Genomic DNA, 57671 nt, shown 5'->3' with positions numbered 1-57671 from the left:
ATAATGCGCCATTGTCAGTAATACGTAGCTTACCCTGATCATTGTTTTTAGTGATTAGTAGCTCATCGGGTGTGATACGAACATCGTTCTGAAAATTAACTTTGCAGTCATCAGAACTAAATTGTAGATGTGAACCGTCATTTTGTGAGTGTGCAAATGACGCGCTACTTGCAGATAAAGCTGCTAACAAAATTAATTTTTTCATGTGGTAAATCCTTGCTGATGATAGATACGCTAATGGTTATTCAAAACTAATGCCAAAATTAAAATATCTTTTATATCAGTTGCTTGGTATTTTTTAAGACATTTTTTTATTTTGGCATATTTTGTTTTTTGACCACAATTTAGCTTGTTTGACTAAAACTACAACAATGATTAAAAATTTTTATTAAAACGATAAAAAACTCTCACTTCCAAGATTTGAGATTTCCAGCTAAATACACACTTAGGTGAGGGGATCACGGTTGTGAGCGCGCTTTCACCAAGTAACTATTATTAACACTTATTGGAGTGGGTTGTGGGTAAGACATTTTCTTATGATGCGCTTGACGATGATTTTGTAGATGACGAGTACGAGAACCTCGGCCGTAATCAGCATGATAAGCAAAAGCGAAAGGTAAAGAAAAAGCTCGATGACTATCTTGAACAAAAGCGCTTGCGCAAAAATTTAGGTGAAGATGATTTCGATTATCTTGATTAATTAAAAAGGAGGCATTGGCCTCCTTTTTAATGCCACAAATAGTTTAGCCATTTAGTGCGTTGACTATCGATTTAGTGAGTTTCTCTGGTTTAGTCGTAGGCGCAAAACGTTGCAGCGGCCTGCCATCACGGGCAATCAAAAATTTACTAAAGTTCCATTTGATACGTTTACCAAACAGCCCCGGCAACGCATCTTTGAGATACTGATAAACGGGGTGAGTGGTATCACCATTCACGTCGATTTTTTCCATCATCATAAAATCTACGCCATAATTTACCAAACAGCCTTGTTCTATTTGGTTGGCATCTCCAGGCTCCTGCCCACCGAATTGATTACAGGGAAAACCCATGATGACTAATCCGCGATCTTGGTATTGATCGTGCAATGCTTGGAGTCCTTCATATTGAGGTGTTAAGCCGCACTGACTTGCAGTATTAACAATTAACACGACTTTGCCTTGGAGTTCTTCAAAGTCAAATGTCTGACCTTTTAATGTGGTAGCAGAAAGTTGGTAAAATGAGCGCATAGCTTGGGGTCCTCAAAAGTGATAAAAGAACGCTAACACGTTTATGTAAAACTATCGAGTCAGAACTCTATTAATCATTTACTTATGTCACTAGACAGGAGATCACATTGTTATGTTGCTATTTTCATCATCTAGTACTGCTAAATTAACATCGCGCAGCGTGCTGTCATTGTCGTCACAGCCATAACATTTGCACGCTTTGGATTGTTACTTTCTATACAGAGGCTCGATACATAGCGCGTTCTTGCCTACTCATAAAGCGTATTAATCGCTTCTATCTGCCGTTATAATTCGAATTTGATATTGTTTATTACTACTCAGGCAATAGAATGCCTCTGGTTTGAGGTTGGAGAGATATAAATGACAAAAGTATGGGATGGGTTTATACGAGGTTTTCACTGGCTGCTTGTATTGGCAATCGTGGTGCTCTATGTGACCGGCGAAGAAGGGTACTTGGAGGCACACTTTGTTACGGGCTATTTGCTATTGGCGTTAATGTTGGCGCGTGTAGTTTGGGGAGTGATTGGCAGTGATACAGCAAAATTTAGCGCGCTACTTCACTCACCGATATCAGCACTAAAAGCTATACGTTCGAACGAGTCAGAGGTCGGTCACAATCCTGCTGGTAGTTATATGGTGCTACTGTTTTTTGTATTGATCTTCATCCAGCTGCTTAGTGGCCTAATGAGTACCGATGACATTCTCGTAGAGGGACCGCTGGTGGCGTATGTCCCTTCATCTTGGAGTGAAATAGCAAGTGATCTTCATCATGAAAACTTCGAGATATTATTGATAGCCATTACGCTTCATGTTTTGGCGATTATTGTATATCGCATAAAAGGTAAGAACTTAGTGAAAACCCTGCTGACAGGTAAAGAGCAAGGCGTGGCAGCTACACCCAAAATGCGCTCGGGTAAGCTGGCATATATTATATTTGTGCTGTTTTCGATAGCTATTTTAGGAGCTTGGGGCGTGCAACCGTTACAGGCTTTATTGGGTTAGCTAGCGTATGACCTAAACAACGTGAGTTTAGGTCATATTTAGAACTCTCTAGTCTTTGAAAGACTTATGGCAATCCTTACAGCCTTTAGCCCAGTTTTTAAATGCAGGGCCAATCACTTTCTGATCGCCAGAGCTTGCCGCTACCGCAAGCTCTTGAGCGTATTTTGCAAATTCCTGAGCTTTTTTATCAAACGTTTCGCGGTCTGACCAAATTGCAGGTAATGCATCTGTATCGCCTTTATCTGACCCGTCAATAAAAGCTTCCCACGGCATGGCTGAAAGTTGTGCTGCATTATTAGCGCGTTCAGCAAATCGTTTAGCATCAAAAGGAACCTTGCCTTTCATCATGTCACCCATATCACCAATTTGATAGCGGATCAGTTGAAATGCAGCTTTACGGTATTCAATGGCGTCTTCACCAGTTTCAAATAGGTTATTTGCCTGACTTGTTGCCGTAAACCCTGTCAATGCAACGGCTAGTATTAGTAGCTTTTTCACTTACTTACTCCATTAATAATGTATTTCAGCCCAGTGTTACGGAAAATTGCTAGCAAGGCAAGTGCAATGCGGTGATAGATGATACTGTGTCTCTGGCGGGGAGTACAAACCTTACCAATTACATGTATTTTATGACAGGTTGACGTCATATTTACTTTCTTTTACAAAAAAAAGACTATATAAAACAGCGTGTTGTGAATGATTATTTTGTTTTTGTGAACAGGGTGCCATATTTGTGTCTTTAGTGTGTTGCTTGTACCCGCATGTTTACATTATATTAAATGTCCATTCGCTTTTAGAAAAATAGCAACACATAATTAAACAACAAGTCCTAGGGGAAAACATGTCTAATAAAATAAGAATGTCAGCGATAGCTGCATCAGTGTGTGGCGCACTGATGATGGCTAATGCACAAGCCGGTGTCGGTGAAGTTTTAAGCTTAAAATCAATGGAAATTGAAAATCAAAAGACTTTCACCAAAGGAAGCAAAGACGACATGCTGGTTAAACAGCAATACTACATCGTTCGTCTTGAGAGCCCTGCACTTGTAAATGTTAAAGGTGCGTTGCAAAAGAACGCTAGCGGTAACAAATACTCGATGCAATCTCAAGCTGTGCAGTCTCATGTACAGGTTTTAGCTCAAGAGCGTAGTCAGTTTGCATCAACAATGGCTCAAGCTATTCCTGGAGCTCAAGTTGAGCGTCATTTCGATTCAACTATCAATGCGGTCGTTGTTAAATCACAACAAGATATCTATGAGCAGCTAAAAGCACTTCCCGGTGTAACTAAAGTTTTCAAATCACAGACGTATACACAACAAATGGACAGTTCTCTGTCGCTTATCAATGCGCCTGTAGCATGGGAAAAGCTTGGTGGTGACCGAAATGTAGGTAAAGGTATACGTGTAGCTATCGTTGATAGTGGTATTGTTCCAACTAACCCAATGTTTGATGATTCGGGTATGGAAGCACCGTCTGACTTACCAACTGATGATTATTGTCACACAGTAGAGCCTTCTTTTTGTAACAACAAAGTAATCGTAGCGCGTTACTCTCTGCCTACTGGCGATATGGCCGGAGAAGTATATAGTCCGTTAGATAAAGGCGGTCACGGTACACACGTTGCGGGTACGGCTGCTGGTTCAAGTGTGAGCGCAGAATATAAAGGTGCGGCTGTAGAACTAAGCGGTGTTGCACCGGGTGCCTACATAATGGTGTACAAAGGTTTATTCAATGGTAGTGGTAGTGACGTAATGTTGCTTGAAGCTCTTGAATACGCATTAGAAGACGGTGCTGATGTAATCAATAACTCATGGGGTGGTGGTTACGGTACTGATCCTAAAGACAGCTTGTACAAAGAAATTTTTGAAAACATTGAAAAAGCGGGTGTTGTAGCGGTTGTTTCAGCAGGTAACGGCGGTTCTGGCGCAATGACCATTGGTGGTCCAGCGAACTTAGAATCAGTAATTTCTGTTGCAAATACCAACCACGGTCGTATTTTTACTTCTGGCATGAAGTTAGATGGCGGTGAGAACATCATTCATATAACAGGTTCTAATACTCCTGGCGACATAGTTATTTCTGCAAAGCCAGTTGCGGCGGCTGCGGTAGATAGCGAAAATGTAGAAGGCTGTCAGCCATTCTCTGCTGGTGCATTTAACGACGCATTTGCAGTAATCTCACGTGGTTTATGTAACTTCTCTACTAAGGCAAAGAATGCTGCTGATGCTGGTGCAAAAGCAATTGTTATTTATAACAACCGACCTGGCTCAGCGTTTGTAATGGATATGGCCTCAGAAATGCTGCCAGCATTCATGATTGACCAAACTGATGGTGAAGCACTTGTAGAAGCTATCTCGGCAGAAGGCTTTGATGGCATGTTATCAGTTGATGGTATCAGCCAAATTGTTCACGATGAAGCGGCTAAAGATTCGGTTACAAGTTCTTCTTCAAGAGGTCCAAATGGCGACCCATCAATCTTTAAGCCTAATATCGCAGCACCAGGTACTAATACCCTGTCTGCGGGTTTGAATGCGAGTGATGGCTCAGCTAGCTTTACAGAAAAGACAGGTACTTCAATGTCTGGCCCTCATGTTGCTGGTGCAGCTGCTTTACTTAAGCAAAAATACCCTACATGGAGCGCAGAAGAGATCAAGTCAGCTTTGGCTAACACGAGTTACACAGAAGGTCTGAAAAAGTCTGACACTGTTACTCCTGCGGATGGTTTTGATGTCGGCGCAGGTCGTTTAGACTTAGCTGGTGCAATCGACGCTCAAGTAACCTTCTCTGATATGGGCTTGTCAGAAGTGCTATGTTTGGAGAGCTGTGATTACAACGTAACAGTTCGCAACATGACCGACAGCGCAATGAAACTAAGCTTCAAAGTTGTTGGCTTGGGTGACGGTGTATCTGCTGGTGAGCACACTTCTGAATTAGAGCTTGCTGCGCATGGCGAAGCAGGTGATGCGAAAGCTGCATCTTTAACATTGAACATTACTGGTACTAGCTTAGACGACTGGCAATTTGCTCGTTTGGAAGCATATAACGAAGCCGGTGAGCGTGTAGGTCACGTACCACTAGCTGCATACGCTGCTTCTGCTTCTCTACCTGGTTTAGCAATTTCTACTTCTGGCGCTTCACTTACAGAAGAGTTTGATGTAAACATCAGCTTTACTAACGAACAGCTTGACGGTCAGCTATTCATTGACTCTCTATTGCCTGAATCATTAGAGATGGTTGATGGAAGCTTCACAAATAAATTAGCAAATGGTGAGGAAGTTCAGTCTGGCGTTAACGTTGAAACAGGTCACATTGGCTGGATTGGTACGCTAGATCGCGCTAAATTCTCAGGTGCAATGGGCGCTGGTATTAATTACCGTCTACAAGGTCAAACTGACCCAGTTGATTGTTCAGGTAATTGTGATGACACGCAATACTCATTGAACCTTGCTGGTGCTGGCTTCACTATGAAGTTAGGTGGTAAAGAATACGGTTCTGTTACTGTAACGAGTAACGGTTTAGTTATCGCTGGTAGCGGTACTGGTGAGGGTACTGGTGGCAATAGTTCAATCCCGTCAACGAGTGGTCAAAACAGCTTAATTGCACCATTCTGGACTGACCTTGATTTACAAGGAGATGGTGAAACTGAAGGCGGTCAAATGTACTTCGGTTTAGCTTCTACCACCGATAGTACATACCTTGTTCTAGAGTGGGCTGATGCACAACTGTTCAGTGACACATCAGGTGACACGTTCTCTTTCCAAGCTTGGATCAGCTTAAATGGTGAAGAAGAAGTTCTATTCAACTACATCGATGTTCCTAGAATTCCAGAGAGACTGACAGTTGGTGTTGAGAATGATGCTGGTTCAATTGGTCTTCAGGCATACTACAATGGCGAAGGTCAAGCACCAGTTGCAAATCAGCTGATGCAATTTACATATCAGTTAGGTGGTGATCTAGACCTTGGTGTTAAGGTGAAACTGGCTGAAGATGCGCACATCAAAGTGGGTGCAGCTGATGTTATCGAAATGGACGAAGATACAGTATCGGAAGCTATCGACGTATTAGCGAATGACACGGCTCAGCATATCGATTTCATCCCACTAACAATGCGAGTGAGTGGTGCTGATAACGAACGTGCAATACAAAGTGTGGTATTCGATGCGCCTGAAGCAGGCTTTGATGCAGCGACTCTAGCAGTTGTTGATGCGCCAGCTAACGGTACAGTAGAGTTTGTTGAAGGTAAGGCTGTATACACGCCTAACGCAGACTTCTTCGGTACTGACAGCTTTACGTATACCGCAAAAGCTGCAGGTGAAAGTGAGCTGATGCTTGCACCAACAACGGTAACTATCGAAGTTGCTGATGTTGCTGAGCCTGAGCCAGAACCAACGACTCCAGACGTGACTCCAGAGCCTAAGAAGAGCTCTTCAGGTTCACTAGCTTGGTTGATGCTTCTAGCTGCTCCGTTTGCTGCGCTACGTCGTCGTAAACAAAAGTAAGCATTGAACTTTAAACTAAAAACGCCAGTCATTTGACTGGCGTTTTTGTTTTAACAAGCTGGTTAATTACTTGCTCCATACCAACTTATCCACGATGGTTGGCTCTTCACCAATCAGTGTTTTTACCACTAGGTTATTCTCATCTAATAAAATCAGCCTTGGGATGCCAGCATTGGCATAGTGGCTATATATTTCTCGTTCTGGGTCGGCTACTAAAGGAAATGGTAGCTGATACTCATCATTAAACTTATCGAGTGATTCTTTGTCCTCATTGCGGCCAATTGCAATGATCTGTAAAGTTGGGTCTGTGACCAGTGCAGACGCTTTTATTTCTTTTAATGCGCGCTGAGAGTCACTGCACCAAGTAGCAAATAAGATAACTAGCTTACGAGTACCATTGAGCTCTATGGTCTCACCTTGGGTGCTGGTAAAGCGATTATGTTTAAAGGGTTCGCCTTGTGCGATGTACGTTTCATAGCCTTTATCATTAGATGGGACTGTGTGCGATGAAACGCATCCCGACATACCAATAAGTACGGCTGTGGCGATACAGAGTTTATGAACCTTGTTTATCATAGGTGTCTTCCTGTTGAACTGTGAGTCTTTAGTTAATGTTAGTAGCATAACTATATTTCGTTGAAGGTAGTAGGAAAAGATGTGGATTTACAGTGGCTTATTTATCTCAGCATTGAGCTCAGCCACTCTGTTACCGGGTTCTTCAGAAGTGTTGTTATCAGGACTGGCCATGGCTGACAATGCGCAGTTCGTCATTCTGTGGGCAGTTGCTACATTCGGTAATGTGTTGGGAAGTTGTATTAACTATTGGTTGGGTATCAACTTGCTGCGCTTTGAAAGCGCCAAGTGGTTTCCGGTATCACCACAAAAGTTTAGTCAGGCGAGACTGCACTTTAGTCGTTATGGCACGTTGAGTTTATTGTTTTCTTGGGTGCCGGTGATAGGCGATCCTTTGACGCTACTAGCAGGGGTGTTCAAAGTGCGAAAAAGAATATTCCTCCCCTTGGTGTTGATTGGTAAAGGGATACGATACGCGGTAGTGATAACGCTAGCGGTTGGAGTAGAGCAGCTTTTTTAGCTGCTCATTTATGCCAATCTAGAGTCAAAGAAACTGAATCGGCAAAGCGCAGAGCATGGGGTTTATCCACTCTGACCTTAGCGTAGGTGACACTATGATGACGATGACACTCACTCAAAACATCTGCAACGAGTTTTTCTAACAACAGGAAGTGACCGTCTTCCACGAGCTTGATCACTGCTTTGGTAACGGTCTTATAATTTAAAGCATGATCAACTTCATCATGATTAATACATTCTGTATCCGCGGGATAATGAATTTCGATGTTCAACACTACATCCTGCTTTTTCTCGCGTTCTTCAGGATTAAAACCAATGAACGTGCGGAGTCGCAGGTTAGTGATGTTGATAATGGCATTTTGCATAGCCTGTCCTTAGTTTTTTACCAGTTGCATAAACTCATTGCGCGTTTTAGGGTCTTCTCTAAAGTTACCTAGCATCACAGAAGTACGCATTTGTGAGTTCTGCTTTTCAACACCTCTCATCATCATACACATATGTTTTGCTTCGACAATAACACCGACACCTTTTGCCTGAGTAACTTGCTCTACGGCTTTGGCAATTTGATGTGTGAGCTGTTCCTGAATTTGAAAGCGACGTGCGAACATATCCACAATGCGTGCGAATTTAGATAAGCCGAGTACTTTTCCATTTGGTATATAGGCGATATGACAACGGCCAACAAAAGGTAGTAAGTGGTGCTCACACATAGAATACAGTTCTATGTCTTGTATCAATACCATATCATCCGCGTCAGATGTGAATACCGCGTTATTAGTGATTTCTTCGAGTGTTTCACGATATCCTTTGGTAAGGTATTCCATTGCTTTTGCTGCGCGCTTTGGTGTTTCTAACAATCCTTCACGGTTGCTATCCTCTCCTACGGCCTCAATGATTTGCTTATAACTGTCTTTTAAATTGTCGTGCATAATGTTCTCTTTTATTTGAGGTGACGTCCACCATCCACAGGTAAACTACGACCCGTGATGTAGTCACTGTTGAGTAGCAGCTCAACACTACTAATAATTTCCTTACAGCCAGGCTCTATGCCCATGAGCGACTTTTTGAGCGTTTTAGCTTTATATTCGGGTGTATCGTGTTGATTAAAAATAATCAAACTCGGTGCGATAGAATTCACTTTTATGTTCGGTGCGTATTTACTAGCAAAAGACTTGGTTAGGTTGTCTAAAGCAGCTTTGCTGGCGGCATATGCGATGTGTTTCGGGCTTCCTGTTTCCACCACATAGTCGGTCAGGTGTATGATATCTGCTACCGACTCACCTGCAAGTAACAGATCAGCTAGCGCCAAGTTGAGCTGATAGGGAACTTTTGCGTGGATGCGCATCATGTTGTCGAACAACTGGTTAAAATCAGGGTTGTTTTGTTCGCAATCCCAGCTTGAGGCATTATGTACAATTGCTCTTAACGCGTCGTAATGTGTTCTTATCGTCATTTCGAGCTTTGCTAATGAGTCGGCGTGGTCAAAATCCACCTGTATACAATGAACACCTAGCTGCTCTAACTCATCAATCGCATCGTAACGAGTTCGATATGTCATCACCACAGGCTGGTTTTTCGCGGAAAAATGCTGAACAAGCGCAAGGCCAATTCTCTGTCCTGCACCAGTTATTAATATGGGAGCTGTCATTAAGACCGGTTATCCTCTGAGAATATCAATAAGTTAACTATAACGTAATTATTACGTCATGTTTTAGTTTGTCGATCACCGTAATTCAGGGTTTATCAATAAAATAGCTTTAAAGAGGTAATCATGCGAATGGCATTGGGAAAAGGCACAGTACAGATCATTTTGTACTGTGCTAACTAGTTTAATCGTAAACCGTTGGAATTGGCTGGCGCTTATGTTGGGTGCGCTGATAAATTGCAATCAATTTTTCGGCGACAGAGTCATCCACTTCTTTGCCTTCTAAGAAATCATCAATCTGATCATAACTTAAACCCAATGCTTCTTCGTCAGTTAGGCCCGGTCTATCGCATTCCAAGTCCGCGGTCGGCGCCTTCGTGACTAGCTCAACGGGCGCTTCTAAGTGTGCTGCTAAGGCGCGCACTTGACGCTTTGACAAGCCAAATAGAGGTGCTAAATCACATGCTCCATCACCAAACTTGGTGTAAAAACCTGTAATGTTTTCCGCACTGTGATCGGTGCCAACCACCAAACCTTGCGTTAAACCTGCAATTTCATATTGTGCGACCATACGCTGGCGCGCTTTTACGTTGCCTTTGATAAAGTCTACGGAAGTTTGTGTAGGAATAGCGAGCTCTGCCACTTGCATTGCCTGCATCGCTTGCTCATGCATTGCGTCTACAGCGGGTTTAATATTTACCGTAACGCGTTGCGAAGGCTGAATAAAATCTAATGCCAGTTGAGCTTCATCTTCATCAGCTTGAATACCATAAGGTAATCGCATCGCAATAAATTGGTAGCGGTCGGTATTGTGTTCGGCGTTTAGCTCATCCACTGCTAGCTGACATAATCTGCCACATGTTGATGAGTCAACACCGCCACTGATCCCTAGAACGAGTGTCTGGCAGTGTGCTGAAACCAGACGCTGTTTGATAAAGTTGATTCGACGCGTAATTTCAAAAGCCACATCTATGTGTGGTTGTACCTGCATTTCTGCCATGATCGCCTGGCGCATTCTATGCTCCTCTTTGCCAATGCTATTTGGGGATATTATGTTTTTATTAGTGCTGAATTTAAAGCCCTAAGTGTTGTTTGATTGCAGCTAACTCTTGTTTGAGCTGTTCAATTTCACTAAGCAGGGCGTCTAGTTCCGAATTTCCGAGCTTTTGCGTGTCACTTTTCAAAGGTGTGGCTGCAAGGTGTTGCTCGATGCTTTGAAACAAATGAATAAAACGGCTCTCGCGTTTACCCGGTTCTCTTGCTAGCTTTTGGACAAAACCTTGGTGCTGTAACTCCTCAAGTGCTTGTTCTACCTCACTCATTTGTGTAAATGTGGCTAATCTAGCACTGCGGGTTCTCAGTTCTCCGGGGGTTTGTGGTCCCCTAAGTAGTAATAAACACACAATGGCTCTTTGTTGCTCGCTAAATTGCAAGCGACTGAACTCAGTGTTACAAAATCTATGGCTGTACTTATTCACTCGCCCAGACAGCCCTTCATCAACCAGTACAATATGTTTGGTTTGCAACTGAGCCAAGGCATCCAATACGTCTGATTCACTAAGGCTCATGACGGGTTCTCTATTAGATTTTTGATTACAGGCGTTGGTTAATGCGTTAAGAGACAGTGGGTAATGTTCTGGTGTGGTACTTTGTTTTTCTAACAAACAACCGACGATACGTTGCTCTATTTCGCTCAATTCCATGTTTTGACTCCAACATTTTTTTCTTACTGTACGCTATTGGCGAGGTTTTGTTTAGTGTTTGGGCTCCATTGTTGTAGCTTTTGTTCGAGTTCATCTACCTTAATGGGCTTTGCGATATAATCGTCCATACCCGCGGCAAGGCATTTTTCACGATCTCCCTGCATAGCATTCGCTGTCAGTGCGATAATGGGAGTATCTTTATGATGTTTTCCAACGCTGCCGTTACGTATTTGGTTAGTCGCTTGATAGCCGTTGAGTTCGGGCATTAGGCAATCCATTAGAATAATATCGTAAGGTTGGTTTACTTGTTTTAGATGAGCCAGCGCCTGTTGACCATCATCTTTACTGTCAGCGTGTATACCAAACCTAGATAGCAGCTTCAGTGCAACGGTTTGATTTACTTTATTGTCTTCCACAAGCAGTACATTGAGGTGGCTAAGGTCCTGTTGAGCACTGTTTGGCGGGGGCTGCTCACTCGCTTGCAGCTGACATAGTTTCAGCATATCTGCTGGTGTGAGCGGTTTTAAAAGCATTAAATCAGGCTTGAGTGGGCTTTGCTCTTCATTATTACCAAGGTGCTCGCTTAATATTGCAAATCCAGCACAGGAGTTGTTGATCAAGTGCTCAAGTTGCTTTACTTGATTTTGGTCTGCATCATTGAGTACCTCTGAGGTAACGACGATGGCAGGGTGTTTCAAATTTTCTTTATGAACAATAACAAGCGCTTGTTCTAAAGAGGTGGCGTGCAGTAAGCGGATCCCCCATGCTGCAAACAGGCTATGGTTATTGGCCAGAGTTTGCAATTGCTCATCAATGACAAGCAAACAATCGCAGTGAGTATATACAGGGGCTAGGGCTTTGGGCTCATGTAATTCAATATAGAAGCTAAAGGTGCTGCCAACTCCGACTTTGCTGTAGGCGTTGAGCGAGCCCCCAAGCAGGCCACACAGTTGCTTTGCTATGGTTAAACCTAATCCAGTACCGCCAAATTTTCGAGTTGTAGAGGGATCGGCTTGGGTAAAGGAATCAAATATCTTTGTGAGCTGGGGTTTACTGATCCCTACACCGGTATCTTCGACATTACACCATAGCCGCGTATGCTGAGCTTGCTGTTCTGTGTAGCAGGTTAAGGTAACTTTGCCATTCTCAGTAAACTTAATCGCGTTGCTCAGTAAATTATTGAGTATTTGTTTGAGTCTATGGGGATCTGTTTTAGCAAACTGCACCTGCATACCATGGGTATCCAAAATCAATGTGGTGTGTTGCTCGTGAGCGCTAGGTGCGAAATTGCTTATACTTTCGCTAACCACTTGAACTAAATCGCAATCAATCTTTTCTACATCCAACTTACCCGCTTCAATTTTAGAGAAATCTAGGATGTCATTGATAATGGTTAGTAAAGATTCGGCCGAGCTTTTCGCCAGTTGTAGATGATGCTTTTGAGATGGAGGAAGGTTTGAATGCATGACCACATCTAGCATACCCAATACCCCGTTCATTGGTGTGCGGATCTCATGGCTCATACTCGCCAGGAACTCCGCTTTCATTTTGGCTGATTGCTGGGCGAGCTCCTTTTCCATCACCGCTTTTTGTCTTGCTTGTTGTTGCTCTCGGCTTGCAAACAGGCTACCAAGTGTGGCGGAAACAGCTTTAATGAGTTTTTCATCGGTCGCATCCCACTGCAAATGCGGGTGTTGGTACTCAGCGCACAACAAACCGATGGCGTGGCCTTTATAGGAAATGCTACAACCAAATATGGCGTTAATTTCATATGGACTCAGATAGTTGTCTTTGAGCTCTTTAGTGCAATTATGTGTATGGGCAAAATTGGCCAGGATAAGCTCTTGTTTATAGACTGCTTCGAACAGTTCCGGTAACTGTTTTTTACGCCAAGGCGGGAAGTGCTGGAGGTTATCTCCGCTTGTATCACTAAAGCTCATTGGAATAAGCTGTGTGCCATCTGCATTGAGCAGCCAAATGCTGGCGCGCTGTGCCTCTAACCCTTCGCAGATCACTTTAGTGGCGACTTTCTGCGCGGGTTCCAGTTTCAAGTTCAGTACTGCTTCATGGCTACTGAGTTGAGCCAGTAATTCATTGTTTTTAGCTACTTTATTGCGTTCTATTTCAAGACATTTGCGGGCATGAATATTTTGTACCGAACCATATACTTGTGTAGTGAATTGGCCGTTTCTAACAACTCTGCCTTTAAGTAAAACCCAGCGCTCTTGCCCTTTAGCGGTTTTTATTAGCATCTCTTGCTCGAACTCAATACCTTGCTTTATGGCCTTGTCGAATGTGTCTTGCATCAAACGTCGTTGCGCACCTGCAACAAAGAACTCTGTTGTGGCTATCCAAGAGGGCTGATAATCTTCAGGCACTTCAAATATTTGTTTGGTAACTTCGGACCAGCTAATATTTCGTGTTTTCAAGTTAACGGTCCAAGCTCCCACCTCCGCTAGGGCACCCATACTGGTTAATGAATGTGCATTGTCTTCAAGCTGTTTGAGTAAGCGATTAAAAAACAAAAATGCGCACATAAAGAGCAAAATGATGGTGAATAGTGCCAGTCTAAATGGCCAAATCGTGGCACTTTCTGGGTTCCATCCGCCGCGTGGATAAACGTAAAGTTTCCACTGACCCGACAATACGTTTATCGACAGCGAGAGGGGCTCTTCAAGTAAGATGTTGCTGTCACCATAAAAGAACTCGCCATGCTCGCCCAGACCATCTTTGCCCTGTATTGCGACTATGTACTGTTGTGATAAATCTTCTAGTCGGGCCAATGAGAAGAGCTTCTGTGTGTCTATCACAACCGAAATAAGCCCCCAGAATTGATTATCTTTGTCTGTGACAGGCACCCGAGCAATAATTGCTTGCCCTCCTTGTACTAAATTTAACGGTCCAGATAGTACAATTTCTCCGGTATTTTTCGCTTTGAGAGCAGCCCCGCTTTGCTCGGGGTGAGTGGTATAATTTAAGCCGATAGCTTTTTCGTTACCGGCAAGTGGATAAATGTATTGCAAGGTCATATCGGGTGCCGCACCAATATTACGTAAGACTCCGCTTGAGCGATACAGAGGTTCCGCGATACGTTCGAAGGAAGCTTGCGTGAGGCTTTCTTCACGGGTGATCGCAATGGCTAACCCTCTAACTAATTGAATATTAGTGTTTAAGATCCCTTCAATTTGGGTGCGATACACGTTGACGGTTTCATAGGCTATGCTTTTTTCTTCTTGCATCAAACGATTGTGGTTGACTGAGTCGACGTACCAGCCCGAAATGATAACCGCGCACAAAAAGAGCCAAAAGCTGATTTTGATCGATTGCGTCTTCCTTGGTGCATTGGACAAATTTGCAAACATTGCTTATCGAGAGTTGCTGAGCGTTTTTTAACTATAGTCTACAGTGTGGTTGATCAAAAGGTTTGTTCTACAATAAAAAAGCACTGTGATTGACCCGAATTACACTGAGTCTATTCGCGCAATATGACATACGCTGTAGCTGCTAACGCCGCATTGAATAACGACTTATGTTAGGCAATTGTCACAATTACCTGATTAAATAAAAAACAGATAAGACTGATTTAGGAAAGGATATGCTCAAGGTACTTAAATGGTTATTAACATTACTCGTGCTGATAGGTCTGGCGGCAACGGCGATGATTTATGGTTTGCTTTTTTTGAGTCTACCAACATTAGATGGTAAACAAAGTAGCCGTGCTATTAGCGCTGATATAAAAATTGCCAGAGATAGCTTGGGGCAAGCAGTCATTAAGGCGCAAAATCGTCAAGATGCGGCTTATGGCTTGGGCTTTGCCCATGGGCAAGATCGCTTTTTTCAAATGGATTTACTGCGTCGCAATGCCGCGGGGGAGTTGAGCGAATTATTTGGTGAGGCGGCACTCAATTTAGACAAGCAAATGCGCTTTCATCAGTTTCGTGAGCGCAGTGAACAAATTTACGCGCAGCTGCCACAGTCGCATAAAAACGTTTTAACAGCCTACACTCAGGGTGTAAATGAGGGGCAAGCGCAGGCGGGATTCAATACTTTCGAATATTACCTTACAGGGGCACAAATTAGAGCATGGCAACCCGCTGACAGCATTTTGGTGATTTTTGCCATGTATTTGGACTTACAAGCGGGTAACTTTGAGCGAGATCAGGCTCTTATCCAAATCGATAGTCTATTTGGTGCAAAGATGAAAGCCTTTCTTACCCAACCCAGTCATTATCAAGCGGCACTCGATGGCTCTGAACTGCCCGTAGGAACTGTGCCTACCCCCACGCTTGACTCAAATAACAGCCCTGTAATGGCTCGACATATTAAGTCTTTACCACATTATGGCAGTAATAACTGGGCTGTTACTGGGGCCTTAACCGAAACAAATAAGGCCATGGTGTCTGATGATATGCATTTGGGACTGAATGTGCCCGCAATTTGGTATCGTGCGCAGCTTAACTATAAGTTTGAAGACGAGCAAATACAGGTAACTGGCGTGTCATTACCCGGTGCGCCGGCCATCGTTGTGGGGACGAACAACAAAGTGGCCTGGGGATTTACCAACGGCTATTTAGATGTGGCTGACTGGGTGGAGCTAGATGAGCAAAGTAATACTTGGCAGGAGTTTGAAAAGATAGCACTGCCCAACGGCGAGCTTCATCAGTATGAGCTGACGATGAGTGAATTTGGGCCAGTTAAAGCATTTAATGACAAGCAATATGCACTGAGCTGGGTTGCGCATCAGCCTTATGCTGTTAACTTAAACCTGCTTGAGTTTGAGCGTGCAGGCAACGTTAATGAAGCGATGTCTCTTGCACCAGATGTGGGTATTCCAGTACAAAACTTAATGGTCGTTGATCATTTGGGACACATCGGTTGGCAACCGATGGGAGCCATTCCTAGGCGTACTGAACCTGTCGACCTAGCCGTACTTGCTGCTGACTTTCCAACAGGTTGGCAGCAAAATGAAACACAACGGCCATCTGTCGTTAATCCAGCTGAAGGAAGGTTGTGGAGCGCTAATTCCCGTGTCATGTCTGTGCGCGAACACCTGCGCTTTGGCGATGGCGGATATGCATTGGGTGCCAGAGCGGTGCAGATACGCGATCGTTTACTGAGCAAGCAACAATTTAATGAGCGTGACTTTAACCTGCTACAACAAGATAACGAGGCGTTGTTTTTAAAGCCGTGGCATGAACGCTTAACACAGTTATTAAGCGTGTCAGAGCAAAGTAAGCAACAGTATGCGACTGATTTAAAACACCTTGCAGCTTGGCAAGCCTGTGCGTGTGCTGAGTCGGTGGGATATACTTTGGTTAAACACTTCAGAGCCGCGGTGATTGACGTTGCGTTAGCGCCCATAGAGGAAAAACTTCGGGCGCGAGGTAGCTCCTTGAGCAGCATAAAAAACTATTTAGAGCCAGCGATTTGGCAGTTGCTTACCGAGCAGCCTGAAAGCTGGTTGAATGGTCATAAAGATTGGAATGCGCTACAGCTAGCAGCTTACCAAACAGTAAAAGAGACTCTGAGCGCGTCTTATGGCAGTGACATGCAAGCGTGGCGCTGGGGCAATGTTAATGCACTCACCATTGGTCATCCGTTTAGCCAACAACTTCCGATCTTGAGCGGCTTACTTGATATGCCAAGAGTTCCGGCGTTTGGCGATACATTCATGCCTGCGGTACAAGGGCCAAGTTTTGGCGCATCACAGCGTTTTATTGCCCAGCCGGGTGAATTAGATAAAGCGATAATGACGATTGCTGGTGGGCAAAGTGGGCATCCATCATCGGTGTTTTATCGAGCGGGGTTTGCAGCCTATGCCAACGGCGAAGCAACCCCATTGTTACCAGGTGAAATGATACATCAGTTACATATACAAGCATTACGCTAGGCTATGCACTTTCAGGGGCGACAGTCAGAGTATTTCGCCCCTTGTGCTTGCTTCTAAATAAAGCGACATCTGCCAGTTTTAAGGTGCTTTCAAAGCTTTGTGCTGATTGCCAAAGTGCAATACCAAAGCTCATGGTTACATGCAGATCATCCGCTTGAAATGACATGGCTTCAACCGATTGTCTAATATTTTCAATGCGTTTTTGTGCCTCGGCTAATGAGCAATTGGGAAGCACTAACAAAAATTCTTCTCCACCCCAACGCACGCCAATGTCAGCACTGTTTAAGTGTTGTTTGAGCTGTTTTGATACACGAAAGATTACTTCATCGCCTTGTTCGTGACCATATCGGTCGTTTACACGTTTAAAGTGATCGATGTCCGCCATAACAACACATATGGGCGTTTGTTGAGTGACACAGCTTTTTTGCGCTCGCTGAATGAGGCCTAAGGCATAGCGGCGGTTGAATAAATGTGTGAGAGAGTCGTGCGCCGCAAGAGTTTCAAGCTCTTTACGTTGGTTAATGGTTATTTCTCGGATCAGGCCTATGGTGTAGATCATTGGAATACCGCACACCACAACGTTCAGAAAATGAATATAAGGTGCGTATTCATGATAAGCGATTAAATAAGGAGGAGTTGCGAAACCAACATAGGTGTATGCGAATAGTACGATGATAGTGGTACACCAGATAACGGCTTGTTTAAGTTTAAGTTGAACGTCAAGCAGTAATAAACATGAGGCTGCCCACAGATAAAATTGAAAGCCATATTCAGTGCCTATCAACACACATACCACAATGGAATGAGCAGTGACTTCTAAGCTGAAAATACGCAGTGCCAGTGAGAGATAGTCTCTTTGTAGTAACTTGATCCCAAACCACCATGTTGCCACACTGAAAATGTTGAAGACGGCTAATAGCTCCACCCCGACGAATAAAAAAATCAAGATCAGTATCGCGTGTAAAAACAAGCAATACCATGCAACTTGCATCAGTAACTTACTTTTTAGCTGTTCTACTTCATTGGGTTTCTTATGTGGATGATCCAAGCACGTCACCTCTGTGTATACCTTTACAGATTAATAATCAGCAAGGCTTGATAATCAAATGAAAATCCAGCAGTAAGTATAGATGGTTCTGACTGTTTTTTGCTCATCAAACATGAGATGCTAGTTGCGTATACGGAGTGAGGCTCGCAAAACTCGGGTGATATTATAAACTTTTCAAAGGTCTATAATTTTAGGTTTGGAAAATCGAAAAGACGAATCGTCACAGTAAAGTGTGTCATTCAGGAGGGAGTATGTCGTTAGAAAAAGCACGTATTACTTTGTGCAATGTTGATAAAGAAGATTACCCACAGATAAAAACACTTATGGACGAAGCGTACCCCGATCTGGGCGGCGCGTGGCCCAGTCATACTATTTTTAGATTAATTGACCAATTCCCCGAGGGGCAAATAGGCATTCTAGATGAGGGTCGCTTGGTGGGGCTGGCTTTGAGTGTACAAGTGGATTATCAACGCTTTTCAAACCCCCATACCTACGATGAAATTGTTGATGCCCATAACCGTGTATTCAGTGATAGTAACGGCGATGCGCTGTACGGGCTGGATGTAGTGATAGCCAAAAGCCATCGAGGGATGAGGTTGGGGAGGCGTTTGTATGATGCCCGTAAAGAGTTGTGTCGTCAGTATAACCTCAGAGCGATTCTCGCGGGGGGGCGAATTCCGCGTTATGCCAATCACCGTAAGGATATGACGCCTATGGAATACATTGATAAGGTCGATCATAAGGAGCTCTATGACCCCATATTGAGCTTTCAATTGGCCAATGACTTTCAGGTAAAACGGTTACTCAAGCAGTACTTACCAGAAGACGAAGATTCGGGTGGCTATGCCACTTTGTTGGAGTGGAACAATATTTTATTCCAGCCAATGGATACGGTGATCGACACCAAAAAAACCATTGTTCGGGTAGGCGCCGTGCAGTGGCAAATGCGTTCTGTCAGTTCGGTAGAGGAGTTGATGCGTCAAGTGGAATACTTTGTCGATACGGTGTCGGAATATCAAAGTGACTTCATTCTATTTCCTGAGTTTTTTAATGCGCCCTTAATGGGGCTACAGGAACATCGCAATCAAACCGAAGCTATCCGTTATTTGGCGGAGTATACCGAGTTGTTTCGAGATGCTATGTCAACCATGGCGATTGAATATAACGCGAACATAGTGACGGGCTCCATGCCCTTACTGGACGGCGAAAAAATATATAATGTCAGTTACCTATGTCATCGTAGTGGTAAAATCGATGAACAACGGAAAATACATATCACCCCCCATGAAGCTTATGATTGGGTCATTGAGGGAGGGGATGAAATAGGTGTCTTTGAAACTGATGCGGGCAAGGTGGGGATCCAAATTTGCTACGATGTTGAATTTCCAGAACTGAGTCGTTTGATGGCAGAACGTGGTTTAGACATACTATTCGTACCCTATTGGACAGACACCAAAAATAGCTATTTACGGGTGCGCCATTGCGCGCAAGCTCGCGCCGTTGAAAATGAGTGTTATGTGGTAATCGCGGGCAGTGTTGGTAACCTGCCACAGGTCGATTCACTTGATGTACAGTATGGACAGTCGGCAGTGTTAACCCCCTCAGATTTTGCTTTTCCTCATGATGCGGCTTTAAATGAGGCCACGCCGAATACAGAAATGTTGCTATTCAGTGATCTAGACTTGGATAAACTCAAGCTGTTGCACAGCGAGGGGACGGTCAGGAACCTCAAAGACCGTCGTACTGACTTGTATCAGGTGGTGTTGAAGCCGCCTAAGTAGCGATTTAACTTAACATGACCAATACAGCTGCGATGCCAATGAGCACAAGGCCCAGCTTATCGCTGGTTTTGGTTGGCTGTTTTAACCAGAACACAGCGATAAGCAAAGTGAAGAACACTTCGATTTGGCCCAGCGTTTTAACATAGGCCACATGTTGTAGACTCATCGCGCTGAACCAGCCAACCGAGCCGATAAAGCTGGTAACACTGATACCGCAAGTGAGTATCCGTTTATGCCATAGTTTTCGCCAAGTTTGCGCTTCTTTGTAGCTAATATACAGGCCGAGTAACAGAGTTTGTGTGCACAATACCAGTAATAGCACCCAAGCCGCACTGTGTAAAAACGGCAAACCCGTTGCCAGACTCGCCTCCCTTACCCACAGAGAAGTCAGTGCAAAAGCACTGCCACAGGCCACCCCAAGCAGAGCGGTCTGGGGTCTAAATAGCCTCAAACTGAAGCCGCTTAACATCAACACTGCCACCGCGCCAATGGCAACGCCAAGCCAGCCAATCAGGGAGAGAGTTGAGCCAAATAGCCACATGCCAAGTATCGCGGCCATGAGCGCTTCACTTTTGGCAAGTCCAGCTCCTACTGCATAATTGTTTTGTTTAAACAGCAGTACCATTAGGCCAGTGGCGATAATCTGCATGATGCTGGCGGCAAGCACGAACATGATAAGCTTGCTGTTTGGGGTGAGAATAGCGACGCTTTGCCACTGATATAAACTCAGTAAGTACACGAATGCAAGGGGGCTGGCGATTAAGAACCTAGCGAAAGTAACACCGACAACGCTGACATTTTGACTTAAATGGCTCTGTAGCGCATTACGCCATGCTTGCGAAAATGCAGCCAACACAGTAAAAGCGATCCAACTCATTGCTATTCCAAATTATTTTTCTCTAGTGTAACTATGAAGGTCGGGGCTTTCGAGTGCATTTTTTTCATCTAAAAAGCGTAGCCTACGACAGTGCCAAGCATTAGCAAGCATCGTGTACAGCAAATGACGTTACGTGATTAGGCCATCCAGATTTAACAGGCGGCTTTTTCATTTTCAACGTGCTATGTTAAAAGTTAATGTACAATAACTACACAAGGACATGGTATGACGACAATTTTAATCTGTGCGCTCATTGCAGCGCTGCTTCCTTATCTGGCCAAAGTGCCCCTTGCTATCGCGATGAATAAACTCGGTGGCTATGATAACCAACATCCTAGAGCACAGCAGGCTCAGCTAACAGGGTTCGGTGCTCGGGCTTTGGCGGCTCATCAAAATAGTTTTGAATCCTTGGCGGTATTTACGCTGGCAGTGGCTGTGGTATTGGGCACCAACACACTAGGCACAATCGTGCAGTATCTGGCGGTGGCACATATTGTTGCGCGGGTGCTTTACTGCCTGTTCTACTACTTAAATCTACATGTTTTACGTTCGCTGATCTGGGCGGTGGGTTTAGGATGTGCCATTGCAATGATAGCGGTGAGTTTATAGTGAGAAACAGCCAGTACCAGAAGTACTGGCTGTTTTTGTTTAATGCGCGACTTTGATGCGCTCGTGTTTCACTTTCTGCTTGTATGCGGTCGCGTCCTCATTCATTGCGTAGTCTAACTGAACCGTATACAGCTCAGAGGTATTTGATGCTGGGGTGTATTGCCACTGCCGTAGTGCATTAATCGCGCTTTGCTCGAATACTCCCTGCGGCTGTGCGTCTATGACCTCGATATTATTGGTGTGTCCGCGCCCATCAATGGTAAATTGCAAAGTAACATAACCAGTTTGACCCGCGTTTGCCGCCTCACTTGGGTAAGCGGGCTCTATGCGCATAATTGGGCGTACTTCCGAGCCTTTATTGTGTACTGCTGGGTCAGTGGACTTTGCCAGTGCCATGGCGCTGAGGGAGCTGCACGCTATTACCAGAGCCAGTGCTTTGACGGCCATTGAAGGGGTGGTGATATTCTGTAGTTGTTTAAGTCGTTGTACCATAGTTTGCTTATCTCCATAGTAAGCGTATACCAAAGCCCCCGTGCGAGAGTTTTCTGCGCAACGAAGCAAAGCTTTTGCATACATTAGCTGTTGATGTGTGGTTTTTTGTTGTAATACGGTTTCGTCACATGCCAGTTCCTGAGTTTTACGAAAATTGTGATAGCCCAGCCAAAGCACAGGATTAAACCAGCAACTAATGCAAAGCAGTAGCAGGGCCAAGTTGGCTAGGTTGTCAGCGCGGCGAATGTGCGTTAATTCATGCTCTATCAGCAAGGGGAGTGTATCGGGGTCAAACTGCTGCGCGTAATCATGTGGAAAAACAATTTTGGGGTGCCATAAACCGACCACCATGGGCGTGGCTATCTGCGCGCTGGTATACACAGGCTGTTTAACAATATGTTGAGGTGACGCTTTGATATTAAGCGCATTAACAAATTGATGGTGTTGGTAAATCACCCACAGCAAGAGCGTGATTACAATACCCCAATAGATGCCTGCGATACTGAATTGCCATTGTGGTACAAAGTAATATGGTTGTGCGGTAACGCGAAAGTAGCTGATGGCTTCACTGGTAATGGGCTTTAACTCACTGGGCAGAGCAATCGCTACCAAACCCAGTGGCAAAACCCACCAAAGCGCATAAATCAGCCGACTGCCTAGCCAAGGCGTCGTATATCTTTGCAATGCCATCAGTGCTAAAACCATACTACTGATAATCAGTTGATTGTTGATGTTAAGTACCCAGTCAAAAAGTGACGTTAGCATGTTACTTTCCTTGCTTTTGTTCCCACTGTTCAATGATCTGCTTGAGTTCATCAATGTCTTGCTGTGAAAGCTGCTGTGTTTTAGCAAAGCCGCTGACCAAAGGGGCGACACGGCCACGAAACAAGCGGGCGATAAAGTTTTGGCTTTCTTTGAGGGTATATGCTTCGCGACCTATGGTGGGGGTGTAGATGTATTCTCGGCCGTCTTTTTCAAAGCTCACGGCCTGCTTTTTAACTAAGCGGCTGACCAGTGTTTTAATGGTTTTTTCATGCCACTGGGTGTCATCACTCAAGCGCTTTACGATATCGCTGGCTTTGGCCGGATAACCCTGCCATAGGGCTTCCATTACTGCAAATTCAGCTTTAGAAAGTTCAATCATGTTATTGCCTACAAATGTAATCGATAAATTAAGATTACATCTGTAATCAAAAACGTCAAGTCAATTTTTAATCTAATTTGAGTTCGCTTTGGCTGATGGCATGATATTGATCCTCACCTATCGCTTTTGAATCAAGCTCAAACCCTGCGATGCGTACTCGATATAGGTCAATGACACGGTAGCCACAAAACTTAGCCATTTTGCGAATTTGTCGATTTAACCCCTGTTTGAGCACAATTTTAAAGCGAGTAGGGGTCAGTAGGCTGACCTGACAAGGTAATGTCAACTGCCCATCAATGGGGATACCCGATGCCATTGTTTGGCAAAAGGTACTATCCAATGGACGGTCCACTTCGACCCAATACTCTTTTTCTACATGGTGATCGGGGTGAATAAGTCGCTGGCAAAGCTCGCCGTCGTTGGTGAGTAACAACAAACCGCGAGAGTCTTTGTCTAGTCTACCAATTGGGTAAACGCGCTCACCACTGGGCAAGTGATGTATCAAGCTATCTGGAGCATCGGCTTTAAGTTTACAGTCAATACCAACCGGCTTGTGGTAGGCATAGAGTACCTTTGGCGCCGGGCCTGTGACCTTTTTTCCTTCCACCAAGATGTGATCGGCTGTTGTCACATGATCGATATGATTGGCGGGCTGACCATTAACAGACACTTTACCTTCATCGATAAGGCGAGATGCCTGACGGCGGGAACAAATGCCAGCATGACCGAGGTATTTGGCAAGGCGCATAGGTTGAGTCATATGAGTCGAAATGAATACAAAATATCGTCCACAATACCATATTTACGGTATGGCTTTTACGTAAGTGTGTGAGTTGAAACTTTATATCGTGGTTTTTGACCTTATTGGGGTAAAATGTCGTAACGAATAAAGGAGCTCGTTGAGTTATGAAAAAAGCCATTTTTACCCTCGCCATTGGTGATAATCCTATGTACCAGGCTGCGATCTTAAGTTTTCAACACTATGCAGCAAAGGTTGGGGCTGATTTAATTATTTCAGATCAGTTGCACTACCCAATTAAAATTAGCGAGCCTAAATATGGTGCCAATCCAGCATGGGCCGAAAAGCTCAGAATAGGTGAATTGCTCAAAGAGTATGATAGGGTTTTATATTTAGATGCAGATATTCTCGTATCACCTAATGCGGAAGATATTTTTCAGAAATATGATGATTTGGAAACCATCTATATGCTTGATGAGGGGGCTGTTTGTGATCGTATGGAAGAGCGAAAGCTGATAGAAAATTGCTTAGGGGAAATTAATTGGCCCACACAAAATGGCGCGAGCATTTATTACAATGTGGGTGTGATCTTAGCATCTAAACCCTGTCGATTGTTTCAATATGCTGACTTGGCAGGGCTACAGTCTGTTTGTAATGATATTCGTTTCTACGAACAAACGTTGTTTAATTATCATATTTTCAAGCATAGTTTGCAGCATCAAGCCTTGCCCAATCATTTTAATCGCATGGATATGTTTGGTCGAGAGGGCTACCTTAATGCTGATTTTATCCATTATGCGGGCAAAGGGTATGCAAAAAACAATCGCCGCCGAGATGTACAATATTTAAGAGATTTCGCTCATCTTTATCAGGACATCGTGCCACAGCATGAGATCGAACAGCTCAAAAAAGTGGCTTGGGACAACTTTTTAAATGTTGTTTATAAGAAATACCCACTACCTAACTGGCTCATAAAGCTTTGCAGCGAACAGTTTGTTCCTCGTTAAGTTGGGTATGACTAGGCCAACACTTGTTTACGAAGGTTGGCCTCAATTCATTACCGGTTGTGAGTGCTAAGCACTTCCCCAACCGCCGCCTTAAAATCTCTGCCATAGGCAATCCCCAACTGTTTTAGTCGCGAGTCGGCCAAGGCACAATTGTATGGGGAGCTGCGCTTTGAGTTGGCTCACCTAATGGCAGTAGTAACTCACAGGGGTAACCTAAGATCTGTGCCATTACTTGTGCCATTTGGTATTTTGTCATCGCCTGAACATCGGAAATATGAAAAATACCTCCCAGTTCGCTGGGTTGTTTGATGAGATCTCGTAATGTAAACGCAATATCCTCAACGTGGGTAGGATAGCGAATCGCCCAGTTATCATGGCTGGTTTGTGCATCGGCCTTGAGTTGCGTCGCAATCACGGTCACGGCTGACTCGCTCAGGGTGGCTACATCACCATAGAGCACAGGGATGCGAATAACACTGTGTAAAGGAGAGGCTGCTAACACAGCTTGCTCTGCTTGTTGCTTGGTTTTGCCGTACAAATTGACAGGGTTGGTTACGGCAGATTCTAAATAAGGTGCGTCGTGACCATCAAACACGTAGTCGGTGCTGACGAATAATAAGCGGATATGTCGTTTGGCACATTCGGTGGCCAAAAAAGCACTGGCTGCAACGTTTAAGGCGATGGTTTGCTCTGGCGAATTTTCACAAACATCGGGCTTTCGCTCGGCAGCAGCGTGCACTAAAACAGTCGGCTTATGGCACTCTAAAAAGGCAGTCACAGCTTGATGATCGGATAAATCCAGTGGCAAGATAGGTTTTTTGGCGCGACTAAAGCCAGTGCCGATAACGGCAAATTCATTTTTGAGGGTGTTGTACAGTGTGCGACCCAACAACCCTGTTGCACCGGTGATCATAATCTTTTGCATAGCGGCTCATCCTACTTATCCGACAGTGAGCCGCTAGCTTAACAAGATTAATTCATTGAAAAAACAAATTATGATTGGCTGAGTTGTTGCTCATGTTCCCAGTGTTTTGATTTCAGACTCAGCAGCGCAATAATAATACCCACGCCAATACTGAATAAGCTGATCTGTAAATACAGGTTAGGCATTTCTTCTACCTTATTCGGGTCGAAGTTACCTGCCAATAAGCCCGAAATAATATTGCCGATTGAGTAAGTGAGTACAAACACGCCCATCATTTGCCCCGCAAAGCGTTGTGGTGATAGTCGACTAACCGCACTCAACGCCACCGGGCTTAAACAAAGCTCACCCACTGTGTGTAGGAAGTAGGTGGTGATCAACCAATAAGGTGCCACTTTAAGACCTTGTGCTGCGTATTGTGAAGCCATAAACATCACCAAAAAGCCACTGGCCATGATCACTAAACCAACAGCGCACTTTAGGTTGTAAGATGGGGTGATCATGCGCTTGGCGAGATTTATCCATAACGCGGCAAAAAACGGAGATAAAATAATGATAAAGATGGCATTTGCAGATTGGAACCAAGCTGTTGGAATGCTAAAAGAGCCGACCATACGATCGGTGTAGTCACGGGCGAATAGGTTCAGTGATGAGCCCGCTTGTTCAAAGCCAGACCAAAAACAGGCTGAGGCGACACAGACAAAAAACAGCGCCCACATTTTCTTCTTTTCGTCTTCAGACAAATTACCCTTAAAATAAATCAACGCGTAGTAAGCAAAGAAGATAACCGTAAAGGCAACCGCCACATATTGCGCTAAGATCACAGGGTTAATGACAATGATACCGGCATAGGTGAGCGCAGTGATGGCGGCAACGCCCAAGAGTAACAAGGTAATTCCCATCCAGACTTTTTTCGCTTGCTCTGGCGTGAATGGATTGGTCGGAGCCTCACCAACACCTTGGATATTGCCTAGGGTTTTACGATATTGAATAAGACCGACGGCCATGCCCACCGCTGCCGCACCGAAGGCATAGTGCCAACCCGCGTTTTCCATAAAATAACCACAGACGTAGTAACCAATCACCGAGCCGATGTTAATCCCCATATAGTAGATGGCATAGCCGCTGTCACGACGTTCATCTTCTGAATCATAGAGCTGCCCGACCATGGCGCTGATGTTGGGCTTGAGCAAGCCAGTACCAAAGGCAACAAAAATCAGACCGATAAAGAAAGAGTGCTGAGAAGGAATAGCCAAAATAATATGACCACACATAATGATGATGCCGCCATACCAAACGGTTTTTTGCCCTCCTAACAACCTATCGGCAACCCAGCCCCCGGGTAATCCTAGGAAATAGACGGCACCGGTGTATAAACCATAGATGGCCGCAGCGGAAGCCACGGTAAACCCGAGCCCTTCCTGTTGCAGGCTGGCGGTCATAAATAAAACCAGTAGTGCGCGCATTCCGTAGTAACTCATGCGCTCCCACATTTCGGTGAAAAAGAGTGTTGAGAGGCCCTTTGGATGACCAAAAAAGCCCGTATCCTGTGCTGACATAGTTCACTTCCGTTATTATATTTCTCGTGTGAACCATTATTAGTACGTTAAACCATTACACAATGCAACCATCTCAGCTGAGCTGAGTGATCAGTCAGGCTAGCGGCACAAAAGCTGTAACTGGTTGATATTATTTATTTCTATGTCTGGTAGCCCTTGATAGTGATAGCGCGAGTCTTGATTGTTCAGCCATACACTGTGACAGTGTGCCTCATTCGCGCCCCGAACATCGGTATCTAGGCTGTCGCCAATATGTAGAATATTGTTATGGTGTACTTTTAATTGTTGTGCTGCGGTATCGAACAGATCGCTAAAGGGCTTCGGGCGGCCGTGTTTACCTGCTTGTAACACCAATGAAAATACCCCTGCTAGGTTGAATTGATCAACGTCGACATTACCATTGGTGATGGCAATAAGTGTGTAATGCTGCTGTAAATCGGCGAGCAATTCCAGTACGGATGTGCAAACCGTTATTTGACTGCGAGCCTGCGCAAATGCTTGATAGGCTTGTTGAGCATGAAAACGGGCTTGTTCTAATTCATATCCACAGGCCTGCATTGCCAAATATAGCGCTTGTTGTCGCCAAGCGGTCACATCATGGGCGAGCTCAGGTGATTCTTGAACGGCTTTATTGCGGCACTTGGTCCAAAATTGTGTGTCTTGTTGCGGCCAGCGAGTGTGCTGTTGCAAATAGTCATGTTGCGCCTGTAAAGCCAAACGAATAATGGGGTGATTGTCATAAAGGGTGTCGTCTAAATCAAAGCTTAAGACCTTAATGTCACCTATCGCCTTGTTAAACCTCATATTTACATGCCTTTTTGATTATTAATGTTCATCATCATTTGAATGGCGCTTTTTAGCCCTTGGATGTGCTTTATCATATACCTTAGCGAGATGCTGAAAGTCCACATGGGTATACACCTGAGTGGCCGACAAGCTGGTATGGCCCAACATTTCTTGAATCGCTCTCAGGTCGCCACTGGACTCCAGCATATGACTGGCAAACGAGTGTCGCAACTTGTGAGGGTGAATGGGGGTACTAATACCTTGTTTAAGACCCCATTCTTTCATGCGCTCTCGTACATGACGAATAGAAATACGTTGTTTTCGCTTACTTAAAAACACCGCGACTTCTCCCTCATTGGCAAATTGCGCCCGCAGAGCAAGCCAACTTTCTAAAGCAGCCAGTGCTTTACCACCGACGGGGATGACGCGTTCCTTGTTGCCTTTACCTAGCACACGAATTTCGCCGTCGCGAATATCGCCGAGATTGACATTCACCAGCTCACTGATGCGAAGACCGCTTGAGTACATCAGTTCCATCATGGCTTTGTCTCTGATGGCCAGAGCATCATCATCGTGGATAGATAGCAGCTGTGCCATTTGATCTACATCGAGATTTTTAGGCAGTGGTTTGTCAAACTTGGGGCCTTTAATGCCTTCGCCAGGATTGCTAAAGGTGCTGTGCGTCGTATGCTTCGCTTTTAAAAACTTATAGAGACTGCGGATACAACTGAGCTTTAAGTTAATACTACGAGGGTTATATTGCTTGCTGCGCAGGTGCATACTAAAGCGGCGAATTTGCTCACTACTGACATTAAGCCAATCATTGGCATGCTGTGAAAAATACTCTGCGGCCTGAAGCAGCTGTGTTTGATATTGGCTCAAGGTATGCGCAGAATAGCTTTTCTCGAAGCGTAAGTAGGCCATGAAATCATCAATGGGTTGCAGCCATTGTGTATCGAGAACTTGCTGAGCGGCCATAGATAACTTAAGCCAGCGCGCTTAAGCGTACTTGCAAGGTGGTGACGAACTCTTGCATAAATAGCGTGTCATTGGTTGGCGAGAAGTGTTCCGCATGGTCACTGGCAAACGCCAAAATGGCTTCTGGTTTATCGCTACCGCCAATCAAGTAAAGTGCGACAGAGCGAACGTGATCATTATCTGGCCACAACTGCTGTTGTTCCTGCTTTGACAAGCGACCCAGATAAACGCCATTGTTGAGTAAGCGAGTGTTTACCAACTGGCTAAGTTCTGTGTTATAGGGTAGCAACTGACAGCTCATGATATTCGCTGGGCGGCTCAGGGTGTCGGCAAGCGCCTCAGCGAGCTGGGCAAAGCTATTACAGTGCCATAATTGCCTTTGGCACTCGCTGAGTAATTTGAAGATCTGCTCGTTTTCCAAGGCACTGTGAGACATACTGGCCAACTGCTGTTTTAGTTGTTGATTTTGTTCTCTAAGTAAGCGCTGCTGTTGCAATGCTAGATTTGGCAAACCTTGGCTTTTACCGTGTAAATCCATTTCTAACAGTACGTAGGGATGATTGAGTAAAAAATCAGGGTGACGGCTTAAGTAATCACAGACTGATTGCTCATCAAGATTAGTTTTTGTACTCATGATATACCTCAGTATTGTTACAACGAGATCTGTCCATCAAAAACATGCTCGGCTGGACCGGTCATTTTTACGCTGTGTCCCTCGCCTTGCCAGCGTACCTGCAAGCTGCCACCGGGCAAGTCAACTCTAACCGTATTAGCCAGTTTCTTTTGCATGATGCCAATTACGACGGCTGCACATGCGCCACTTCCGCACGCCAAAGTCTCTTGTGCGCCACGCTCCCAAACCCTAAGTTTGATGTGCTCAGAATTAAGGATTTGCATAAAGCCAATGTTAGCGCGTTCTGGAAATCGTTCGTGGGTTTCCAAAAGTGGCCCCAATGTCTCGACTTCTGCGCTATCAATGTCCTCAACTTCCAGCACACAATGCGGATTACCCATCGAGACCACACCACAAAACACCGTATGTTCCTGTGCGCGCATAATATATGTCAGCTCAGACTTGCTGGCTTTGAAAGGAATGCTGGCTGGTGCAAACTGTGGATGCCCCATATTGACGGTGACCTGACCATCTTTTTCTGAATAAAGTGTAATGTTCCCTGATTTGGTCGAGACAGAGACTTTATGACGGTTGGTTAACCCTTTCATGCGCACAAAGCGAGCAAAGCAGCGAGCGCCGTTACCACATTGTTCTACTTCGGTGCCATCAGCATTAAAAATACGATAATGAAAATCCAGCTCTGGCGAATAGGGCGCTTCAACCATGAGAAGTTGGTCAAAGCCCACACCAAAGTTTCTATCTGCGAGTTTTTTAATTTGATCGCGGGACAAAAATACATTCTGGGTGATGTTATCGACCACCATAAAATCATTGCCCAAGCCATGCATTTTTGAAAAATTTACAAACATAATGTCTTAATACAACTCCTGATGAGTTAACTTTGCCATGCTAGGGGCACCGCTGTCATTAATAAATTAAGGTAACAAATGCTCGCCCTGCCAAAGCGAAGACAGAGATTCTCTTTGACGAACAAGGTAGCACTTATCACCATCGACCATCAGCTCAGCGACCCGTGGGCGTGAATTATAGTTTGAGCTCATAGTAAAACCATAAGCGCCAGCGCTGCGTTGCGCTAGCAAATCACCTTCTTGAATCGCCAGTAGTCGGTTTTTACCAAGAAAGTCACCAGTTTCACACACCGGCCCAACGACATCATAGTTATGTGTTGGCGTGCCATCATCGCGAGGACTGACAGCAATAATATTTTGCCAAGCTTGGTACAATGACGGGCGTAGCATGTCATTCATACCAGCATCGACAATGGCAAAGTGTTTGTCTTGAGAGCATTTTAAATATTCAACTTTAGTGACTAAAACTCCCGCATTGGCAGCAATGGCACGACCCGGTTCAAAAACTAATTCAAGGGTCGGATAGGCGCTCAGCTTTGCTTTTACCTCAGCAGCATAAGCGCTTGGATGAGGTGGCTTTTCACTGTCATAAGGCACACCTAAGCCACCACCAATATCCAGATGCTGTAATTCTATGCCTGCCGTTTTGAGCTTTTCAACTAATGCCAAGACCTTATCAAGCGCCGCTAAGAAAGGCTCTACTTCTGTTAGCTGTGAACCAATATGAAAATCGACCCCAACCACTTCGATGCCGGGTAGAGCGAAGGCTAACTGATACACATCAAAGGCTTGTTTGATATCGATGCCAAATTTATTCTCTTTTAACCCAGTGGATATATAGGGGTGTGTTTTAGCATCAATATCTGGATTTACACGGATAGAAATACGCGCAGTAGTGTTCATTTCACTGGCTACGTGGCTGATACGTTTAAGCTCGGCACTGGACTCCACGTTAAAGCATTTGATGTTATGAGACAGCGCAAAGGCGATTTCATCTGCGGTTTTAGCCACCCCAGAGAACACCACCTTACTTGGGTCGCCATGGGCCTCCAAAACACGAGCCAGCTCGCCCTTAGATACAATATCAAAGCCAGCACCCAAACGCGCAAGGACATTGAGCACGGCAATATTAGAGTTGGCTTTGACGGCATAACAAACCAAATGTGGATGGCCTGCTGCTGCGTCGGTAAAAGCGTGGTAGTGTCTTTCTAATGTTTTACGAGAGTACACATAGCATGGCGTGCCATATTGGTTTGCAATATCCGTTATGGATACATCCTCGGCAAACAACTGCTGCTCTTTATAGTGAAAAAAGTCCATCTAACCTTCCTGCTGTTTATTGAGAGCATCTTTTTTTTGCTGTGTATCAGCCTCTGATGCTTTAGGTGTTTGGTTAGTGCTGTTAGGTTGCTGCTTGGGTAAATATAATGGCCCACTTTGTCCACAGCCTACTAACATAAGCGTAGTGAAGAATACCAAAAATAATAAGCCAGATTGAGAGAGTGTCGCTTTCATTAGATTAATGATGTCAGTGCCTTTATAATCGCAGAGTAACAGAATTCGTAAAAAAAGCAGCTATTGAAACGAGTATTTTACTGCTTGAATAGCTAAAACTTTGTACAAATGAGGGATATCATATGACTGATTCCGAGTACCATGAGTTGGCTGATGCCTTAATGCTTACCATAGAAGAACAGATTGATGACTGTGACGCTGATTTAGACTATGAATCCGCCGCAGGTATCTTAGAAATCATTTTTGCTGATAAGAGCAAAATTGTGATCAACAAGCAGGCACCTTTGCATCAAGTGTGGGTTGCAACCAAGTTTAACGGTCATCACTTTGAATTACATGGTGATAAGTGGATAGACAATCGTTCAGGCGCAGAATTCTGGCAGTTTATGTGTGATGCAGCGACGCGTCAGGCCGGTTCTGAAATTAAGTGGCAGCATAACTGATGTTGCCGTTTGTAGAATATGCAGCCAAAGGCGAGCACAAAGCGAGTATCATTTGGCTACACGGCTTGGGTGACTCAGGTGAGGGATTTTTACCGATTGCATCAGAGCTAGAGTTGCCAGATGAATTGGGTGTTAGATTTATTTTTCCTCATGCGCCGCAGCAAGCAGTCACCATCAATGGTGGCATGGTGATGCGTTCTTGGTACGATATTAAGTCACTGGATCTTGATAATCGAGCCGATGAAGCGGGTGTTAGAGAGTCGGCCACAGCCGTTGAAGCCTTAATACAAAGTGAGTTAGATAAGGGTATCGCTCCTGAACGCATCATTTTGGCGGGTTTTTCTCAAGGAGGGGTGATTGCGTTACACTTGGCACCAAGACTTGCGTATCAGCTAGGGGGTGTGATGGCGCTGTCTACCTATATGTGTGCTGCGCATAAACTTGCTGATGAAGCAAAACAGAGCGACTTAAATATTTTCATGGCCCATGGCAGTCAAGATCCCGTTGTTGCGGTGTCGGCTGGACAACAAGCTTATAGTGCCTTGCACAAACAAGGTTATCAGGTAAGCTGGCAAGAATATCCGATGGCCCATCAAGTGTGTTACGAAGAACTCATTGCGATCCGTCAATGGTTGATCGCAACACTGTCTTAATTTAGGAGCTGCAACAATGACACAAAGGATCGTTATAAAAACCGCGGTTAGCAAAGTACCACAAGCCAGCCCCGAGGTCAGTTATCAGTGGCACTGGCGACGCATATTTGCCGCATCAAGTGCTGTGTTGTTGTTTGCAGTGGCGGTTGTATATGGGTTGAGCAATTCGGTTAATGCCATTGAAATGGCACCCATGGATACGCAATTACAGCCTTCGCTCGAGGAAGAGTCAGTAGTAACACCTAATAGTGAGTCAATTGATATTGCTCAAGTACCGCAGCAGGAGCCTGTTGTTACGCCCACACTTAGTTCATCATCGTCCGCTAGCTTACCGGAGCTTGAAGAGGCGTCCGATGAACCGGACTTAAGCGCTGAGGATGAGAGCAGCCAAGCTGAGTCTAAGGTGGCTCAGGAGCTACAAACTGACAGTGAAAGCGAGCCGGTTAATGCTTTTGCAGCCGACGCCAACATTACCAATGTCGCGTTGGGCGCGCAAATCGATAGTAACTTGGTCAGTCGTGCGGTACTTACAACTGGCATTGCTGATAGAGAGCCCATTGACGTACTCAAAGAGCACCTTGAGCACACTGATTTCACTGAGAAGCTATTTTTCTTTACTGAAATAAACAATATGCAAGGGCAAACTGTACAGCATTTGTGGTTTCACCAAGACCAGTTGATGGCCGAGATCCCATTGCAAATTAGTGCTATCCGTTTTCGCACTTATTCAAGTAAAAATATCATGCCAAGCCAGACAGGGCCTTGGCGCGTGGAAGTTGTGACCGAGCAAGGTCAGCTACTTGCACAAAAATCTTTTCGAATTTTATCTGAGGCCGATTAAAGGTCCATCAAAGGTTGACTATGACACAACAACATACCCTACGAATTGCAACGAGAAAAAGTGCATTAGCGCTGTGGCAAGCGGAATTTGTTAAAGCACAGCTGATGCATTTTCACCCAGAACTCAACGTAGAGTTGGTGCCCATGTCCACGCAGGGGGATATTATTCTTGATACACCTTTGGCAAAAATTGGTGGTAAAGGATTGTTTGTAAAAGAGCTAGAACAAGCAATGTTAGAGGGGCGTGCTGACATTGCCGTGCATTCGATGAAAGATGTACCGGTTGAATTTCCTGAGGGCTTGGAGCTGTACACTATTTGCGAACGTGAAGACCCTCGTGATGCGTTTGTTTCAAACCGCTATAAGCAATTAAGCGAGTTACCCCAAGGGGCGGTGGTTGGTACTTCAAGTTTACGTCGTCAGTGTCAGATCAGAGCATTACGCCCCGATCTGGATATCCGTGACCTACGCGGTAATGTGAATACCCGTTTAGCCAAGTTAGATAATGGTGACTACGACGCCATTATCTTGGCAGCCGCTGGTTTGTTGCGTTTAGAGATGTCAGATCGCATTGCCAGTTATATTGAACCTGAACAGTCTTTACCTGCGAACGGTCAAGGAGCGGTTGGGATTGAGTGTCGTAGTGATGATACCTTAACAAAGCGCTTATTGGCGCCATTGGAACATGAGCAAACACGCATTCGAGTGCTTGCGGAGCGTGCCATGAACCGTCGTTTGGAAGGCGGTTGTCAGGTGCCGATCGGTGCATATGCCGAAGTCAGTGGTGAGCAGGTTTCATTGCGGGGCCTGGTGGGATCACTTGATGGCAAAGAAATTTTACGTGCTGAAGTTTCTGGTCATCGCGATCATGCTGAGCAGTTAGGAACTGAATTGGCCGAGCAATTATTAGCACTAGGTGCGGATAAAATCCTCGCCGAGGTTTATAAAGGCGCTTGATGATGCGCATTGCCATTACTCGTCCTGAAGGAAAGGGGCGACAGCTATCGCAACTTCTTGAAGTTCAGAGTATTTATAATATTCATACCCCAGTGTTGCGTATTGAGCCCTGTACGCTTAGCTCGGCAGAATTGGCACCTTTGGATGATGCGGACATGATTGTCTTTATCTCTCAAGATGCGGTTAAACAACTGGCCGCTCAGGTGGACGCTTTACCGGTTAATGCGCAGTTGTTCGCGGTGGGAGAGCAAACCGCAAAGACGGTGAAAGATTGTTTCTCTCGAAGTGCCATCTCGCCCGCTCAGCAAGACTCGGAAGGGCTACTTGCGCTGCCCCAGTTACAACATTTGGATAGTAAACAGGTGGTACTGGTAAAGGGCCGTGGGGGCAGAACATTACTGGCGCAGACCTTTAAGCAGCGCGGTGCCGTTTTAAATATGTGTGCTGTGTATCAACGTGTGCCTGAACAGGACGATCCTCGCATCTGGTTAGACCTCTGGCGAAGTGAGCAAATTGACGGTATAGTCATTACCAGCAATGCGGCAATTGACGCGGTGTTTAATTGCCAACAAAGTGAATATATCGACTGGCTGAAAAGCTGCCACTTTTTCTTGGTAAGCCAGCGTAGCGCAAATTACTTACATGATACTTATGCCATTAGCAAAGCGCGTATAAGTGTTGCAAAAGGGCCAGATGATCTGGCGATTTATACATGCATAGTGCCAAATCAACATCAGCAAGGTAGCCATATGAGCGAGCAAGAAAAGCAACCTGAAGCAACAAAACCTGAGAGCGTCACACAGCCATCGCAGCCGGTTTTCAAACAAAAAGTTAGCAAACTTGCGATGTTGGCTTTATTGGTGGCCCTCACCGGGGGCGCAGCGACTGCTGGGCTCATTATTCATGGTCAGCAAATCAGCGATAAAACTTATGCGGCGTTGGCGCAATTGCGTGCTGATAATGCCAAGCTAAACGAACAATTAAAACAAACGCAATCGCAATTGGTATCTGTACAAACTGCAATGCAGGGGCAAAGAGATGCCATTGAACAGCAACTCACCGTGCAATCACAAACGGTCGAAGCGCAACTACAGGCCGCACTTTCTCAAGCAAAACAGCAGATAAGTGGTGCGTTGAGCAGCGAAGCTTTGTATTTGCAACGCATGGCAGAGTTTAAGGCAAATGCTGACCAAGACTTTCAGGGCGCAAGTGCGGTGTTAAAGCGATTGTACGAAGTGGTTCAAAATGAGGCCGATAACACAACGTTGCTCAGTGCCATTGCTACAGATATTGCGATGCTAGAAGCGCAGCCAAAACCTGCACTTGAAAATACTTACCTGACGCTACATGCGATGTTGCAGCATGTTGACGAGCTGGCTTTGAAAACAATACAACTGCCAGAGCCGAAACAAGCACAAAATACCGAACTGTCTGGCGATTTAAATGATTTCCAAAGTAATTTGCAAAAGACTTGGCGAAACCTAGTCGACGATTTTATAAAAATCAGAACCCGTGAAACAGCGGTGATTGATCCCTTACTCGATAGTGAACAGCAACAGCTACTTAGAGCGCAACTGCGCAGCCATTTATCACAAGCTCAAAGTGCACTGATGGACAAACAAGCCAGCATCTTTTTTAGTGCTTTGGAATCAGCCAGCATGACGTTGAGTAAATACTACGACAATCAACATGAGTTGGTTGAAGCGATGCAGGAGCGAATTAAACAGCTACAACACATGCCGTTGCAGTTCAACAAACAAGTTGAGCTGAGTAGCAGTGCTGCGCTCAAGGAGTGGTTACAATGATGAAAACGCTGATGGTGATAGCCGTGGTTGCTTTGGCCATGGCGGCAGGTCATTTGCTCATTGGTGAAAAAGGGTATGTCTTAATCGCCTTCAATGAGACAACGATTGAAGGCACCATTGTGTCGTTTGTGATACTGCTTTTTATGGTGCTGATTGGGACGTGGATAACTTTTAAATTGTTGAGTTTATTGTGGCAAATTGGCCGTAAAACCACAGGACATTTTGGTAATAAAAAACGGGCGAGATCACAACAGGCCTTGAACCAAGCATTATGGGGCATGTTGAATGATGATGCCCACGCTGTGCAAAGTGCGTTTGCTAAGACGAATGCGCCTAGCCAGTGGCAGGACCAACAATATGCTTTGCAGGCCAAAGCCGCTTTGCAAGCAGGCGACCAAACCGGTGCGCTACAACATTTGCAAGCTATGTCAGATGAGGCGCAAGCTCAGGTGCCTAAGCTATGGCTAAGGGCAAACCAAACGGAGCAAGCGCTTGCGCTGTTAGCGCAGCCTATGCAGCAGAAAAAGCCCAGTGCGGCTGCGGTGAGTAGCTATCTTGATGGGCTGTTACAAGAGCAGAAGTTGACAGAAGTTGTAGATACGTTATCCAGTAAATACAAGCAACTAGACTTAACGCAAGCGTACTGGCAAGGCTTCTTTAAACGCTTTTTTAGCCTCGCACAGCAAGATGCGACGAGTTACTTGTCACAGTTACCTAAGGCCGTGCAGGCACATGCTCAGCAGGCTTACCTGCAAGCGATGGCCTCTCAGGGCCAGTTAGCGAATATTCATGATGCATTGGCAAGACTCCTTAAAAAAGGGCAGTATCATCAGCTCGCATCGGTACTGGCGGATGCCAAGGGCAGTGATACCAAGCTTACTCAAGCTATTCAAAGCAGTTTGAAAAAGCAAGAGCAAAACAGCGAGCTCCTCTTTTGTTTAGCCTGTATGGCCAATGCAGAAGGTGATTTTGAACTAGCTGCAAAAATATTTGCCAGTTTGCCGGAGCAAGATTGGCAGCCCACTTGGGTTGAACCTGCTTTGTACAGTTTTGAACAAACAGGGCAGTATCAGCGGGCTTATCAACTCGCCCGCCATCAGTGGTAATAGGATAACGCCAGCCAAGTGCTGGCTTTTTTATACTTGCATTAATATTGAGCAGTGCTAAAAATGGACATGTGTCCTTGATCTTTGTGTGAGGGCGCGTATGATCCGCAAAATTTTATCTGCAGCCGAGTGACCTATGATCAATAACAACCTACCTTTGCTTGATTTACACCGCCACCTAGATGGAAACGTACGGGCGAGTACGATTTTAGAACTTGGTCAGCAATTTAATTTGCCGTTACCCGCTCAAGACTTAGAAGGTCTGAGAGAGCATGTGCAAGTGCTAGACAATGCGCCTGACTTAATGGCGTTTTTAGCCAAGTTGGATTGGGGTGTAAAAGTGCTGGGAGACTATGATGCATGTCGTCGTATTGCCATGGAAAATGTGGCGGATGCTCAGGCTCAGAATATTGACTATACCGAGTTGCGTTTTAGTCCTTACTACATGGCTCAGAGCCATAACTTACATCCTCAAGGGGTAGTTGAAGCGGTCGTTGATGGCGTTAAAGCAGCAACCAAAGGACAAGCTATCAAAGTGAATCTAATTGGTATCATGTCGAGAACGTTTGGCGTCGAAAAATGTCAGTATGAACTTGATGCTCTGTTGGCGTTTAAAAATGACTTGGTTGCAGTGGACTTAGCTGGGGATGAAATCGGCTTTCCCGGCAGCCTTTTTATCGAGCACTTCAAGCAGGTTCATGATGCGTATCTAGGCGCAACAATTCATGCTGGAGAAGCACGCGGAGCTGAAAGTATTTGGCAAGCGATTCAAGAGCTTGGCGCGACACGTATTGGCCATGGCGTAAAGGCTATCGAAGATCCGGCTTTGATGGACTATTTACGTGACAACCGTATCGGTATCGAATCTTGCCTAACGAGCAATATTCTAACCAGCACGGTTGCCAGTCTCGAAACGCATCCATTGAAACGCTTTTTAGATCATGGGATTTTGGCTTGTATCAACACCGATGATCCCGCGGTGCAAGGCATTGAGCTTGAACATGAGTATCGAGTGGCGGCACCACAGGCTGGGCTCAGTCAAAGTGACATTGAGCAAGCGCAGCGAAATGCGCTAGAGATTGCCTACCTGAGCGACAGCGATAAAAAAACGCTATTAACCAATGGCTAATAGCCGTATTGTCAGAACAATAAAAAACGCGCCCAAGGGCGCGTTTTGTTTAAGTACATCTGTCATTATTTAATAAACGCAAAGGCGTCTGCATACATATGCTCGCGCTCAGCGCCATGATTAATAAAATCGTCACGTACGATACCAATCATGTCAAAACGCCCCGCCATATAGATGCTATATGGCTCCAAGGACACAATGTCTTTCATCACGGCTTTGTGTACAAAACCGGTGTGTCCTTGCCAATTGTCGCTAGGGTTTTCAACGACAGGAATAAATTGGAAGTTTTTGCGTGTTGCAGCCCAAGCTTCCATTTCTTGTTTTGCATATAGGGCTGATTCATCTTTTACGCCCCAATACAGCAAAACAGGTTGGTCAAAACCCACTTCAGCAAGGTGGTCGGCCATTGATTTAACATAAGAAAATCCCGTTCCGCCCGCTAACAATACGATCGGGCGTTGGTGATCTACACGCAGTTGTGACACACCAAGACCTACTTCTAATAGCACCGGTGTGTTACTTTGATGTGCATTTTGCAAATGCTCTAAGGCTTGCATGGCGTATGAGTCTGCACCCGAGGCACCAATGTGTAATTCTAGCTCATTGCGTAATGAAGGGCGGCTGGCAATAGAAAAGGCACGTTTGTCTTTTTCACCTAATACCAGTTGTAAGTAATGTCCAGCTTCAAATGTAACGGCTTCCTCGGGCGTGAGGGTTACTTTGTGAACAAATTCTGTAAGTGGGCTGATGGCGGCCACTTCAGCTTTAACTAATTGCATATTTTACCTTTAGCACGGCGGTTATATTAATTATTTGTATAAAGTATCGGCACTTTATCACAGCCAAGATAGTTATCCTATTGCTCGAGCTTAATACCTAGGCTATCCCAAATTTCATCAACACGTTGTTTGGTTGCATCGTCCATGACTATGGGCTCACCCCACTCACGGTCGGTTTCACCCGGCCACTTATTCGTGGCATCCATCCCCATTTTTGAACCAAGCCCCGATACCGGCGAAGCAAAGTCTAGGTAGTCGATAGGGGTGTTATCGATCAAGGTGGTGTCGCGAGTTGGGTCCATACGAGTCGTGATAGCCCAAATGACATCGTTCCAATCACGGGCGTTCACATCATCATCACAGACGATCACAAACTTGGTGTACATAAACTGTCTTAAAAACGACCATACTCCCATCATGACGCGCTTCGCGTGACCTGGATATTGTTTCTTCATAGTGACGACCGCCATGCGATAAGAGCATCCCTCTGGAGGTAAATAGAAGTCGACAATTTCAGGAAACTGCTTTTGCAATATAGGTACGAACACTTCGTTTAATGCGACACCTAAAATCGCGGGTTCATCGGGTGGGCGGCCAGTATAAGTACTGTGATAAATGGGGTCTTTGCGATGTGTAATATGAGTAACTGTCATCACTGGGAAGTTATCGACCTCATTGTAATAGCCGGTGTGATCTCCATATGGCCCCTCAGGAGCAAGCTCACCGGGCACGATATGACCTTCAAGTATGATTTCCGCATTCGCTGGTACTTGTAAATCGTTGGAGATAGATTTTATCACTTCTGTTTTAGCGCCGCGTAGTAGACCTGCAAATGCATATTCACTGAGTGTATCTGGCACCGGGGTAACCGCTCCCAAAATGGTGGCAGGATCGGCACCCAAAGCAACGGATACAGGGTAAGGTTCCCCTGGGTTTTCTTTACACCACTCCTGAAAATCTAGTGCTCCGCCGCGGTGAGACAGCCAGCGCATAATGATTTTATTTTTACCCAACAATTGTTGGCGATAGATTCCCAGGTTCTGTCGCTTTTTGTAGGGGCCACGGGTGACTGTTAAGCCCCACGTGATGAGCGGCGCAGCATCGCCCGGCCAGCAGTGCTGAATAGGTAACTTGGTCAAGTCTACGTCATCACCAGTTATCACTACGTCCTGACAGGGCGCTTTGCGTAACTCTTTCGCTGGCATATTAAGAACTTGTTTATAAGCGGGTAACTGGCCTAACGCTTCTTTGATACCTTTAGGGGGCTCAGGTTCTTTCAAAAAGGCCAGTAGCTTACCTACTTCACGTAGCGCGCTGACATCATCTTGGCCCATGCCCATTGCTACACGTTTGGGGGTACCAAATAAATTTGCGAGCACGGGAATATCAAAACCAATTGGGTTTTCAAAAAGTAACGCTGGACCGCCCGCTCTGAGTGTGCGGTCTGCGATTTCGGTCATTTCTAACTTAGTGGAAATAGGCGCAGAGATACGGACTAACTCACCTTGCTCTTCTAAGCGCGCGATAAAATCTCGCAAATCTTTATATTTCATTTCGTTACTGGGCATTTGAATTTGGCTTCAGTATATCAACTTGACCTAGAAATGGCAGTAATCTGCGCTTTATTTGATATTGTGCAATACTTAGTGACTTAACGTGTTTTCAAAGGATGTGCTTTGTTTTATAGTCGTTTTCAAGCCTTTAAGTGTGTGGTGGCTGGATGAAAATAATAAAAATAATACTGGCGTGTCTGTTACTTTTCAGCGGTGCGGTGAGCGCATTGTCTGCGGATGATCCTTTGTTTGTAGAACATAGTGCGGTCATGCTGGTTATCAACCCACAATCTGGGCAAATTATCGCTGCTAATAAGGCGGCTGAGACATTTTACGGTTATCCGCGAGCAACACTCGGGGCGATGTCGATACAGGATATTAATCAGCTCAACGCCGAACAGGTTGCTGAGGAAAGAGCGCTGGCTGCCACTGAGGGTCGGAATTATTTTATCTTTCGTCATCGATTGGCTGATAACACCTTACGTACCGTCAGTGTTTACTCTACGCCATTTGTCGATAGCAATGGGCAAACTCAGTTGTTATCGATCATTCACGATATAAGTGCGCAACGAGCGCTACAAGACTCACTGTGGTATTACCAAAATAATTTAGAAGAACAAGTGGCTACACAAACACAAAAAATTCAACAGATGAGCAGCTTAAGAATGCTGTTGCTGGCGTTAATCATCGCGATTTTGTTGATTTCTATTTTGGTATTGGGTGCGCTTTTGTTGCGTTTGCGAACAGCTAAACGTCGTTCTGAGGCACAAGGAGCGAGATTAAAAGCAATCTTCAATGGTATTGAAGATTTACTTATTTTTACCGATGAACAAGGGCAAGTCCTATCCGTCAATAAAAGGGTACAAGATACCTTCGCCACACCTGATACGCTACTGAATCAACCCATTTCTGAGGTACTACATGGCAGCGCCTGTGTGGATCAGAAAACATGTTATCAATTACCTTACACATTGCAGTTGGGTGATAAACTCAGCACGTTTAGTATTACCAAAACCACAGTTCTAGACATCAATCAGCAGCTATTGGGTTATATCTATGTGTTGCAGGATATCACTGAACGCCTTGTTCGTGAGCGTGAGCAGCGGTTGGCCCAGACTGTATTCGATACCACCGCAGAAGGGGTACTGGTGTCTGACCGAGATAACCGTATTCAAATGGTTAACCGAGCATTTAGTCAGATCACCGGATTTGAAAGTCACGAAGTGTTAGGTCAAACACCAGCGATGTTCAATTCAGGACACCATAGTAATGCCTATTTCAACAAGCTATATCAAACCCTAAATGAGCGAGGACATTGGGAAGGCGAGATCTGGAATCGTCGCAAAACGGGAGAAGTTTATCCCAGTTGGTTACAGGTTTCAGCGGTGTTTGATGACCAAGGTGAGATTGAAATGTACGTCGCTTTGTTTAACGACATTACTTCACGCAAACACCATGAACAACTTATGTGGCAGCAGGCTAACTTTGATACTTTAACGGGGTTGGCTAATCGACATCATTATCATGAGAAGTTTGATTTGGCCCTTGCCGCTGCAAAAGAAAATCACACACGTTTGGCCATTTGCTTTATTGATTTGGATCGCTTCAAGGCAATCAACGACACGCTCGGTCATCATATTGGTGATTTGTTATTAATTGAAGCGGCGCAGCGCATTCAGGACTGTACGCGAAGCAGCGATGTGGTGGCTAGGCTTGGTGGCGATGAATTTGCAATATTGCTGACGGACATTAAACACATTCGTGACGTGGAAACCATTGCCAATAAAATTTTGCATCAGTTAAATAGCCAGTTTGTACTTGAAGGCCATGAAGCATTTGTGTCAGGCAGTATAGGGATTACTTTCTATCCAGATGATGGCGATGATAGAAAGGTATTGCTGCGTAATGCGGATAGTGCAATGTACAAGGCTAAAGAGCATGGGCGTAATTGCTTTCAATTTTACACCTCGGCCATGCATGAAAACGCCAAAGCGCGTAGCCAATTGGAAGGTGCACTGCACAAGGCGCTGTTAAACGAGGAGCTATCAGTTGTCTATCAGCCAATCCATGCCAAAGACAATGAGCGTATTGGATGTGAAGCGCTACTGCGTTGGCGCAGCCAAACATTGGGAGATATTTCTCCTGCTGACTTTATCCCCGTAAGCGAGGAGCTGGGGCTCATTTTGGCCATGGGTGAATGGGTGTTATTTCAAGCATGTAAGCAGGCTAAACAATGGTGTGAGCAAACTAACAAGCCGTTCTTTGTAACGGTGAATGTTTCCAGTACACAGTTCAAGCGACAAGATGTGTCAGTATTGGTAGCAACGGTATTACGTGAAACTGGGTTACCTAGTCATGCATTAACCTTGGAGATCACAGAGAATGTACTGGCTGACAACTCTGAGCATATTCTCTCGCAGTTAAAAGCGATACGTGACATGGGCGTAGAACTGGCGATTGATGACTTTGGTACTGGCTATTCATCGCTGAGTTATCTCAAACGTTTTCCACTTTCAAAGCTAAAAATTGATAAAGAGTTTATTCGTGATTTACCCAATGACGCGGAAGATCGTGCACTCGTCAGCGCCATTATTTCAATGGCGGCAAATTTAAATCTGCAAGTAGTGGCTGAGGGTGTTGAAACTGCCGAGCAGTTGGGCTTATTAAAACAGCTTGACTGTGATTTTACCCAAGGCTACCTGCATTCACAGCCGTTATCGCCAGATGACTTTGATGTTTATTTGACACGCTTCAGTGAGGGTTGCTAACACACCGAAGGGTGCGTGTTGCACAGTGTATCGAGGGCGGATTGTGCCTTAGAATTTTGCTGCTTGGCGGATTGTTGCAACCAGTACACCGCCTTTTGCAGGTCTTGAGATCCGCCTTGTGCGTGTTCTAGCATGCCTGCCAAATTATATTGCCCCCAGCTATCGCCTTGCTCGGCAGCTTGTAAAAATTGCGCCCTGGCGGCCTCAAAATCTCCCTGACGAAACAGTATGATTGCTTGGTCGTTGTGTGAGTTTAGTGTCATTTGGATATTGAGTTTGTCATTGATTGCGGTGGGTCTGGCGCGTCGCTTTACTATGCCGCCCAACACATAAATATCGTTGGGACGGTACACACTGTCAATGGCTTGAAGCTCGAACAGTGCGGCTAATTCAGAGTGCTTAAATGTCAAAGTATCCCGCCTAAAATAGCTGTCTAGCATCAGGGAGTCTAATTTGATGGCTCGTTCTGCACCTCGTAGCTTTCGATAAGTAAAACTGCCCTGTAAAAGCTCTACATGTGTATCTGACACTTGCAATACTTGAGCAACGCGATATTGCGCTTGGTATTTGCGCTGTGTTTCAAGGTATCCCATATTGAGAACCCAGACATCGTGTTTTTCGGGGTGCTTGAGCAAAGCTTGTTGTTGGGTATGGTTGCTCTGATACTGGTAACCAAAATAGATCAGACCAAGTAAAGTGGCAGCAATTATTATCGGGCGTTGATAATGAACGACACATGTTTCAATGAGTTCATGAAATGCATAGACTAAGCGTAATGATGCCATTTGGCATACTCCCTTGTTTGATAATAAGGCCGTGTTTTTTCTTCGTCGCACTTAAGTTACGAAGAATGTATACCATAACACCTAGTCTAAGCACATATCGTAACGTTAACTTACTGACTATTTGGGGTTATTTTATTTTTTGAGTTGGCTGCCATCATTGCAAATACAGCGTAGGCTGCGGTATTTTGTTTTAACTTAACAGGGTCTACTTTATCTAATGTGTCATCGGCCGTGTGGTGATAGTCAAAGTAGTCAGTGCCATCCTGATGGAGCGCAAAAATAGGCGCATTATGATGTGCTCGCAGCGGGATCAGATCGGGGCCCCCATGTGCGGCATTGGCTCGAATATATTCAATATCCAATGGTGCTAGCTGTTTAGCAATGGCTCTGACAATGGGTAAAGCGTTCGCTGTGACATTGCTCTCAAAACCATAGATGAGTCCTGCGCCAAAATCAGATTCGGCCGCTGCAACGATATTGTCTAACGCTCCCGCGTGACGCTTAAAGTAAGCTTTAGCTCCCCATAATCCAAGTTCCTCAGCGGCAAATAAGACGACGCGAATACTGCGTTTTGGTTGAGCGACAGCCTTTATATGCTTTGCAGCAGCCATGGTTAGCGCAACACCTGCTCCATCATCCAATGCGCCAGTGCCTAAATCCCAAGAATCCAAGTGTCCCCCGATCAGCACATACTGATTGGGAAACTCAGAGCCCGTGATTTCGCCTATCACGTTGTAGCTAGTACCTTCCCCTAGGCTCTCGCTTTGTACATTGATGTTGACAGAAACACTATGCCCTGCGGTGATGAGGCGTTCAAGTTGATCAGCATCGGGATTAGAGATAGCGGTCGCAGGGACTTTATTTACCCCTGACTGGTAATGACTGCCTCCGGTATGCGCAAAACGATGCTGGGCTGTGCTGACTGAGCGCATCATGTAAGCAACGGCTCCTTTTTTGGCTGCTTCAACGGCACCACTATTACGAGCGCGTACCGCTGGACCGTAGCCGTTGCCGTCAATATGTCTATTCATGCGATAGTTGATAAAGGCGATTTTGTTTTTCAGACTATCCTGTGGGGCTGCTATTAGTTCGTCCAATGTCTCAAATAGCACCACTTCGCCCGTTATGCCTTGCTTAGGAGTGCTGACACTATTACCTAATGCACTTAGGTGTATTGGTTGTTCACTCGGTGTGATAATGCGAGCAGATTCATGGTATCTGCGCCAATGTGGGAATGTTGCTGGCTCAGTCCAGACCTTGTCAAACCCGAGCGATTTGAATTTTTCTACGGCCCACGCGACGGCTTTTTTATCATTTTCAGTACCGGGTAATCGTGGTCCCACTTCGGTTGTAATCGATTCCAGCAGCTGCCAACTTAACTCACTGTTGAGAGCGTTTTCTCTCACTTGCTTAACTTGTTCAAGCTGTTTTGGCGTGAATTCCTGTGCCTGCACACTGATAGAAAAGATAAGTGTGCTAAACAGTGTGATGAGTTGTTTTTTCATTATATACCTGATTGCGCTGCCAGAAGTTGGCACATAGTGTTACATCGAATACCACACAGGCCAAATAAACGGGACTAAATACTTGTGGTGATGCGATATTCGCACACCTAGATTTCTGCTAGAATCTCGAATCATTTAATCCTTTGAGAACGGCACATGAGTTCAGCTGCATTTAATACCTTACCTTTAGCACAGGAGCTACTGGATACCCTGATTGACTTGGGTTTTAAAAATATGACGCCGATACAAGCACAAAGTTTACCTGTGGTTTTATCTGGCAAAGATGTCATCGCGCAGGCAAAAACTGGCTCGGGTAAGACCGTTGCGTTCGGTTTAGGTGTGTTATCGCGCTTAAATGTTGCCCGTTACCGAGTCCAAGGTCTGGTGTTATGCCCAACCAGAGAATTGGCCGAGCAAGTTGCTACGGAGCTGCGCAAACTCGCACGAGGTATTCACAACATCAAGATTTTAACCTTATGTGGTGGTGTGCCTATCGGGCCACAGATTGGCTCTTTGGAGCATGGTGCGCATATCATTGTGGGCACGCCAGGCAGAATCGAAGATCACCTATATAAGGGCACGCTAAATTTATCAGAAGTGTCTAGTTTAGTACTGGATGAAGCTGATCAAATGCTAGACATGGGCTTTGCTGATGCGCTGGATAACATCGTTTCTTATTTACCTGAGCAAAGACAAACGTTGTTGTTTAGTGCCACCTATCAAAAACGCATAGAAGACATTGCTGAGCGCGTAATGCTTAACCCTGAGATGGTGAAAGTTGAAGAACAGATGGTCAATACCAGCATCAAGCAACTGTTTTATAAACTAGATAATAACAAACTACGTTTCAATACCTTGAGGTTATTGCTGTTACAGCATAAACCACAAAGTTGCGTGGTGTTTTGCAACACCAAAGTAGAAACACAAAAGGCCTGTGATGAACTACGCGCCGCAGGTTTCAATGCGGTGGCATTACATGGAGACTTGGAACAAAGAGAGCGTGAGCAAACCTTAATCCGTTTTGCCAATAAGAGTGCGTCTATATTAGTTGCTACGGATGTTGCAGCCAGAGGGCTGGATATAGATGATATGGATATGGTGATCAATTATCACCTAGCGCATGACTCACAAACACATGTACATCGCATAGGACGTACCGGCCGAGGTGGTAAAAAAGGCTTAGCATGTTCAATTTATGGTGAGAGCGAAGCATTTAAAGTCGCTCAGATTGGTGATGTGTATGACCGAGATTTTGAGCCAGCACCCATGCCGCCACTTAGTTTGCTTGATAAGCCACCGTACAAACCGGATATGGTCACACTACAAATTGATGGTGGTAAAAAGCAAAAGATTCGTCCTGGTGACATCGTGGGGAGTTTAACTGGCGAGCAAGGCATTGCTTTTGCACAGATTGGTAAAATCAATGTACTTGATAACAGCGCCTATGTGGCGGTTGCCAGAGACGCGTCAAAACCTGCATTTCGTAAGTTGAGTGAAGGTAAACTGAAAGGTCGGAAGTTTCGAGTTCGCCGTATTAATCAATAACAACTAGATGCGCTTTAAGTAAGTCATATTCTGCTTTGAGTTGCTTAAAGCGCTGTGTGCATCCTTCTTGTTTGTCAGGGTGTTGTACTACAGCCTGTTGTCGCCAGACTCTTTTGAGTTGTTGCTTTTGATAGGGATAAGGAAGCTGCCAATGTTTACAAATATCTTTAATCACCGTTGTGGGCGTGTGTTTTGGTAAGTGAGTAGTCCCAAAGCTTTGCCAGAATGTGTCGAGCAATGCTATTACTTCTTCTTTGGTGGCTTCATAATTTTGCCAATCTAAATAATAGTCGCGCAGTGGATCTCTAGATTGTGGTGTATTTTGCAAAACTTCACATAGTTGAATATGCATACTACTAATACTGAGAAATAGGCCTTCCTGAAGCAACTCGCCTTGCAATTGATATAACGCATTCATGATCAAAAAGTTCTTTTTAAACAGCTCTCTATTGGGCTCCTTATCTAGCTGAGGAAAGGCTTGCTGGTGGCTTAATATGCCTGCTATGGTATGGACTTTATGTACTTTCTGGTCGCTGATAATGAGGAAAATCGCGTCGACTAAAGGGTTGATCATTGTTCCACCAATTGAGTTAGTGTATCTTCAGCATAGCATTATTTTTGTAGAAGGTGGTGGGAACAGGGATGGGTAAAGGGCTTATAGGCAGAGTACTGATATATATTATGTTGATTTTCAACATAACCTTGGCTGTATCTGCAAAAGAACCGACTTCATCGCTTGCGACGCAGATAGAGGAGTTGGGCGATTTAGAAAGCTGGCAAGATATCTCTATCAAAGGGCATCAGTTGCTTTCTCATCCGGATTTAACCTCAAAACAGCGTTTTGAATTATTGAAATCACTGGCCCGTGAGGCATTTGAACGCGACGACTTCGCAACAACAGAGCTGTATCTAAAAGAGATTGAATCAGAATATGTGCAGCAACCACTCAGCGATGAGTATTATTTTGCCATCAAACTTTTGGCAATTAACGCCTACCACCAAGGGCTTTATACCTCAGCCATCCCACAATATCTAAACGCTTTAAATATAGCCAGCAAACGCAACAATCCGCTTGAGCAAGCTAACATGCATAACAACCTAGGGTTGGCTTATGTCAAAACTAACGAGTTAGGCTTAGCGATTTCTCATTTTGGTGAAGCACAAAAGTTTTATCAGGGGTTGGGTGAAATGCAAGATGAGGCTGACATCGTGCTCAATATGTCGGCTGTTTATATTCGCCAATATCAGTTTGATGTTGCGCAAGAGATGATCAACACCGGCATGAAAATGTTTTCAGAGCTGGGTGATAGCTATGGCGTTGCGCTGGCACACACATACTTAGGGGAGTTGTTTAGCAAAAAGGGAATGACACATTCTGCGCGATATCACTTCCAGGCAGCAATTGACTACTATGAGCCGCAAAACAACATGGACCATTTAATGGTTCAGTACGCCAATCTAGCGGGTGTAAGCCTAGTGCAAGGTGAATTTGATAGGGCGGAAAAAGAGGCCAATTTTGCTTTGTACTATGCCGAGAAAATAAATAGTGATACGGGGCGTATGTGGGCATTATTCCCGCTGGCAAAAGCAATGTTTGTCAAAGGCGAGTTGCTCAAAGCTGAACAAATGATCAATGAAGCGATGTCTTTGGCAACTGAAACAGGCGCGCGTTATATTGAAAAAGAGGAGCTTGCAACGCTGTCTTTGATTCAGGCGGGCGTGGGTAAGCATGATCAAGCGTTGTTAAACTTTACTCGGTATCAAACAAATCAATATGAATTTTTGAACAAGAACGTGCTTGCCAAGATGATGGAATACCAAAATCGAATCGAAGCTGCGGAGTTGAATCGAGAAATTACTGAGCTAAAACAAGAGCAAGCGTTTCAAACGTTGCAAATCGAGAAGCGTGAGCAAGTGATCTGGCTAAGTTCCATGGTGGTATTATCACTTTTTATCGCCGTCGTCAGTTTGTATTTTAAGCAAGCAGAGAAAAACGCTAAAGTTGAACTGCGTGAGAAAGTCGCAGAAAGAACCGCTGAGCTACAGAGAGTGGCGGACGAACTCAGAGAAGCTAACCAAGTTAAAAATCAGTTTCTAGCCAATATCAGTCACGAGATCCGAACTCCCTTAACCTCGATAATTGGACAGGCTGAAGCCATGCTAAATGAACATGGTCAAAACTTTGAACTCAAGGCATCGTTGGGTGTTATCCAGCGTCAGGGGGAGCACCTAAAGGACCTAGTGAGTGATGTACTTGATTTGAGCCGAATAGAAGCACAGCGCCTAGAATTAGAATACACAGAGTTTTACCTACAAAGCCTACTCGATGATATCAGTGATATGTTTTATAACGCTTGTAAGGTGAAAGCGCTCCAGTTTAGTGTCAAAAGCGATGCTGATAACTCAGTTATGGTCAAGCTAGACTACGTCCGCCTTAAGCAGATCCTGATCAACTTACTGGGTAATGCGGTTAAGTTTACCGAGCAAGGTGTTGTTGAATTGCAAGTTAATTGTCAGCCATCGGGACTGATTTTTAAAGTGTTGGACACCGGTATTGGTATGAGCCAAGAGCAACTAAGTCGCGTATTTGAGAGCTTTCAGCAAGGCGATAACAGTATCACTCGCCGCTTCGGTGGGTCTGGCTTAGGTTTGTGTTTGTCCCAGCAGCTAACAGACATGATGGGCGGTAGTATCAGTGTTAATAGTGAACTCAATCAAGGAAGTGAGTTTATTGTTTATATCCCGTGTGCACCACAACATCGAGAATTGCCAGAGAGTCTAGAGCAACAGCAAGAGGTCAGCTGGGATTATGGAAAAGTACTCGTTGCCGAAGACCATGATGATAACCGTGCGCTCTTTAAGCGATTGATTGAACAGCTTGGTCTTGAAGTTATTGTCGCCAAAAATGGTGAGGAAGCCGTAGAGCTCTGCTTAAGAGAGTATCCTGATGTGGTATTGATGGATATACAGATGCCAAAAATGGATGGCGTAGAAGCGCTTAATTTACTGCATCAATCTGGCTTTGACCAACCTGTGTATGCGCTGACGGCCAATGTGATGGAGCATGAAATTCAGGCGTACTTAAAAGCAGGGTTTACTGGCCATTTAGGCAAGCCCCTTGATCGAAAACTATTGATAAAGTCACTGCAGAGGCACCTATCAACAGCTTCAGAATTCGTATCCAGCCAGGTAGATATCAGCGATTTAGCTGCAAGCTTTGTAACGACGTTACCCAATGAACGCGCAGTCGTGATTGAACTTTGGCAGACTAAGCAGTGGCTAAGCTTACAGCGAGCATGTCATCGTTTATCAGGTGCGGCGAGCACATTTAATTTTACATCTCTGGCAAGTACCTCACGACAGCTAGAGAGTGCGCTATCAAAAGAGCAGTATCAGCAAGCCGAACATTTGTATTTAATCTTGTGTGATGAGCTCCAGTATCTGGGCTTGTCAGAACAACTCGACGTCGGATGAGTCTCCCTTTTCAAGTTTGTCAGGTTGATTATCAACATGACTATGCATTTTGGGTTCTCGCTTGGACATGTCAGGTGGATCGTAGTCTGCTTTAAAAAGCGATAGTTTTTCATGTATGGTGACGGCTAGATTGAGCAGGTCGCTGCTGGAAACCGCTTGAATTTTAGAGCTGGATAACGCATCGGAATTTAACTCAACCATAGATTCAATGCTGCTTTGTGCTTCATCATAGACTACCTTTTGTTGCTCCACTTGTGCATGAATACTTTGGGACATGTCGTTGACATTCACCATTGCTTGTTCGATTTGATCCATTTCTTTGGTGGAGGCTTCTGATAGAGACACCGTTTGTTCTGTTTGTGCCAACGCCTCTTGCATCAGACTATGAGCACTATCCGTACCCGCCTGAATTTTTGCAACCATATCTCGAACTTGTTGTGTGGATTGGCTGGTGCGTGCAGCAAGACTTCGTACTTCATCAGCTACGACTGCAAAACCTCGGCCTTGCTCTCCCGCACGAGCCGCCTCTATCGCTGCATTCAGCGCGAGTAAGTTTGTTTGTTCTGCGATAGAGTTTATTACATCAATGACAGAGCTGATAGCGTCACTGTCCGTTTTTAAAGTTTCAATTTGTTGACTCGTTTGTTCAATATTACCCACAAGCCCTAGTAAACTGTTTTGACTCTTATTGGTATCTTGACGGGTTTGTTTTACGGCGTATGTTGCAGCTTCAACTGAGTGATAAATTTTTTCTAAGTTTTGATCAAGTTCTCTTGATACTTCCAACATGCGGTTTATAGATGAGGCTAAATCCTGTCCATGAGCATGTTGAATTGATGCTTTTTGCGTCATTGATGCGTAGGTATCACGTAAGTTATCAGCCATTGGAGAGAGTCTCGCAGACGAGGCGTAGACCTCGCCAATGATATGCTCAATGGTGAGCAGACTCGCATTAAGCGCGAAACAAGCAGCTGGTAGGCTTTTATCGTTTTCGTCAAACCGAAAGGTTAGATCAATACACCCCTCTTTGACTAATGCTTGTACGAGTTTGTCTAAATTAGAGGTGTGTTGAAGTCTACGTTGATAGTACAGGCCACAGCAAACCGCTAGTATGGATGAGGCTGCTACGAGCACTGAAATCACAGTGGTGGATAATGAAAAAAGCACACCTATGCTTATCAATAACAAGGCATTTAGGGCTAAAAAAAGCATAGCTAGCTGCTGCGTTTTCATTGCTTTGGGAGTCCGTTTAAATTCTAAAAGACTCATAATGTATAGTAGATAAAATCTACTTCGCCAAGCAATGGGCAATAAAAAAGCCTGTAAAAACAGGCTTCTTTTTAAACTATACGGATTACTTTCTGCGCATCAGTTCAAAGAACTCATCGTTTGTTTTACTCATAGATAGTTTATCGATGAGGAACTCCATGGCGTCAATCTCTGACATTTCATGAACGATTTTACGTAAGATCCACATTTTTTGTAGTTCGTCAGTTTTCGTCAGCAACTCTTCACGACGAGTACCCGAACGGTTGAAGTCGATAGCAGGGAACACACGCTTTTCAGCAATCTTACGATTTAGGTGTAGTTCCATGTTACCTGTACCTTTAAACTCTTCGTAGATAACTTCATCCATTTTTGAGCCTGTGTCGATAAGTGCCGTTGCGATGATAGTTAAGCTACCGCCTTCTTCAACATTACGAGCTGCCCCAAAGAAGCGCTTTGGTTTATGTAGTGCGTTTGCATCTACACCACCTGTTAGCACTTTACCTGATGATGGGATCACTGTGTTGTAAGCACGAGCTAAACGGGTGATTGAGTCAAGCAAGATAACCACATCTTTTTTGTGCTCGACCAAACGTTTAGCTTTTTCGATAACCATTTCAGCAACTTGTACGTGACGGTTTGCTGGTTCATCAAATGTTGATGCGATTACTTCACCTTTTACTAGGCGTTGCATCTCGGTTACCTCTTCTGGACGCTCGTCAATCAACAATACCATCAGTGTTGCATCAGGATTGTTATAAGTGATTGATTGTGCGATGTTTTGAAGAAGCATGGTTTTACCAGCTTTCGGTGGGGCGACGATAAGAGCACGTTGTCCTTTACCGATAGGAGAAGCCAGATCTAATACTCGAGCTGTGATGTCTTCTGTACTACCGTTACCGCGTTCCATAACAAAACGTTCGTTCGCATGGATTGGAGTAAGGTTTTCAAACAATATTTTGGTACGAGAGTTTTCAGGCTTATCGAAATTAACCTCATTGACTTTCAGTAACGCAAAATAACGTTCACCATCTTTAGGTGGGCGGATCAAACCGCTGATGGTGTCACCTGTGCGCATACTAAAGCGTCTAATTTGGCTTGGAGAGACATAAATATCATCTGGTCCAGCTAAATAAGATGCTTCTGATGAGCGTAAAAAGCCGAAGCCATCTTGCAGAATTTCTAAAACACCGCCGCCGTAAATGTTTTCGCCGCTTTTGGCGTGGGCTTTTAAAATGGCAAAAATAATGTCTTGTTTTCTTAGACGGGCTACGTTTTCGAGTCCCATAGACTCGGCTAGTTTTACAAGTTCGTTGATTGACTTGTCTTTAAGTTCGCGTAAATGCATATTGGTGGGTTCTTTATTACAATTGTCATTCTCGTATAACGAGAGAGGTTGATTTGATAAATCTAAGGTTAGTGGTGATATAAATTAGCAGCTAGGTCGCTGGGCGTCCAGTCTTTATACAAATTTTGTGTGAAAAATCTAAAATAAACTGGAAAATAAAGTAATACGCACCCGTTTTGAAACCCACGGGTGCATATTTCAAGCGTAGTTAGGCGTTGCTTTCTAAGAACTCAACAAGTTGAGTTTTAGATAGGGCACCTACTTTAGTTGCTACAACTGCACCATCTTTAAATAGTAGTAGGGTAGGAATACCACGAATACCGAATTTAGGTGGTGTACCCGCATTTTGGTCGATATTAAGTTTACCTATGACTACTTTACCATCAAACTCGTCAGCAACTTCGTTTAAAATTGGGGCGATCATTTTACAAGGACCACACCATTCAGCCCAGAAATCAACAAGTACTGGCTTGTCTGATTTAAGTACGTCTGCTTCAAAGCTGTCATCGGTAAGTTGAATAATTTTGTCGCTCATTGCGCTCTCCATTAGAATTTGGCGAATTATTTAATGCGTATTTAAACACTCTTGTTTCTTATTGCAAGTTTAAACGTTATGCTTTATCGCTATGACTAAGACACATTTGACCAATAAAAAATTTTCTGACTTTGCTTTAGCGCCGGAAGTGGTCGCCGGCTTAACCGCGAATGGCTTCGAATATTGTACGCCAATCCAAGCAAAGTGTTTGCCTTTTGTTGTTGATGGCCGTGATATTGCGGGCCAAGCTCAAACGGGGACAGGTAAAACTTTGGCTTTTTTAACAGCCACTTGTCATCGTTTGATGCAATCAGAAGGCATTTCCAGAAAGCAACCAAGGGCACTGATCATGGCTCCCACTAGGGAACTGGCGATTCAGATACATAAAGATGCAAAAATTATTGCGCCACACTGTGATCTCAAACTAGGTTTGATATATGGTGGCGAAGATTACGAAAAACAACGTGCACAACTGGAAAATGGTGTAGATATTTTAATTGGCACAACAGGACGCCTAATCGATTTCTACAAACAAGGTGCATATAGCCTCAATGAAATCGAAGTTGTGGTGTTAGATGAAGCAGATCGAATGTTCGATTTAGGTTTTATCAAAGATATTCGTTATTTGTTCAATCGGATGCCGGAGACATCTGAGCGATTAAACTTACTATTTTCAGCAACCCTATCGTACCGGGTTCAAGAGTTGGCTTTTGAGCATATGACCAACCCTGAACATGTGCAGATAGAGCCGAATGTGAAAACTGGGAAACGCATCCAAGAAGAGTTATTCCACCCTTCACACGATGATAAGATCCCATTGTTGCTTACATTAATAGAAGAAGAGTGGCCGGAAAAAGCGATTATTTTTGCGAACACCAAACAAAGTTGTGAAAACGTTTATGCATGGTTGAAAGCTGATGGACATCGCGTGGGACTACTCACTGGTGACGTTAATCAGAAAAAGCGACAGAGTATTTTAGGGCAATTTTCCAAAGGGGATGTTGATTTTCTGGTAGCTACTGATGTTGCTGCTCGTGGTTTACATATTCCAGAAGTAAGTCATGTGTTCAATTTTGACCTGCCGGATGACTGCGAAGATTATGTTCATCGAATCGGTCGTACAGCTAGAGCGGGTGCATCTGGACACGCAATTAGCTTTGCTTGTGAGCAATATGCGTACAATTTACATGAGATCGAGTCTTATATCGAACATGCAATCCCTCTTTCGCATTATGATAAAACAGCTTTGCTTGATGACTTAACTAAGCCTAATATGCAAAGAAAAAGGAACTACTCATCTGGACCACGCAACCGTAATAACGGACGTCGCCAAGGTAGTTACCAAAAGCAGCGCTCTAATAACTAAATTAGAGCGATCACATTGGTACTTGTTTCTAGAGGTTTACATTAGTGGGGCAGACAATTCCTCAAAGTAACGTGTTCGCGGTTATAGATCTAGGCTCAAACAGCTTTCATATGCTTATTGCTAGGCATGTCGCGGGTGGCGTGCATACCATTGGCCGCGTTAAACGCAAAGTGCGCTTAGCCGCTGGTTTAGATAAAAGTAATGTGTTGTCAGAAGAAGCGATGCAAAGAGGATGGGAATGTTTGGCCCTGTTTGCAGAGCGATTGCAAGATATACCGAAGAAGAACATCAGCATAGTCGCAACGGCAACGCTTAGACTTGCCAAAAATGCGGACGAGTTCAGGGTAAAAGCAGAGCAGATCCTCAACCACAAGATCAACGTGATTAGCGGTGAGTTAGAAGCTAAGACCATTTATAAAGGCGTGGCGCACACATCATCTTGTCAGGGTCGTCAGTTGGTGATCGATATAGGGGGTGCTAGTACCGAAGTCATCATCGGTAAAGGATTTGACGCTCTGCTATACAAGAGCCTGAACATGGGCTGTGTCACGTTCTTAGAGCATTATTTTTCTGACGGTTTGCTTAGTTCAGAAAACTTTGATCGTGCAATCACATCTGCGAAAAAAGTGATCCAACCAATACAGAAAGATTTTGTAGCGTTAGGATGGCAACTGGCCATAGGTGCTTCGGGTACCGTCCAGGCTATTCAAGAAATACTCGCTGCAGATGGTCAAACTGATCTACTTACGCTTGAAAAACTTCAAGACATTCAGGTTCAAGCTATTGCCTGCAAGACGATAAAAGAGCTCGATTTACCAGGGCTAAGTGAAGAGCGCAGATTGGTATTTGTATCAGGATTGGCTATCCTCATTGCACTTTTTGAGTCTCTGCACATAGCCCAGATGGGCCTTGCTGGCGGGGCTTTACGTGAAGGTGTTTTGTACAGCATGATCCCAGAGTTACATAACTCGGATATTTGCAAACGAACGCTAGATAGCTTTATGGATCGTTACCATGTCGATAAGCGACAAGCCAGCTATGTTGCAGAGCTTGCCTTGTCTTTAGCTAAACAGCTAGTAGACACATGGCAACTCGACCTTGAGGTAACGAAAAAGATCCTGTGTGCCGTTGCTTGCGTGCATGAGATTGGATTAATTGTAGATTATAAGCTTTATCATAAACATAGTGCATATATTCTTAATCATACTGGCATGCCTGGCTATTCAAAAATAGAAAAGCAAATAATTGTTGCTTTGACTGCATCGCATAGAGCTGACCTCAACCTAAAGACTTTTGCTCATCTGGGCTCTCATGCTCAAACTACGCAGAGGCTAAGCCGCATTGTACGATTGGCGGTTATCCTATCTATGCGTAGGCAGGATGATATGGTGCCACCAGTCACTATTTCTGCAGATAACAAAGAACAACTGACACTAAGCTTTGAAACTGATTGGTTGGTGAACCACCCTCTCATGGAGAGTGAACTGGAACAAGAAGTACAATATCAGCACAAAGTTGATTGGAATATACAAATAAAGCGCTATTAAGCGCTTTATTTGTATATAAAACTATCAAAAACACAGCTTTCGCTCAAAAATGACGCGAACAGTTTGTTTTTATCACTTTTCTTCAAAAATTCCTCAAAAACCGCTTGCGCTTTTTATTCGCCGCCCTATAATGCGACCCCACTGACACGGAGCGCTACGCTGAATAAGCAAAGCAACAACGGGTCAGGGTCGAGTAAAACTTAACTTTGAAACTTCTTAAAATTAAGTGTTGACAAAAATTAGGGAATGCTTAGAATGCACATCCCTCGAAA

Annotated in this window: 51 protein-coding genes (1 of these 51 running past the window's edge); 20 read left to right on the top strand and 31 right to left on the bottom strand. The window is 44.6% G+C overall.

The features are described from left to right. Positions 1-205: the beginning of a YggN family protein gene (locus C2M32_RS00255; RefSeq protein ID WP_105166559.1), read on the bottom strand. Its footprint begins 593 nt before the window's first position; only the first 205 of its 798 coding nucleotides appear in the window; it begins with the start codon at positions 203-205; its stop codon lies beyond the left edge, outside the window. A 312-nt stretch (positions 206-517) separates the two neighbouring features. Between C2M32_RS00255 and C2M32_RS00250 the strand changes: the two genes are divergently transcribed. Further along, positions 518-700 (top strand): PA3496 family putative envelope integrity protein, encoded by a 183-nt coding sequence (locus tag C2M32_RS00250; protein ID WP_070983449.1) that lies wholly within the window; start codon positions 518-520, stop codon positions 698-700. 43 nt (positions 701-743) lie between these two features. On the opposite strand, the gene C2M32_RS00245 is transcribed toward C2M32_RS00250, so the two are convergent. After that, a complete protein-coding gene (locus tag C2M32_RS00245) occupies positions 744-1226 on the bottom strand; it encodes a glutathione peroxidase (RefSeq protein WP_105166558.1) in 483 nt (160 codons plus the stop codon). Between the two features lie 360 nt (positions 1227-1586). On the opposite strand from C2M32_RS00245, the gene C2M32_RS00240 reads away from it, so the two are divergent. After that, on the top strand, positions 1587-2228 hold the full coding sequence (locus C2M32_RS00240; RefSeq protein ID WP_105166557.1) for a cytochrome b/b6 domain-containing protein: 642 nt from the start codon (positions 1587-1589) through the stop codon (positions 2226-2228). A gap of 48 nt (positions 2229-2276) precedes the next feature. Here the strand turns inward: C2M32_RS00240 and C2M32_RS00235 are convergent, their stop codons facing one another. Beyond that, positions 2277-2696 (bottom strand): c-type cytochrome, encoded by a 420-nt coding sequence (locus tag C2M32_RS00235; protein WP_442792687.1) that lies wholly within the window; start codon positions 2694-2696, stop codon positions 2277-2279. A gap of 373 nt (positions 2697-3069) precedes the next feature. Here C2M32_RS00235 and C2M32_RS21070 point away from each other — a divergent pair, with 373 nt between their 5' ends. Further along, the gene (locus tag C2M32_RS21070) at positions 3070-6726 is read left to right on the top strand and encodes a S8 family serine peptidase (protein WP_105166555.1); all 3657 of its coding nucleotides are present in this window, start codon (positions 3070-3072) and stop codon (positions 6724-6726) included. 66 nt (positions 6727-6792) lie between these two features. On the opposite strand, the gene C2M32_RS00225 is transcribed toward C2M32_RS21070, so the two are convergent. After that, a complete protein-coding gene (locus C2M32_RS00225) occupies positions 6793-7302 on the bottom strand; it encodes a TlpA family protein disulfide reductase (RefSeq protein WP_105166554.1) in 510 nt (169 codons plus the stop codon). Between the two features lie 79 nt (positions 7303-7381). On the opposite strand from C2M32_RS00225, the gene C2M32_RS00220 reads away from it, so the two are divergent. After that, the gene (locus C2M32_RS00220) at positions 7382-7819 is read left to right on the top strand and encodes a YqaA family protein (protein WP_105166553.1); all 438 of its coding nucleotides are present in this window, start codon (positions 7382-7384) and stop codon (positions 7817-7819) included. Between the two features lie 4 nt (positions 7820-7823). Here the strand turns inward: C2M32_RS00220 and folX are convergent, their stop codons facing one another. The 6 genes from folX to C2M32_RS00190 all read right to left on the bottom strand — a co-directional run bounded on the left by folX (position 7824) and on the right by C2M32_RS00190 (position 14405). Then, entirely contained in the window at positions 7824-8183 is a 360-nt protein-coding gene (gene folX / locus C2M32_RS00215; RefSeq protein ID WP_105166552.1) for a dihydroneopterin triphosphate 2'-epimerase, read from the bottom strand. 9 nt (positions 8184-8192) lie between these two features. Continuing rightward, positions 8193-8747: a GTP cyclohydrolase I FolE gene (gene folE / locus C2M32_RS00210; RefSeq protein WP_105166551.1), complete on the bottom strand. Its 555-nt coding sequence runs from the start codon at positions 8745-8747 to the stop codon at positions 8193-8195. Positions 8748-8758: 11 nt separating this feature from the next. Further along, positions 8759-9466 carry a dihydromonapterin reductase gene (gene folM, locus C2M32_RS00205; RefSeq protein WP_105166550.1) on the bottom strand — a complete coding sequence of 236 codons (708 nt, stop codon included), beginning with the start codon at positions 9464-9466 and terminating at the stop codon, positions 8759-8761. 181 nt (positions 9467-9647) lie between these two features. Beyond that, entirely contained in the window at positions 9648-10478 is an 831-nt protein-coding gene (gene nadE / locus C2M32_RS00200; protein ID WP_105166549.1) for an ammonia-dependent NAD(+) synthetase, read from the bottom strand. A gap of 58 nt (positions 10479-10536) precedes the next feature. After that, the gene (locus tag C2M32_RS00195; RefSeq protein ID WP_105166548.1) at positions 10537-11166 is read right to left on the bottom strand and encodes a YceH family protein; all 630 of its coding nucleotides are present in this window, start codon (positions 11164-11166) and stop codon (positions 10537-10539) included. Positions 11167-11189: 23 nt separating this feature from the next. Then, positions 11190-14405, bottom strand: coding sequence for an ATP-binding protein (locus tag C2M32_RS00190; protein WP_234401184.1), 3216 nt, complete (start codon positions 14403-14405; stop codon positions 11190-11192). Positions 14406-14761: 356 nt separating this feature from the next. On the opposite strand from C2M32_RS00190, the gene C2M32_RS00185 reads away from it, so the two are divergent. After that, positions 14762-17056 (top strand): penicillin acylase family protein, encoded by a 2295-nt coding sequence (locus C2M32_RS00185; RefSeq protein WP_105166546.1) that lies wholly within the window; start codon positions 14762-14764, stop codon positions 17054-17056. A gap of 1 nt (position 17057) precedes the next feature. Here C2M32_RS00185 and C2M32_RS00180 read toward each other — a convergent pair whose 3' ends face one another. Continuing rightward, entirely contained in the window at positions 17058-18113 is a 1056-nt protein-coding gene (locus tag C2M32_RS00180) for a GGDEF domain-containing protein (protein ID WP_442792686.1), read from the bottom strand. A gap of 242 nt (positions 18114-18355) precedes the next feature. Here C2M32_RS00180 and C2M32_RS00175 point away from each other — a divergent pair, with 242 nt between their 5' ends. Continuing rightward, positions 18356-19885 (top strand): carbon-nitrogen hydrolase family protein, encoded by a 1530-nt coding sequence (locus tag C2M32_RS00175; protein WP_105166545.1) that lies wholly within the window; start codon positions 18356-18358, stop codon positions 19883-19885. A 4-nt stretch (positions 19886-19889) separates the two neighbouring features. On the opposite strand, the gene C2M32_RS00170 is transcribed toward C2M32_RS00175, so the two are convergent. Beyond that, positions 19890-20762, bottom strand: coding sequence for a DMT family transporter (locus C2M32_RS00170; protein ID WP_105166544.1), 873 nt, complete (start codon positions 20760-20762; stop codon positions 19890-19892). A 225-nt stretch (positions 20763-20987) separates the two neighbouring features. On the opposite strand from C2M32_RS00170, the gene C2M32_RS00165 reads away from it, so the two are divergent. Then, positions 20988-21371 carry an MAPEG family protein gene (locus C2M32_RS00165; protein WP_105166543.1) on the top strand — a complete coding sequence of 128 codons (384 nt, stop codon included), beginning with the start codon at positions 20988-20990 and terminating at the stop codon, positions 21369-21371. Positions 21372-21410: 39 nt separating this feature from the next. On the opposite strand, the gene C2M32_RS00160 is transcribed toward C2M32_RS00165, so the two are convergent. The 3 genes from C2M32_RS00160 to C2M32_RS00150 all read right to left on the bottom strand — a co-directional run bounded on the left by C2M32_RS00160 (position 21411) and on the right by C2M32_RS00150 (position 23767). Beyond that, positions 21411-22628 (bottom strand): M56 family metallopeptidase, encoded by a 1218-nt coding sequence (locus C2M32_RS00160; protein WP_158678066.1) that lies wholly within the window; start codon positions 22626-22628, stop codon positions 21411-21413. A gap of 1 nt (position 22629) precedes the next feature. Continuing rightward, positions 22630-23007: a BlaI/MecI/CopY family transcriptional regulator gene (locus C2M32_RS00155; protein ID WP_105166541.1), complete on the bottom strand. Its 378-nt coding sequence runs from the start codon at positions 23005-23007 to the stop codon at positions 22630-22632. A 67-nt stretch (positions 23008-23074) separates the two neighbouring features. After that, on the bottom strand, positions 23075-23767 hold the full coding sequence (locus C2M32_RS00150; RefSeq protein ID WP_105166540.1) for a pseudouridine synthase: 693 nt from the start codon (positions 23765-23767) through the stop codon (positions 23075-23077). Between the two features lie 146 nt (positions 23768-23913). Here C2M32_RS00150 and C2M32_RS00145 point away from each other — a divergent pair, with 146 nt between their 5' ends. Further along, positions 23914-24753, top strand: coding sequence for a glycosyltransferase (locus C2M32_RS00145; protein ID WP_105166539.1), 840 nt, complete (start codon positions 23914-23916; stop codon positions 24751-24753). Positions 24754-24877: 124 nt separating this feature from the next. On the opposite strand, the gene C2M32_RS00140 is transcribed toward C2M32_RS00145, so the two are convergent. From C2M32_RS00140 to lptM, 8 genes are all read right to left on the bottom strand, one after another. Continuing rightward, positions 24878-25678, bottom strand: a complete 801-nt coding sequence (locus C2M32_RS00140) for a dTDP-4-dehydrorhamnose reductase family protein (RefSeq protein ID WP_234401182.1) — start codon at positions 25676-25678, stop codon at positions 24878-24880. Between the two features lie 68 nt (positions 25679-25746). Beyond that, a complete protein-coding gene (locus tag C2M32_RS00135) occupies positions 25747-27234 on the bottom strand; it encodes a peptide MFS transporter (protein ID WP_105166538.1) in 1488 nt (495 codons plus the stop codon). Positions 27235-27333: 99 nt separating this feature from the next. Then, positions 27334-28038, bottom strand: coding sequence for an HAD-IA family hydrolase (locus tag C2M32_RS00130; protein ID WP_105166537.1), 705 nt, complete (start codon positions 28036-28038; stop codon positions 27334-27336). Positions 28039-28059: 21 nt separating this feature from the next. Then, positions 28060-28998, bottom strand: a complete 939-nt coding sequence (gene xerC / locus C2M32_RS00125) for a tyrosine recombinase XerC (protein ID WP_105166536.1) — start codon at positions 28996-28998, stop codon at positions 28060-28062. Between the two features lie 7 nt (positions 28999-29005). Continuing rightward, positions 29006-29632, bottom strand: a complete 627-nt coding sequence (locus C2M32_RS00120; RefSeq protein WP_105166535.1) for a DUF484 family protein — start codon at positions 29630-29632, stop codon at positions 29006-29008. 17 nt (positions 29633-29649) lie between these two features. After that, complete coding sequence (dapF, locus tag C2M32_RS00115; protein ID WP_105166534.1) at positions 29650-30480, bottom strand: diaminopimelate epimerase; 831 nt, start codon at positions 30478-30480, stop codon at positions 29650-29652. Positions 30481-30546: 66 nt separating this feature from the next. After that, positions 30547-31800 (bottom strand): diaminopimelate decarboxylase, encoded by a 1254-nt coding sequence (gene lysA / locus C2M32_RS00110; protein WP_105166533.1) that lies wholly within the window; start codon positions 31798-31800, stop codon positions 30547-30549. After that, positions 31801-31995, bottom strand: coding sequence for an LPS translocon maturation chaperone LptM (lptM, locus tag C2M32_RS00105; RefSeq protein ID WP_105166532.1), 195 nt, complete (start codon positions 31993-31995; stop codon positions 31801-31803). It lies immediately after the preceding gene. A 122-nt stretch (positions 31996-32117) separates the two neighbouring features. Here lptM and cyaY point away from each other — a divergent pair, with 122 nt between their 5' ends. The 7 genes from cyaY to add all read left to right on the top strand — a co-directional run bounded on the left by cyaY (position 32118) and on the right by add (position 38928). Beyond that, on the top strand, positions 32118-32438 hold the full coding sequence (cyaY, locus tag C2M32_RS00100) for an iron donor protein CyaY (protein ID WP_070989456.1): 321 nt from the start codon (positions 32118-32120) through the stop codon (positions 32436-32438). Further along, positions 32438-33091, top strand: coding sequence for an alpha/beta hydrolase (locus tag C2M32_RS00095; RefSeq protein WP_105166531.1), 654 nt, complete (start codon positions 32438-32440; stop codon positions 33089-33091). The genes cyaY and C2M32_RS00095 overlap by 1 nt, the downstream gene beginning before the upstream one ends. A 16-nt stretch (positions 33092-33107) precedes the next feature. Next, positions 33108-33932 carry a DUF2914 domain-containing protein gene (locus tag C2M32_RS00090; protein WP_105166530.1) on the top strand — a complete coding sequence of 275 codons (825 nt, stop codon included), beginning with the start codon at positions 33108-33110 and terminating at the stop codon, positions 33930-33932. 20 nt (positions 33933-33952) lie between these two features. After that, positions 33953-34888, top strand: coding sequence for a hydroxymethylbilane synthase (gene hemC / locus C2M32_RS00085; RefSeq protein WP_105166529.1), 936 nt, complete (start codon positions 33953-33955; stop codon positions 34886-34888). Beyond that, positions 34888-36693, top strand: a complete 1806-nt coding sequence (locus tag C2M32_RS00080) for a uroporphyrinogen-III C-methyltransferase (protein WP_105166528.1) — start codon at positions 34888-34890, stop codon at positions 36691-36693. Before hemC ends, C2M32_RS00080 begins: the two co-directional genes overlap by 1 nt. Next, complete coding sequence (locus tag C2M32_RS00075) at positions 36690-37799, top strand: heme biosynthesis HemY N-terminal domain-containing protein (protein ID WP_105166527.1); 1110 nt, start codon at positions 36690-36692, stop codon at positions 37797-37799. The genes C2M32_RS00080 and C2M32_RS00075 overlap by 4 nt, the downstream gene beginning before the upstream one ends. 136 nt (positions 37800-37935) lie before the next feature. Next, positions 37936-38928 carry an adenosine deaminase gene (add, locus tag C2M32_RS00070; RefSeq protein WP_105166526.1) on the top strand — a complete coding sequence of 331 codons (993 nt, stop codon included), beginning with the start codon at positions 37936-37938 and terminating at the stop codon, positions 38926-38928. 65 nt (positions 38929-38993) lie between these two features. On the opposite strand, the gene fre is transcribed toward add, so the two are convergent. Both fre and ubiD read right to left on the bottom strand, forming a co-directional pair. Beyond that, a complete protein-coding gene (gene fre / locus C2M32_RS00065) occupies positions 38994-39707 on the bottom strand; it encodes an NAD(P)H-flavin reductase (RefSeq protein WP_105166525.1) in 714 nt (237 codons plus the stop codon). A gap of 77 nt (positions 39708-39784) precedes the next feature. Further along, complete coding sequence (ubiD, locus tag C2M32_RS00060; protein WP_105166571.1) at positions 39785-41260, bottom strand: 4-hydroxy-3-polyprenylbenzoate decarboxylase; 1476 nt, start codon at positions 41258-41260, stop codon at positions 39785-39787. Positions 41261-41427: 167 nt separating this feature from the next. Between ubiD and C2M32_RS00055 the strand changes: the two genes are divergently transcribed. After that, positions 41428-44028, top strand: a complete 2601-nt coding sequence (locus C2M32_RS00055) for a sensor domain-containing protein (RefSeq protein WP_105166524.1) — start codon at positions 41428-41430, stop codon at positions 44026-44028. Here the strand turns inward: C2M32_RS00055 and C2M32_RS00050 are convergent. Both C2M32_RS00050 and C2M32_RS00045 read right to left on the bottom strand, forming a co-directional pair. Beyond that, positions 44025-44813: a tetratricopeptide repeat protein gene (locus C2M32_RS00050; RefSeq protein ID WP_105166523.1), complete on the bottom strand. Its 789-nt coding sequence runs from the start codon at positions 44811-44813 to the stop codon at positions 44025-44027. The genes C2M32_RS00055 and C2M32_RS00050 overlap by 4 nt on opposite strands. A gap of 110 nt (positions 44814-44923) precedes the next feature. Next, the gene (locus C2M32_RS00045; protein ID WP_105166522.1) at positions 44924-46318 is read right to left on the bottom strand and encodes a M20/M25/M40 family metallo-hydrolase; all 1395 of its coding nucleotides are present in this window, start codon (positions 46316-46318) and stop codon (positions 44924-44926) included. Positions 46319-46474: 156 nt separating this feature from the next. On the opposite strand from C2M32_RS00045, the gene dbpA reads away from it, so the two are divergent. Continuing rightward, positions 46475-47863 carry an ATP-dependent RNA helicase DbpA gene (gene dbpA, locus C2M32_RS00040; protein ID WP_105166521.1) on the top strand — a complete coding sequence of 463 codons (1389 nt, stop codon included), beginning with the start codon at positions 46475-46477 and terminating at the stop codon, positions 47861-47863. Here dbpA and C2M32_RS00035 read toward each other — a convergent pair. Then, complete coding sequence (locus C2M32_RS00035) at positions 47853-48437, bottom strand: DNA-J related domain-containing protein (protein WP_105166520.1); 585 nt, start codon at positions 48435-48437, stop codon at positions 47853-47855. The two genes, dbpA and C2M32_RS00035, sit on opposite strands and share 11 nt — an antisense overlap. A 107-nt stretch (positions 48438-48544) precedes the next feature. Here C2M32_RS00035 and C2M32_RS00030 point away from each other — a divergent pair, with 107 nt between their 5' ends. Further along, positions 48545-51337 (top strand): ATP-binding protein, encoded by a 2793-nt coding sequence (locus C2M32_RS00030; RefSeq protein ID WP_234401181.1) that lies wholly within the window; start codon positions 48545-48547, stop codon positions 51335-51337. On the opposite strand, the gene C2M32_RS00025 is transcribed toward C2M32_RS00030, so the two are convergent. The 3 genes from C2M32_RS00025 to trxA all read right to left on the bottom strand — a co-directional run bounded on the left by C2M32_RS00025 (position 51314) and on the right by trxA (position 54486). Next, positions 51314-52570, bottom strand: a complete 1257-nt coding sequence (locus C2M32_RS00025) for a methyl-accepting chemotaxis protein (protein WP_105166518.1) — start codon at positions 52568-52570, stop codon at positions 51314-51316. The genes C2M32_RS00030 and C2M32_RS00025 overlap by 24 nt on opposite strands. A 121-nt stretch (positions 52571-52691) precedes the next feature. Next, positions 52692-53951: a transcription termination factor Rho gene (gene rho / locus C2M32_RS00020; RefSeq protein WP_105166517.1), complete on the bottom strand. Its 1260-nt coding sequence runs from the start codon at positions 53949-53951 to the stop codon at positions 52692-52694. A gap of 208 nt (positions 53952-54159) precedes the next feature. Then, a complete protein-coding gene (gene trxA, locus C2M32_RS00015) occupies positions 54160-54486 on the bottom strand; it encodes a thioredoxin TrxA (protein ID WP_105166516.1) in 327 nt (108 codons plus the stop codon). A gap of 91 nt (positions 54487-54577) precedes the next feature. On the opposite strand from trxA, the gene rhlB reads away from it, so the two are divergent. Further along, positions 54578-55852: an ATP-dependent RNA helicase RhlB gene (gene rhlB / locus C2M32_RS00010; RefSeq protein ID WP_105166515.1), complete on the top strand. Its 1275-nt coding sequence runs from the start codon at positions 54578-54580 to the stop codon at positions 55850-55852. A 44-nt stretch (positions 55853-55896) separates the two neighbouring features. Beyond that, positions 55897-57399 carry a guanosine-5'-triphosphate,3'-diphosphate diphosphatase gene (gene gppA, locus C2M32_RS00005; protein WP_105166514.1) on the top strand — a complete coding sequence of 501 codons (1503 nt, stop codon included), beginning with the start codon at positions 55897-55899 and terminating at the stop codon, positions 57397-57399. The last annotated feature ends 272 nt before the right edge of the window (positions 57400-57671 follow it).

Source organism: Pseudoalteromonas sp. T1lg23B (assembly GCF_002964665.1).
Classification (GTDB): Bacteria; Pseudomonadota; Gammaproteobacteria; order Enterobacterales; family Alteromonadaceae; genus Pseudoalteromonas.
This window is presented reverse-complemented; position numbering and strand designations above follow the sequence as displayed.

Coding starts and splice junctions, on each gene's coding strand:
- trxA (WP_105166516.1), bottom strand. CDS start 54,486: ATGAGCGACAAAATTATTCAACTTACCGATGACAGCTTTGAAGCAGAC.
- C2M32_RS00045 (WP_105166522.1), bottom strand. CDS start 46,318: ATGAAAAAACAACTCATCACACTGTTTAGCACACTTATCTTTTCTATC.
- C2M32_RS00160 (WP_158678066.1), bottom strand. CDS start 22,628: ATGCTAACGTCACTTTTTGACTGGGTACTTAACATCAACAATCAACTG.
- C2M32_RS00130 (WP_105166537.1), bottom strand. CDS start 28,038: ATGAGGTTTAACAAGGCGATAGGTGACATTAAGGTCTTAAGCTTTGAT.
- C2M32_RS00075 (WP_105166527.1), top strand. CDS start 36,690: ATGATGAAAACGCTGATGGTGATAGCCGTGGTTGCTTTGGCCATGGCG.
- C2M32_RS00245 (WP_105166558.1), bottom strand. CDS start 1,226: ATGCGCTCATTTTACCAACTTTCTGCTACCACATTAAAAGGTCAGACA.
- dbpA (WP_105166521.1), top strand. CDS start 46,475: ATGAGTTCAGCTGCATTTAATACCTTACCTTTAGCACAGGAGCTACTG.
- C2M32_RS00080 (WP_105166528.1), top strand. CDS start 34,888: ATGATGCGCATTGCCATTACTCGTCCTGAAGGAAAGGGGCGACAGCTA.
- ubiD (WP_105166571.1), bottom strand. CDS start 41,260: ATGAAATATAAAGATTTGCGAGATTTTATCGCGCGCTTAGAAGAGCAA.
- folX (WP_105166552.1), bottom strand. CDS start 8,183: ATGCAAAATGCCATTATCAACATCACTAACCTGCGACTCCGCACGTTC.
- C2M32_RS00095 (WP_105166531.1), top strand. CDS start 32,438: ATGTTGCCGTTTGTAGAATATGCAGCCAAAGGCGAGCACAAAGCGAGT.
- C2M32_RS00220 (WP_105166553.1), top strand. CDS start 7,382: ATGTGGATTTACAGTGGCTTATTTATCTCAGCATTGAGCTCAGCCACT.
- rho (WP_105166517.1), bottom strand. CDS start 53,951: ATGCATTTACGCGAACTTAAAGACAAGTCAATCAACGAACTTGTAAAA.
- C2M32_RS00035 (WP_105166520.1), bottom strand. CDS start 48,437: ATGATCAACCCTTTAGTCGACGCGATTTTCCTCATTATCAGCGACCAG.
- C2M32_RS00150 (WP_105166540.1), bottom strand. CDS start 23,767: ATGACTCAACCTATGCGCCTTGCCAAATACCTCGGTCATGCTGGCATT.
- C2M32_RS21070 (WP_105166555.1), top strand. CDS start 3,070: ATGTCTAATAAAATAAGAATGTCAGCGATAGCTGCATCAGTGTGTGGC.
- C2M32_RS00050 (WP_105166523.1), bottom strand. CDS start 44,813: ATGGCATCATTACGCTTAGTCTATGCATTTCATGAACTCATTGAAACA.
- C2M32_RS00135 (WP_105166538.1), bottom strand. CDS start 27,234: ATGTCAGCACAGGATACGGGCTTTTTTGGTCATCCAAAGGGCCTCTCA.
- C2M32_RS00155 (WP_105166541.1), bottom strand. CDS start 23,007: ATGATTGAACTTTCTAAAGCTGAATTTGCAGTAATGGAAGCCCTATGG.
- cyaY (WP_070989456.1), top strand. CDS start 32,118: ATGACTGATTCCGAGTACCATGAGTTGGCTGATGCCTTAATGCTTACC.
- C2M32_RS00185 (WP_105166546.1), top strand. CDS start 14,762: ATGCTCAAGGTACTTAAATGGTTATTAACATTACTCGTGCTGATAGGT.
- C2M32_RS00190 (WP_234401184.1), bottom strand. CDS start 14,405: ATGCAAGAAGAAAAAAGCATAGCCTATGAAACCGTCAACGTGTATCGC.
- C2M32_RS00145 (WP_105166539.1), top strand. CDS start 23,914: ATGAAAAAAGCCATTTTTACCCTCGCCATTGGTGATAATCCTATGTAC.
- rhlB (WP_105166515.1), top strand. CDS start 54,578: ATGACTAAGACACATTTGACCAATAAAAAATTTTCTGACTTTGCTTTA.
- add (WP_105166526.1), top strand. CDS start 37,936: ATGATCAATAACAACCTACCTTTGCTTGATTTACACCGCCACCTAGAT.
- C2M32_RS00170 (WP_105166544.1), bottom strand. CDS start 20,762: ATGAGTTGGATCGCTTTTACTGTGTTGGCTGCATTTTCGCAAGCATGG.
- nadE (WP_105166549.1), bottom strand. CDS start 10,478: ATGCGCCAGGCGATCATGGCAGAAATGCAGGTACAACCACACATAGAT.
- C2M32_RS00030 (WP_234401181.1), top strand. CDS start 48,545: ATGTTGATTTTCAACATAACCTTGGCTGTATCTGCAAAAGAACCGACT.
- C2M32_RS00025 (WP_105166518.1), bottom strand. CDS start 52,570: ATGAAAACGCAGCAGCTAGCTATGCTTTTTTTAGCCCTAAATGCCTTG.
- C2M32_RS00225 (WP_105166554.1), bottom strand. CDS start 7,302: ATGATAAACAAGGTTCATAAACTCTGTATCGCCACAGCCGTACTTATT.
- lptM (WP_105166532.1), bottom strand. CDS start 31,995: ATGAAAGCGACACTCTCTCAATCTGGCTTATTATTTTTGGTATTCTTC.
- C2M32_RS00240 (WP_105166557.1), top strand. CDS start 1,587: ATGACAAAAGTATGGGATGGGTTTATACGAGGTTTTCACTGGCTGCTT.
- C2M32_RS00175 (WP_105166545.1), top strand. CDS start 18,356: ATGTCGTTAGAAAAAGCACGTATTACTTTGTGCAATGTTGATAAAGAA.
- hemC (WP_105166529.1), top strand. CDS start 33,953: ATGACACAACAACATACCCTACGAATTGCAACGAGAAAAAGTGCATTA.
- dapF (WP_105166534.1), bottom strand. CDS start 30,480: ATGTTTGTAAATTTTTCAAAAATGCATGGCTTGGGCAATGATTTTATG.
- folE (WP_105166551.1), bottom strand. CDS start 8,747: ATGCACGACAATTTAAAAGACAGTTATAAGCAAATCATTGAGGCCGTA.
- xerC (WP_105166536.1), bottom strand. CDS start 28,998: ATGGCCGCTCAGCAAGTTCTCGATACACAATGGCTGCAACCCATTGAT.
- folM (WP_105166550.1), bottom strand. CDS start 9,466: ATGACAGCTCCCATATTAATAACTGGTGCAGGACAGAGAATTGGCCTT.
- fre (WP_105166525.1), bottom strand. CDS start 39,707: ATGCAATTAGTTAAAGCTGAAGTGGCCGCCATCAGCCCACTTACAGAA.
- C2M32_RS00195 (WP_105166548.1), bottom strand. CDS start 11,166: ATGGAATTGAGCGAAATAGAGCAACGTATCGTCGGTTGTTTGTTAGAA.
- C2M32_RS00165 (WP_105166543.1), top strand. CDS start 20,988: ATGACGACAATTTTAATCTGTGCGCTCATTGCAGCGCTGCTTCCTTAT.
- C2M32_RS00140 (WP_234401182.1), bottom strand. CDS start 25,678: ATGCAAAAGATTATGATCACCGGTGCAACAGGGTTGTTGGGTCGCACA.
- C2M32_RS00055 (WP_105166524.1), top strand. CDS start 41,428: ATGAAAATAATAAAAATAATACTGGCGTGTCTGTTACTTTTCAGCGGT.
- lysA (WP_105166533.1), bottom strand. CDS start 31,800: ATGGACTTTTTTCACTATAAAGAGCAGCAGTTGTTTGCCGAGGATGTA.
- C2M32_RS00090 (WP_105166530.1), top strand. CDS start 33,108: ATGACACAAAGGATCGTTATAAAAACCGCGGTTAGCAAAGTACCACAA.
- C2M32_RS00120 (WP_105166535.1), bottom strand. CDS start 29,632: ATGAGTACAAAAACTAATCTTGATGAGCAATCAGTCTGTGATTACTTA.